Annotated in this window: 51 protein-coding genes (2 of these 51 running past the window's edge); 30 read left to right on the top strand and 21 right to left on the bottom strand. The window is 71.2% G+C overall.

Annotation, left to right across the window (positions count from 1 at the left end; all coding sequences use genetic code 11):
* On the bottom strand, positions 1 to 2,426 hold the 5' portion of the coding sequence (locus ACZ7M7_RS04940; protein WP_472112852.1) for a HAMP domain-containing protein. Its footprint begins 1,717 nt before the window's first position; 2,426 of the gene's 4,143 nt are visible here — the first part of the coding sequence; the start codon lies at positions 2,424 to 2,426; the stop codon falls past the left edge of the window.
* A 102-nt stretch (positions 2,427 to 2,528) separates the two neighbouring features.
* Between ACZ7M7_RS04940 and ACZ7M7_RS04935 the strand changes: the two genes are divergently transcribed.
* Together ACZ7M7_RS04935 and hemW are read left to right on the top strand one after the other, a co-directional pair.
* On the top strand, positions 2,529 to 4,472 hold the full coding sequence (locus ACZ7M7_RS04935) for a SpoIIE family protein phosphatase (protein WP_472112850.1): 1,944 nt from the start codon (positions 2,529 to 2,531) through the stop codon (positions 4,470 to 4,472).
* A gap of 51 nt (positions 4,473 to 4,523) precedes the next feature.
* A complete protein-coding gene (gene hemW / locus ACZ7M7_RS04930) occupies positions 4,524 to 5,756 on the top strand; it encodes a radical SAM family heme chaperone HemW (protein WP_383611057.1) in 1,233 nt (410 codons plus the stop codon).
* 62 nt (positions 5,757 to 5,818) lie between these two features.
* Here the strand turns inward: hemW and ACZ7M7_RS04925 are convergent, their stop codons facing one another.
* On the bottom strand, positions 5,819 to 6,634 hold the full coding sequence (locus tag ACZ7M7_RS04925; RefSeq protein WP_427841075.1) for a DUF3097 domain-containing protein: 816 nt from the start codon (positions 6,632 to 6,634) through the stop codon (positions 5,819 to 5,821).
* 42 nt (positions 6,635 to 6,676) lie between these two features.
* Positions 6,677 to 7,414: an MBL fold metallo-hydrolase gene (locus ACZ7M7_RS04920; RefSeq protein WP_383624645.1), complete on the bottom strand. Its 738-nt coding sequence runs from the start codon at positions 7,412 to 7,414 to the stop codon at positions 6,677 to 6,679.
* Positions 7,415 to 7,576: 162 nt separating this feature from the next.
* Here ACZ7M7_RS04920 and hrcA point away from each other — a divergent pair, with 162 nt between their 5' ends.
* The 7 genes from hrcA to ACZ7M7_RS04885 all read left to right on the top strand — a co-directional run bounded on the left by hrcA (position 7,577) and on the right by ACZ7M7_RS04885 (position 16,048).
* The gene (gene hrcA / locus ACZ7M7_RS04915; protein ID WP_383611048.1) at positions 7,577 to 8,593 is read left to right on the top strand and encodes a heat-inducible transcriptional repressor HrcA; all 1,017 of its coding nucleotides are present in this window, start codon (positions 7,577 to 7,579) and stop codon (positions 8,591 to 8,593) included.
* Complete coding sequence (gene dnaJ / locus ACZ7M7_RS04910) at positions 8,594 to 9,730, top strand: molecular chaperone DnaJ (RefSeq protein ID WP_383611045.1); 1,137 nt, start codon at positions 8,594 to 8,596, stop codon at positions 9,728 to 9,730.
* A gap of 79 nt (positions 9,731 to 9,809) precedes the next feature.
* Positions 9,810 to 10,895, top strand: a complete 1,086-nt coding sequence (locus ACZ7M7_RS04905; protein ID WP_383624642.1) for a nitronate monooxygenase — start codon at positions 9,810 to 9,812, stop codon at positions 10,893 to 10,895.
* The gene (locus tag ACZ7M7_RS04900; protein ID WP_472112845.1) at positions 10,892 to 11,647 is read left to right on the top strand and encodes a 16S rRNA (uracil(1498)-N(3))-methyltransferase; all 756 of its coding nucleotides are present in this window, start codon (positions 10,892 to 10,894) and stop codon (positions 11,645 to 11,647) included. The genes ACZ7M7_RS04905 and ACZ7M7_RS04900 overlap by 4 nt, the downstream gene beginning before the upstream one ends.
* 18 nt (positions 11,648 to 11,665) lie before the next feature.
* On the top strand, positions 11,666 to 12,058 hold the full coding sequence (locus ACZ7M7_RS04895; protein ID WP_472112843.1) for a VOC family protein: 393 nt from the start codon (positions 11,666 to 11,668) through the stop codon (positions 12,056 to 12,058).
* A 90-nt stretch (positions 12,059 to 12,148) separates the two neighbouring features.
* Positions 12,149 to 12,706 (top strand): hypothetical protein, encoded by a 558-nt coding sequence (locus tag ACZ7M7_RS04890; protein ID WP_472112841.1) that lies wholly within the window; start codon positions 12,149 to 12,151, stop codon positions 12,704 to 12,706.
* 75 nt (positions 12,707 to 12,781) lie between these two features.
* Positions 12,782 to 16,048 carry a S41 family peptidase gene (locus ACZ7M7_RS04885; protein WP_472112839.1) on the top strand — a complete coding sequence of 1,089 codons (3,267 nt, stop codon included), beginning with the start codon at positions 12,782 to 12,784 and terminating at the stop codon, positions 16,046 to 16,048.
* A 31-nt stretch (positions 16,049 to 16,079) separates the two neighbouring features.
* On the opposite strand, the gene ACZ7M7_RS04880 is transcribed toward ACZ7M7_RS04885, so the two are convergent.
* The gene (locus tag ACZ7M7_RS04880) at positions 16,080 to 17,168 is read right to left on the bottom strand and encodes a DUF5937 family protein (protein ID WP_472112836.1); all 1,089 of its coding nucleotides are present in this window, start codon (positions 17,166 to 17,168) and stop codon (positions 16,080 to 16,082) included.
* Positions 17,169 to 17,285: 117 nt separating this feature from the next.
* Between ACZ7M7_RS04880 and ACZ7M7_RS04875 the strand changes: the two genes are divergently transcribed.
* From ACZ7M7_RS04875 to ACZ7M7_RS04860, 4 genes are all read left to right on the top strand, one after another.
* The gene (locus ACZ7M7_RS04875; RefSeq protein ID WP_472112833.1) at positions 17,286 to 18,485 is read left to right on the top strand and encodes an MFS transporter; all 1,200 of its coding nucleotides are present in this window, start codon (positions 17,286 to 17,288) and stop codon (positions 18,483 to 18,485) included.
* Between the two features lie 79 nt (positions 18,486 to 18,564).
* Positions 18,565 to 18,918, top strand: a complete 354-nt coding sequence (locus tag ACZ7M7_RS04870) for a histidine triad nucleotide-binding protein (RefSeq protein WP_369270966.1) — start codon at positions 18,565 to 18,567, stop codon at positions 18,916 to 18,918.
* Positions 18,919 to 18,930: 12 nt separating this feature from the next.
* Positions 18,931 to 19,863 (top strand): ribonuclease Z, encoded by a 933-nt coding sequence (locus ACZ7M7_RS04865; RefSeq protein WP_451166804.1) that lies wholly within the window; start codon positions 18,931 to 18,933, stop codon positions 19,861 to 19,863.
* Between the two features lie 20 nt (positions 19,864 to 19,883).
* Positions 19,884 to 20,876, top strand: a complete 993-nt coding sequence (locus ACZ7M7_RS04860) for an adenosine deaminase (protein WP_472112829.1) — start codon at positions 19,884 to 19,886, stop codon at positions 20,874 to 20,876.
* A gap of 9 nt (positions 20,877 to 20,885) precedes the next feature.
* Here the strand turns inward: ACZ7M7_RS04860 and ACZ7M7_RS04855 are convergent, their stop codons facing one another.
* Both ACZ7M7_RS04855 and ACZ7M7_RS04850 read right to left on the bottom strand, forming a co-directional pair.
* Positions 20,886 to 22,112, bottom strand: coding sequence for an MFS transporter (locus ACZ7M7_RS04855; protein WP_472112826.1), 1,227 nt, complete (start codon positions 22,110 to 22,112; stop codon positions 20,886 to 20,888).
* 387 nt (positions 22,113 to 22,499) lie between these two features.
* Positions 22,500 to 23,282: an IclR family transcriptional regulator gene (locus tag ACZ7M7_RS04850; RefSeq protein WP_472112822.1), complete on the bottom strand. Its 783-nt coding sequence runs from the start codon at positions 23,280 to 23,282 to the stop codon at positions 22,500 to 22,502.
* Between the two features lie 127 nt (positions 23,283 to 23,409).
* On the opposite strand from ACZ7M7_RS04850, the gene ACZ7M7_RS04845 reads away from it, so the two are divergent.
* The 3 genes from ACZ7M7_RS04845 (at position 23,410) to ACZ7M7_RS04835 (ending at position 26,902) form a co-directional block, all read left to right on the top strand.
* Complete coding sequence (locus tag ACZ7M7_RS04845; RefSeq protein WP_472112819.1) at positions 23,410 to 24,378, top strand: 5-dehydro-4-deoxyglucarate dehydratase; 969 nt, start codon at positions 23,410 to 23,412, stop codon at positions 24,376 to 24,378.
* A 23-nt stretch (positions 24,379 to 24,401) separates the two neighbouring features.
* Positions 24,402 to 25,664, top strand: coding sequence for a glucarate dehydratase family protein (locus tag ACZ7M7_RS04840; RefSeq protein WP_472113931.1), 1,263 nt, complete (start codon positions 24,402 to 24,404; stop codon positions 25,662 to 25,664).
* A gap of 80 nt (positions 25,665 to 25,744) precedes the next feature.
* Entirely contained in the window at positions 25,745 to 26,902 is a 1,158-nt protein-coding gene (locus tag ACZ7M7_RS04835; protein WP_383611007.1) for a carbohydrate kinase family protein, read from the top strand.
* A 3-nt stretch (positions 26,903 to 26,905) separates the two neighbouring features.
* On the opposite strand, the gene ACZ7M7_RS04830 is transcribed toward ACZ7M7_RS04835, so the two are convergent.
* Entirely contained in the window at positions 26,906 to 27,706 is an 801-nt protein-coding gene (locus ACZ7M7_RS04830; RefSeq protein ID WP_383624622.1) for a VOC family protein, read from the bottom strand.
* 112 nt (positions 27,707 to 27,818) lie between these two features.
* On the opposite strand from ACZ7M7_RS04830, the gene ACZ7M7_RS04825 reads away from it, so the two are divergent.
* Positions 27,819 to 28,208, top strand: a complete 390-nt coding sequence (locus ACZ7M7_RS04825; protein WP_383624619.1) for a nuclear transport factor 2 family protein — start codon at positions 27,819 to 27,821, stop codon at positions 28,206 to 28,208.
* A gap of 58 nt (positions 28,209 to 28,266) precedes the next feature.
* Here ACZ7M7_RS04825 and ACZ7M7_RS04820 read toward each other — a convergent pair whose 3' ends face one another.
* Both ACZ7M7_RS04820 and ACZ7M7_RS04815 read right to left on the bottom strand, forming a co-directional pair.
* Complete coding sequence (locus ACZ7M7_RS04820; RefSeq protein WP_383611000.1) at positions 28,267 to 28,620, bottom strand: cytidine deaminase; 354 nt, start codon at positions 28,618 to 28,620, stop codon at positions 28,267 to 28,269.
* Between the two features lie 28 nt (positions 28,621 to 28,648).
* Positions 28,649 to 29,470 carry a helix-turn-helix transcriptional regulator gene (locus tag ACZ7M7_RS04815; protein WP_383611165.1) on the bottom strand — a complete coding sequence of 274 codons (822 nt, stop codon included), beginning with the start codon at positions 29,468 to 29,470 and terminating at the stop codon, positions 28,649 to 28,651.
* Positions 29,471 to 29,627: 157 nt separating this feature from the next.
* Here ACZ7M7_RS04815 and ACZ7M7_RS04810 point away from each other — a divergent pair, with 157 nt between their 5' ends.
* Entirely contained in the window at positions 29,628 to 31,139 is a 1,512-nt protein-coding gene (locus tag ACZ7M7_RS04810; protein ID WP_472112814.1) for an MFS transporter, read from the top strand.
* Here ACZ7M7_RS04810 and ACZ7M7_RS04805 read toward each other — a convergent pair.
* From ACZ7M7_RS04805 to era, 5 genes are all read right to left on the bottom strand, one after another.
* On the bottom strand, positions 31,101 to 31,460 hold the full coding sequence (locus ACZ7M7_RS04805) for an MmcQ/YjbR family DNA-binding protein (protein WP_472112811.1): 360 nt from the start codon (positions 31,458 to 31,460) through the stop codon (positions 31,101 to 31,103). The genes ACZ7M7_RS04810 and ACZ7M7_RS04805 overlap by 39 nt on opposite strands.
* 12 nt (positions 31,461 to 31,472) lie before the next feature.
* Positions 31,473 to 32,780, bottom strand: coding sequence for a hemolysin family protein (locus ACZ7M7_RS04800; protein ID WP_383610993.1), 1,308 nt, complete (start codon positions 32,778 to 32,780; stop codon positions 31,473 to 31,475).
* Entirely contained in the window at positions 32,777 to 33,274 is a 498-nt protein-coding gene (gene ybeY / locus ACZ7M7_RS04795) for an rRNA maturation RNase YbeY (RefSeq protein WP_369270954.1), read from the bottom strand. The genes ACZ7M7_RS04800 and ybeY overlap by 4 nt, the downstream gene beginning before the upstream one ends.
* Before the next feature lie 15 nt (positions 33,275 to 33,289).
* Positions 33,290 to 34,357: a PhoH family protein gene (locus tag ACZ7M7_RS04790; protein ID WP_383610990.1), complete on the bottom strand. Its 1,068-nt coding sequence runs from the start codon at positions 34,355 to 34,357 to the stop codon at positions 33,290 to 33,292.
* 190 nt (positions 34,358 to 34,547) lie between these two features.
* Positions 34,548 to 35,498 carry a GTPase Era gene (gene era, locus ACZ7M7_RS04785; RefSeq protein ID WP_383610987.1) on the bottom strand — a complete coding sequence of 317 codons (951 nt, stop codon included), beginning with the start codon at positions 35,496 to 35,498 and terminating at the stop codon, positions 34,548 to 34,550.
* A 174-nt stretch (positions 35,499 to 35,672) separates the two neighbouring features.
* On the opposite strand from era, the gene ACZ7M7_RS04780 reads away from it, so the two are divergent.
* Entirely contained in the window at positions 35,673 to 37,004 is a 1,332-nt protein-coding gene (locus ACZ7M7_RS04780) for an ammonium transporter (RefSeq protein ID WP_472112806.1), read from the top strand.
* Complete coding sequence (locus ACZ7M7_RS04775) at positions 37,001 to 37,339, top strand: P-II family nitrogen regulator (RefSeq protein WP_369270951.1); 339 nt, start codon at positions 37,001 to 37,003, stop codon at positions 37,337 to 37,339. Before ACZ7M7_RS04780 ends, ACZ7M7_RS04775 begins: the two co-directional genes overlap by 4 nt.
* A 55-nt stretch (positions 37,340 to 37,394) precedes the next feature.
* On the opposite strand, the gene ACZ7M7_RS04770 is transcribed toward ACZ7M7_RS04775, so the two are convergent.
* Positions 37,395 to 37,871, bottom strand: coding sequence for a hypothetical protein (locus tag ACZ7M7_RS04770; RefSeq protein WP_369270950.1), 477 nt, complete (start codon positions 37,869 to 37,871; stop codon positions 37,395 to 37,397).
* 198 nt (positions 37,872 to 38,069) lie between these two features.
* Positions 38,070 to 38,918 (bottom strand): helix-turn-helix transcriptional regulator, encoded by an 849-nt coding sequence (locus ACZ7M7_RS04765; RefSeq protein WP_383610980.1) that lies wholly within the window; start codon positions 38,916 to 38,918, stop codon positions 38,070 to 38,072.
* Between the two features lie 119 nt (positions 38,919 to 39,037).
* On the opposite strand from ACZ7M7_RS04765, the gene ACZ7M7_RS04760 reads away from it, so the two are divergent.
* Together ACZ7M7_RS04760 and ACZ7M7_RS04755 are read left to right on the top strand one after the other, a co-directional pair.
* A complete protein-coding gene (locus tag ACZ7M7_RS04760) occupies positions 39,038 to 39,892 on the top strand; it encodes an NAD-dependent epimerase/dehydratase family protein (RefSeq protein ID WP_383624613.1) in 855 nt (284 codons plus the stop codon).
* A 123-nt stretch (positions 39,893 to 40,015) separates the two neighbouring features.
* Positions 40,016 to 40,411, top strand: coding sequence for a peptidase inhibitor family I36 protein (locus tag ACZ7M7_RS04755; RefSeq protein WP_472112802.1), 396 nt, complete (start codon positions 40,016 to 40,018; stop codon positions 40,409 to 40,411).
* A gap of 87 nt (positions 40,412 to 40,498) precedes the next feature.
* On the opposite strand, the gene ACZ7M7_RS04750 is transcribed toward ACZ7M7_RS04755, so the two are convergent.
* The 4 genes from ACZ7M7_RS04750 to ACZ7M7_RS04735 all read right to left on the bottom strand — a co-directional run bounded on the left by ACZ7M7_RS04750 (position 40,499) and on the right by ACZ7M7_RS04735 (position 44,511).
* Positions 40,499 to 41,752, bottom strand: a complete 1,254-nt coding sequence (locus tag ACZ7M7_RS04750; RefSeq protein WP_472112799.1) for an MFS transporter — start codon at positions 41,750 to 41,752, stop codon at positions 40,499 to 40,501.
* Positions 41,749 to 43,083, bottom strand: coding sequence for a GH1 family beta-glucosidase (locus tag ACZ7M7_RS04745; protein ID WP_472112796.1), 1,335 nt, complete (start codon positions 43,081 to 43,083; stop codon positions 41,749 to 41,751). Before ACZ7M7_RS04745 ends, ACZ7M7_RS04750 begins: the two co-directional genes overlap by 4 nt.
* Positions 43,084 to 43,152: 69 nt before the next feature.
* Positions 43,153 to 43,419 (bottom strand): protealysin inhibitor emfourin, encoded by a 267-nt coding sequence (locus ACZ7M7_RS04740; RefSeq protein ID WP_328427737.1) that lies wholly within the window; start codon positions 43,417 to 43,419, stop codon positions 43,153 to 43,155.
* A 21-nt stretch (positions 43,420 to 43,440) separates the two neighbouring features.
* Positions 43,441 to 44,511, bottom strand: a complete 1,071-nt coding sequence (locus tag ACZ7M7_RS04735) for a M4 family metallopeptidase (RefSeq protein WP_472112793.1) — start codon at positions 44,509 to 44,511, stop codon at positions 43,441 to 43,443.
* A gap of 320 nt (positions 44,512 to 44,831) precedes the next feature.
* Here ACZ7M7_RS04735 and leuA point away from each other — a divergent pair, with 320 nt between their 5' ends.
* The 3 genes from leuA (at position 44,832) to ACZ7M7_RS04720 (ending at position 49,378) form a co-directional block, all read left to right on the top strand.
* Positions 44,832 to 46,571: a 2-isopropylmalate synthase gene (gene leuA / locus ACZ7M7_RS04730; RefSeq protein WP_451166836.1), complete on the top strand. Its 1,740-nt coding sequence runs from the start codon at positions 44,832 to 44,834 to the stop codon at positions 46,569 to 46,571.
* Between the two features lie 262 nt (positions 46,572 to 46,833).
* Positions 46,834 to 47,532: a TerB family tellurite resistance protein gene (locus tag ACZ7M7_RS04725; RefSeq protein ID WP_383610958.1), complete on the top strand. Its 699-nt coding sequence runs from the start codon at positions 46,834 to 46,836 to the stop codon at positions 47,530 to 47,532.
* Between the two features lie 574 nt (positions 47,533 to 48,106).
* Positions 48,107 to 49,378 carry an acyltransferase family protein gene (locus ACZ7M7_RS04720; protein WP_472112790.1) on the top strand — a complete coding sequence of 424 codons (1,272 nt, stop codon included), beginning with the start codon at positions 48,107 to 48,109 and terminating at the stop codon, positions 49,376 to 49,378.
* A 150-nt stretch (positions 49,379 to 49,528) separates the two neighbouring features.
* Here ACZ7M7_RS04720 and ACZ7M7_RS04715 read toward each other — a convergent pair whose 3' ends face one another.
* Positions 49,529 to 51,133 (bottom strand): MFS transporter, encoded by a 1,605-nt coding sequence (locus tag ACZ7M7_RS04715; RefSeq protein WP_472113927.1) that lies wholly within the window; start codon positions 51,131 to 51,133, stop codon positions 49,529 to 49,531.
* A gap of 192 nt (positions 51,134 to 51,325) precedes the next feature.
* On the opposite strand from ACZ7M7_RS04715, the gene ACZ7M7_RS04710 reads away from it, so the two are divergent.
* The 5 genes from ACZ7M7_RS04710 to ACZ7M7_RS04690 all read left to right on the top strand — a co-directional run.
* The gene (locus ACZ7M7_RS04710) at positions 51,326 to 52,369 is read left to right on the top strand and encodes a hypothetical protein (RefSeq protein WP_472112788.1); all 1,044 of its coding nucleotides are present in this window, start codon (positions 51,326 to 51,328) and stop codon (positions 52,367 to 52,369) included.
* 357 nt (positions 52,370 to 52,726) lie between these two features.
* Entirely contained in the window at positions 52,727 to 53,866 is a 1,140-nt protein-coding gene (locus tag ACZ7M7_RS04705; protein WP_472112785.1) for a glycosyltransferase, read from the top strand.
* Complete coding sequence (locus tag ACZ7M7_RS04700; RefSeq protein ID WP_472112781.1) at positions 53,863 to 54,618, top strand: class I SAM-dependent DNA methyltransferase; 756 nt, start codon at positions 53,863 to 53,865, stop codon at positions 54,616 to 54,618. Before ACZ7M7_RS04705 ends, ACZ7M7_RS04700 begins: the two co-directional genes overlap by 4 nt.
* Positions 54,615 to 55,058: a sugar 3,4-ketoisomerase gene (locus tag ACZ7M7_RS04695; RefSeq protein WP_472112778.1), complete on the top strand. Its 444-nt coding sequence runs from the start codon at positions 54,615 to 54,617 to the stop codon at positions 55,056 to 55,058. The genes ACZ7M7_RS04700 and ACZ7M7_RS04695 overlap by 4 nt, the downstream gene beginning before the upstream one ends.
* Positions 55,055 to 56,081: the 5' portion of a DegT/DnrJ/EryC1/StrS family aminotransferase gene (locus ACZ7M7_RS04690; RefSeq protein ID WP_472112775.1), read on the top strand. Its footprint extends 77 nt past the window's final position; the window shows 1,027 of its 1,104 coding nt (coding positions 1-1,027); it begins with the start codon at positions 55,055 to 55,057; the stop codon falls past the right edge of the window. The genes ACZ7M7_RS04695 and ACZ7M7_RS04690 overlap by 4 nt, the downstream gene beginning before the upstream one ends.

The raw sequence follows: 56,081 nt of genomic DNA, 5'->3' as shown, positions 1-56,081 counted from the left end.
CGGACCAGGCCGTGCACCGGGAGGCCGCCGGTCTCGATGGTCGTGCCCTGGGCCGAGCCGTATCCGGCGATGAAGGCCAGTCCCTTCGTGGGAACCGTGGTGCGCAGCGCGGCGCTCTCTTCGTCCGGGTCGGCCAGGAAGAACGCGCCGTACTGGGCGTTGACCAGCGGCGTCAGCTCGCGCAGCAGCAGGTCGGCGACCTCCATCAGGTCGCGGTGGCCCTGCATCAGGGCGGCCAGGCGGGCCAGGTTGGACTCCAGCCAGTCCTTGGCGCGAGTCGTCTCGCGCAGGTTGGCCACCATCAGGTTGATGTTGTCCTTCAGCTCGGCGACCTCGCCGCGCGTCTCGACCGTGATCGAGCGGGACATGTCGCCCTGGGCCACCGCGGAGGCGACCTCGGCGATCGCGCGGACCTGGGTGGTCAGGTTCGACGCCAGCTCGTTCACGTTCGTCGTCAGGCGCTTCCAGGTGCCGTACACGCCCTCCACCCGGGCCTGGCCGCCGAGCTGGCCCTCGGAGCCCACCTCGCGGGCCACGCGGGTGACCTCGGAGGAGAAGGAGGAGAGCGTGTCGACCATCGTGTTGATGGCGGTCTTCAGCTCCAGGATCTCGCCGCGGGCGTCCACGTCGATCTTCTTGGAGAGGTCGCCATTGGCGACGGCGGTGGTGACCTGGGCGATGTTGCGCACCTGTGAGGTGAGGTTGTCGGCCATGTAGTTGACGTTGTCGGTCAGGTCCCGCCAGACCCCGGAGACGCCCAGCACCTGCGCACGGCCGCCGAGCCGGCCGTCGGTGCCGACCTCGCGGGCCACGCGGGTGACCTCGTCGGCGAAGGCGCGCAGCTGCTGCACCATCGTGTTGACGGTGTCCTTGAGTTCGAGGATCTCGCCGCGGGCGTCGACGGTGATCTTCTTCGAGAGGTCGCCGTTGGCCACGGCGGTCGTCACCTGCGCGATGTTGCGGACCTGCGAGGTCAGGTTCAGCGCCATGAAGTTGACGTTGTCGGTGAGGTCTTTCCAGACGCCGCTGACGCCGCGTACCTGGGCCTGACCACCGAGGTTTCCTTCGGTGCCGACCTCGCGGGCGACGCGGGTGACCTCGTCGGCGAAGGCGGAGAGCTGGTCCACCATCGTGTTGATGGTCGACTTCAGCTCCAGGATCTCGCCCTTCGCCTCCACCGTGATCTTCTTGCCCAGGTCGCCCTGGGCGACGGCGGTGGAGACCAGGGCGATGTTGCGGACCTGGGAAGTCAGGTTGTCCGCCATGAAGTTGACGTTGTCGGTGAGGTCTTTCCAGACGCCGGAGACGCCGCGTACCTGGGCCCGGCCGCCGAGGTTTCCTTCGGTGCCGACCTCGCGGGCGACGCGGGTGACCTCGTCGGCGAAGGCGGAGAGCTGGTCCACCATCGTGTTGATGGTCGACTTCAGCTCCAGGATCTCGCCCTGGGCGTCGACGGTGATCTTCTGGCTCAGGTCGCCGTTGGCGACGGCGGTGGTGACCTGGGCGATGTTGCGGACCTGGGAAGTCAGGTTCGACGCCATGAAGTTGACGTTGTCGGTGAGGTCTTTCCAGACGCCGCTGACGCCGCGTACCTGGGCCCGCCCGCCCAGCTGACCTTCCGTGCCCACCTCGCGGGCGACCCTCGTCACCTCGTCGGCGAAGGCGGAGAGCTGGTCGACCATCGTGTTGACGGTCAGCTTGAGTTCGAGCAGCTCGCCGGTCGCCTCGACGGTGACCGTGCGGGTCAGGTCGCCGCGGGCCACCGCCGTGGTCACCAGGGCGATGTCGCGCACCTGCGCCGTCAGCCGGGACGCCATCGTGTTGACGGCCTCGGTCACGTCCCGCCAACTGCCGGACAACCCCGTCACCTTGGCCCGTCCGCCGAGCCGGCCCTCGGTCCCGACCTCGCGGGCCACGCGGGTCACCTCGCCGGTGAACAGGGAGAGCTGGTCGACCATCTTGTTCACGGCACGGCCGAGGCGTCGCAGGTCGCCGCGTAACTGGCGGCTGCCGTCGTGCAGATCGACGCGCTGGGTCAGGTCACCGCCGGCCACCGCGTCCAGCACGCGCGTCGCGTTCGCTGCCGGGGCGACGAGGGCGTCGAGCACCTGGTTGACGTCGTTGACGCGGGTCGTCCAGTCGCCGGGGCCCGGGCTCGCCGAGAGCCGCTCGTCGAGCCTGCCGTGCCGGACCAACTCCCGCTTGACCCGTTGCACTTCGCGGTTGAAGTGCGTGCTCCGGTCCATGATCTGGTTGAAGACGGCCGTCAGCTCGGCCACCACTCCCTCACCGGTCTCCGGCAGCCTCCGGAAGTCGCCGTCCCTCGCCGCGGTCATCGCGGCGAGCAGCGGGCGCAGTTCCGATGCTCGAATTTGACCGTCTTTCTGTCCGTCTTCGAGCACACGCGTAGCACGGTTCTCACTCATGGCGGCCCACTTCGGTAACTCGGTGCTTATGGGCGTGGCCAGTCTGTCACTCTGTCGGCGTCGACTGAGGCGTATTCGTCCGAACCGTTCGGGGAGCTGTCCATGGGGGCCATTCCGGCGCAACGGGAGACCGTTTCCCGTGCCTCTGGTGCGCCTGCGCCCGGGGGCGTGGGCGCGGAGACCCGCGCCACCCTCCCCGGCAGTCCCATCTCCCCGGGCTCCGCCCGCACCCTCGTGCGCAACGCCCTCACCGACTGGGCCGCCTCCGGACTCCCCGGCACCGAGCACCTCAGCGCCCGTCTCGTCGACGACGCCGTCGTGGCCGTCAGCGAGCTGGTCACCAACGCCGTCGTGCACGCCGGTACCGATCTGGAGCTCACCTGCCGACTGGAGGACACCGGCGCCCTCCTCGTCGAGGTCCTGGACCACCACCCCTCGCGCGCCCCGCGCGACGGTGAGGCGGACGCGCCGTACGAGACACCGGAGTACGGGCGCGGCCTGCGCCTGGTGTCCCGGCTCGCCGAGTCCTGGGGCGTCACCTATCGCACCGGCGCCAAGACCGTGTGGGCGCGGCTGCCCGCCGAGGACCCCGTGGCGGCCAAGGACGACATCGAGGCGTACGCCGAGGAGCGCGCGCTGGAGCGAGGGCTGCGCGTCGCCGAGATCCTCGCCCCCGAGCCCCAGCGTGCCGAGCGGGAGCGGGACTGGCTCAACCGCGGTGCCCTGTCCTTCCTCGCCGAGGCCTCCGACCTGCTCGCCGGGCAGCTCGACGAGAACCTGGTCGCCGCGCTCGCCGGCCAGCTGATCGTGCCGCGGCTGGCGGACTGGTGCGCGGTGTGGCTGGAGGACGAGATCGCCGGGCGCTGGGGATACCCACGATCGGGTGAGACCGGGGGCGGGGCGGGCTGGCCGGCGGAGGGCGCCGCCGGGACCGGGCCGCGGCTGGCCCGCGTCTGGCACGGCTCCGAGAACCTCATCGAGGAGCTGCGCCAGGCCCTGGAGAAGGAGCCGCCGCTCCCGGCCGACAACCACCGCACCGGCCCGGTCGAATACCCCTGGCCCGGTGCGGCGCTCGGCGCGCGCGGGGTGCGCGGCACGGCGCTCGCGTACCGCCTGATCGCCGGGGGCCGCCCGCTGGGCACGCTGGTCATCGGGCGGGCCGACCTCATGCGCTTCCCCGACGAGGTCACCGGGCTCGTCGAGGACCTCAGCCGCCGGGTGGCCCTCGCCATCGGCGCGGCCCGCCAGTACGCCCGGCAGGCCACCATCAGCCGGGTCCTGCAGCGCGGACTGCTGCCCGGCGCCGTCGCGGAGATCCCCGGCGTGGTCAGCGCGCTGGTGTACGAGCCGTGCGACAAGGGCGGTCCGAGCGGTGACTTCTACGACCTGTTCCCGGCCGGTGACGGCCGCTGGTGCTTCGCCATCGGGGACGTCCAGGGCAAGGGCCCCGAGGCGGCCGTGGTGATCGGCATCGCGCGCCCTTGGCTGCGGCTCCTCGCCCGGGAGGGCTACCGGGTCGCCGACGTCCTCGACCGCCTCAACCAGCTCCTCCTCGACGACGCCACGGAGGCCGCCGACGCAGCCGCGCGCGCCCTCGTCGGGCCGGTCCCGATGGCGCCCGGCGACGGCCCGCAGACCCGCTTCCTGTCCCTCCTCTACGGCGAACTCACCCCCTTCGACGGCGGCATCCGCTGCACCCTCGCCTCCGCCGGACACCCGCTGCCGCTGCTGCTGGGCGCCGGCGGCGAGGTCCACACCGCCGCTCATCCGCAGACCATCCTCGGCGTCGTCGAGGACGCCACGTACACCAGCGAGACCTTCGAGCTGCGCTCCGGGGACACCCTGCTGTGCGTCACCGACGGGGTGACGGAGCGGCGCAGCGGCACCCGCCAGTTCGACGACGGCGACGGCCTCGCGACCGCGCTCGCCGGGTGCGCGGGGCTGAACGCCGAACTGATCGCGGAACGGATCCGTAGGCTCGTGCACGAGTTCAGCGGCCGTCCGCCGGAGGACGACCTGGCGCTGCTGGTGCTTCAGGCCGAGTAGCGATTCGCCCGGGTTCCGCCGGGCACGCGCGCGTGCTGGACAATGGAACCCATGCCTTCCGCACTCCCCGACGGCGAGCCCGTCCCCGACGACGGCACGCTCCCCGCGTCCGCCCTCGCCGGGTCCGCCGACCGCCCCCTCGGCTTCTACCTGCACGTCCCGTACTGCGCGACCCGCTGCGGCTACTGCGACTTCAACACCTACACGGCGACCGAGCTGCGCGGCACGGGCGGAGTGCTGGCGTCCCGCGACAACTACGCCGAGACCCTCGTCGACGAGATCCGCCTCGCCCGAAAGGTCCTCGGCGACGATCCGCGCGAGGTCCGCACGGTCTTCGTCGGCGGCGGTACGCCCACTCTGCTGGCCGCCGACGATCTCGTACGGATGCTGGGGGCGATCCGCGACGAGTTCGGGCTGGCACCGGACGCGGAGATCACGACGGAGGCGAACCCGGAGTCGGTGGACCCGGCATATCTGGCCACCCTGCGCGAGGGTGGCTTCAACCGGCTCTCCTTCGGCATGCAGAGCGCGAAGCAGCACGTGCTGAAGGTCCTGGACCGCACCCACACCCCGGGCCGCCCCGAGGCGTGCGTGGCAGAGGCCCGCGCGGCGGGCTTCGAGCACGTCAACCTGGACCTGATCTACGGCACACCGGGCGAGTCGGACGACGACTGGCGGGCTTCGCTGGAGGCGGCGATCGGCGCCGGCCCGGACCATGTGTCCGCCTATGCCCTGATCGTCGAGGAGGGCACCCAGCTGGCCCGCCGCATCCGCCGGGGCGAGGTCCCGATGACGGACGACGACGTCCACGCCGACCGGTACCTGATCGCGGAGTCGGTGCTGTCGCAGGCGGGCTTCGACTGGTACGAGGTCTCCAACTGGGCGACCTCGGAGGCGGGCCGCTGCCTGCACAACGAGCTGTACTGGCGGGGCGCCGACTGGTGGGGCGCGGGGCCTGGGGCCCACTCGCACGTGGGCGGCGTCCGCTGGTGGAACGTGAAGCATCCGGGCGCGTACGCGGCGGCACTGGCGGCGGGCCGCTCGCCGGGGGCCGGACGCGAGCTGCTGTCCGAGGAGGACAGGAGGGTCGAGCGGATCCTGCTGGAGCTGCGGCTGCTGGAGGGGGCGCCGCTGGCGCTGCTGAGGGAGGAGGGGCTCACCGCCTCGCGCCGAGCACTCTCAGAGGGGCTCTTGCAGACCGGTCCGTACGAGGAGGGGCGTGCGGTGCTGACGCTTCGGGGGCGGTTGCTGGCGGACGCGGTGGTCAGGGATTTGGTGGACTGATCACTCCGGTGGGTGAATCGGTACCACGGGCCACACCACCGGATTCGGCACCTTCGGCAACGTCAGGCCTCACCGCTACCCGTGACGAAGTCGATCAGCTCCTCCACCCGCCCCAGCAACTCCGGCTCCAGGTCCTTGTAGGACCCCACCCGCTTCAGGATCGCCTGCCACACCGCCCCGGTGTTCTCCGAGGGCCACCCCAGCGCCCGGCACACCCCCGTCTTCCAGTCCTGCCCGTGCGGGACGCGCGGCCAGGACTCGATGCCCAGGGCCGACGGCTTCACCGCCTCCCAGATGTCGATGTACGGGTGGCCCACGACCAGGGCGTGTTCGCTGGTCACCGACTCCGCGATGCGCCATTCCTTCGTGCCGGGGACGAGGTGGTCCACCAGGACGCCCAGGCGTGCGTCCGGACCCGGCGCGAAGTCGGCCACGATCGAGGGAAGGTCGTCGACACCCTCCAGGTACTCCACGACCACGCCCTCGATGCGCAGGTCGTCGCCCCAGACCTTCTCGACCAGCTCGGCGTCGTGGCGGCCCTCCACGTAGATACGGCCGGCGCGGGCCACGCGCGCGCGTGCGCCGGGCACGGCGACCGAACCGGACGCCGTCCGGCTGGGACGTGCGGGAGCCGAGGACGACGGGCGTACGAGCGTCACCACCTTGCCCTCCAGCAGGAACCCCCGCGGCTCCAGCGGGAACACCCGGTGCTTGCCGAAGCGGTCCTCCAGCGTCACCGTGCCCGCCTCGCAGCGGATCACCGCGCCGCAGAAACCCGTGCCCGGCTCCTCCACCACCAGGCCCGGGTCCGCCGGTACCTCGGGGGCGGGCTTGGGCTTCTTCCAGGGCGGGGTCAGGTCCGGGGAGTACTGGCGCATTCGGATGACGATAGGAGAAGCCCCGCGGGTACGTCTCGCGGATCAGGGCGACACGCCGAAGCGGGCCGCCAAGGCGTTCCGCTGGCGTCGTACGAACTCCGCGTCCACCACCGCTCCGTGACCGGGCACGTACAGCGCATCCTCGCCGCCCAGGTCCAGCAGGCGGTCCAGGGCGGCCGGCCAGTGCGACGGTACGGCGTCGGGGCCCGCCTGGGGTTCGCCGGACTCCTCCACCAGATCGCCGCAGAAGACGACCTCCCGATCGCCGGGGGCCACGCCCGGCACCAGCACGACCAGATCGTGGGCCGTGTGGGCCGGGCCCACGTTCGCCAGCAGGACCTGGCGGCCGCCCTCCAGGTCGAGGGTCCACTCGCCGCTCACCTGGTGCCGGGGGTGGACCAGGGCGTCGAGGGCCTCGTCCGCCGCGTCCGGGTCCAGGCCGTTGCCCACGGCGTCCGAGCGCAGTTCCGCACGCTCGTGCGCGAACACCGTGTCCATGCCCACCGCGCCGTACACCTCCGCCCCGGCGAACGCCGCAGCCCCGAAGACGTGATCGAAGTGGGGATGGGTCAGCGCGAGATGGGTCACACGGTGACCCGCGAGCCACTGGGCCTGCGTACGCAACCGCGCGCCCTCTCCGAGGCTTGACCCGGCGTCGATCACGAGCGCCGTGTCCCGGCCCACGACCAGCCCCGCGGTGCAGTCCCAGCCCGGAAGCCGGCATCTGCCCACCCCGGCCGCCAGCCGTTCCCACCCGAGCTCTTCCCAAGTCACCGTCATACGGCGACGCTAACCAAGACACCACCGTCGGGCACGGTGGTGCCGGACCGGCCTTGCCCGGGGCGTACCCCACCGCCGTACACTGGCCGGGGACGGTTGGCACTCACCAGCGCAGAGTGCCAGGCGAAATGTCAAGGGGACGACTTCTGGAGGTGTGCGCGGTTGCTGAGTGAACGCAGGCTTCAGGTGTTGCGCGCCATCGTCCAGGACTATGTCGGGACCGAGGAGCCGGTCGGGTCGAAGGCGCTGACCGAGCGCCACAACCTCGGGGTGTCCCCGGCGACCGTCCGCAATGACATGGCTGCCCTGGAGGACGAGGGTTTCATCGCCCAGCCGCACACCAGCGCGGGGCGCATCCCGACCGACAAGGGTTACCGGCTGTTCGTCGACAAGCTCGCCGGCGTCAAGCCGATGACCCCGCCGGAGCGGCGCGCCATCCAGAACTTCCTCGACGGCGCCGTCGACCTCGACGACGTCGTGGCGCGCACCGTGCGGCTGCTCGCGCAGCTCACGCGGCAGGTCGCCGTCGTGCAGTACCCGTCGCTGACCCGGTCCACCGTCCGGCATGTGGAGCTGCTCTCGCTCGCGCCCGCGCGTGTGATGCTCGTGCTGATCACGGACACCGGGCGGGTCGAGCAGCGGATGATCGACTGTCCCGCGCCCTTCGGCGAAGCCTCGCTCGCGGACCTGCGCGCGCGGCTCAACAGCCGGGTCGCGGGGCGGCGCTTCACCGACGTGCCCAGGCTCGTCGAGGACCTCGCCGAGGCCTTCGACATGGAGGACCGCGGCACAGTCTCGGCGGTGCTCTCCACTCTGCTGGAGACACTCGTCGAGGAGAACGAAGAGCGGCTGATGATCGGCGGCACCGCCAATCTCACCCGCTTCGGACATGACTTCCCCCTCACCATCCGGCCCGTCCTGGAGGCACTCGAGGAGCATGTCGTGCTCCTCAAGCTCCTTGGCGAGGCAGGGGATTCGGGCATGACCGTACGCATCGGTCACGAGAACGCCTACGAGGGACTCAACTCAACGTCTGTCGTGTCGGTCGGCTACGGTTCGGGCGGCGAGGCAGTAGCCAAGCTCGGCGTGGTCGGACCGACCCGCATGGATTACCCGGGAACGATGGGAGCGGTACGCGCAGTGGCACGGTACGTCGGACAGATCCTGGCGGAGTCGTAAGTGGCCACGGACTACTACGCCGTTCTCGGCGTGCGTCGCGACGCGTCGCAGGAAGAGATCAAGAAGGCCTTCCGGCGGCTCGCGCGCGAGCTGCACCCGGACGTCAACCCGGATCCGAAGACCCAGGAGCGGTTCAAGGAGATCAACGCCGCTTACGAGGTGTTGTCGGACCCGCAGAAGAAGCAGGTCTACGACCTCGGCGGCGACCCGCTGTCCCAGGCGGGCGGCGCGGGAGCCGGCGGCTTCGGCGCGGGCGGCTTCGGGAACTTCTCGGACATCATGGACGCGTTCTTCGGTACGGCGTCCCAGCGCGGCCCGCGCTCGCGCACCCGCCGCGGCCAGGACGCGATGATCCGGCTGGAGATCGAGCTCGACGAGGCGGCCTTCGGCACGACGAAGGACATCCAGGTCGACACGGCCGTCGTCTGCAACACCTGCAACGGTGAGGGGGCTGCCCCCGGCACCTCCGCTCAGACGTGTGACATGTGCCGCGGTCGTGGTGAGGTGTCGCAGGTGACGCGGTCCTTCCTGGGCCAGGTCATGACGTCGCGGCCCTGCCCGCAGTGCCAGGGATTCGGGACGGTGGTTCCCACGCCGTGCCCCGAGTGCGCGGGGGACGGACGCGTGCGGTCCCGTCGGACGCTCACGGTCAAGATCCCGGCCGGTGTCGACAACGGCACCCGGATCCAGCTCGCCGGCGAGGGCGAGGTCGGGCCCGGTGGCGGTCCCGCCGGTGACCTGTACGTCGAGATCCACGAGCTGCCGCACTCGACCTTCCAGCGGCGCGGCGACGACCTGCACTGCACGGTGACGATCCCGATGACCGCGGCGTCCCTCGGTACGAAGGTGCCGCTGGAGACGCTGGACGGCCTCGAGGAGGTCGACATCCGGCCCGGCACCCAGTCCGGTCAGTCGATTCCGCTGCACGGACGCGGTGTGACGCATCTGCGGGGTGGCGGGCGCGGCGATCTCATCGTCCACGTCGAGGTCACCACGCCGACCAAGCTGGACCCCGAGCAGGAGCGGTTGCTGCGCGAGCTGGCCAAGCTGCGGGGCGAGGAGCGGCCGCAGGGGCAGTTCCAGCCGGGGCAGCAGGGGTTGTTCTCGCGGTTGAAGGATGCGTTCAACGGGCGCTGAGTCCGGTGGCGCAGTGCCCCTGCATGGCACGGCACAGGGCCGATTCGGACTTGTTCGGAGGACGTGACAACATGCCGTCATGTCCTCCGCACTGACCGATCTTTTCCCCCATCCGATCGTGCAGGCCCCCATGGCGGGCGGCGTCTCCGTGCCGCAGCTCGCCGCTGCCGTGTCCGAGGCAGGTGGGCTGGGGTTTCTCGCCGCCGGGTACAAGACCGCCGACGGGATGTACCAGGAGATCAAGCAGCTGCGGGGGCTGACGGGCCGGCCCTTCGGGGTCAACCTGTTCATGCCGCAGCCCGAGTACGCCGACGCCGCGGCCGTGGACGTCTACGCGCATCAGCTCGCGGGTGAGGCCGCCTGGTACGAGACCGAGCTGGGGGACCGGGACAGCGGACGGGACGACGGGTACGACGCCAAGCTGGCCGTGCTGCTCGACAACCCGGTGCCGGTCGTCTCGTTCCACTTCGGGGTGCCGAAGCCCGATGTGCTGGAGTCCCTGCGCCGCGCCGGAACCGTCACCCTCGTTACCGTCACCACCACGGACGAGGCCCTCGCCGTGCAGCAGGCCGGTGCCGATGCCGTGATCGTGCAGGGAGTGGAGGCCGGCGGCCACCAGGGGACGCATCGCGACAACCCGGAGACGGACCGGTCGGGCATCGGGCTGCTCTCCCTCCTCGCGCAGGTCCGGGAGACCGTGAGCCTGCCCATCGTCGCCGCCGGCGGCATCATGCGGGGCAGCCAGATCGCCGCCGTCCTCGCGGCCGGGGCCAGTGCCGCCCAGCTCGGCACCGCCTTCCTCGCCACCCAGGAGTCCGGCGCCAACGCCCTGCACAAGCAGGCGCTGACCAACCCCCTGTTCGTACGGACCGAGTTGACGCGCGCGTTCTCCGGCCGGCCCGCCCGCGGCCTGGTCAACCGCTTCATGCGCGAGCACGGGCCGTACGCCCCCGCCGCCTACCCCGAGGTCCACCACCTGACCTCCCCCCTGCGCAAGAAGGCCGCCGCGTCCGGTGACGCGCAGGGCATGGCCCTGTGGGCGGGGCAGGGGCACCGTATGGCACGCGAACTGCCCGCCGGGCAGCTGGTGGAGGTGCTGGCCGCCGAGCTGGACGCCGCGGCGACAGCGTTGTCGGCGGCCTCCAAGGGGGGTGCGGTCGGATGACGGCGCCGGTGTTCGTCGTCGAGTCGCTGGAGCGGGGCGACCTCTCCGGCGGCGAGTACGTTCTCGACGGTCCCGAGGGGCGGCACGCCGTCTCGGTGAAGCGGCTGCGGGCCGGTGAGCAGGTCGTCCTCACCGACGGGCTCGGGCGCTGGGCCGAGGGTGTCGTCAAGGCGGCCGAGGGCAAGGACCGGCTGGTCATGAGCGTGGGTGCGGTGACCGAGGAGCCGGTGGTACAGCCTCGTATCACCGTCGTCCAGGCCCTCCCCAAGGGCGACCGCGGTGAACTGGCCGTCGAGACCATGACCGAGACCGGCGTCGACGCGATCGTGCCGTGGGCGGCCGCCCGGTGCATCACGCAGTGGAAGGGCGAGCGGGGCGCGAAGGCCCTCGGCAAGTGGCGGGCCACCGCCCGCGAGGCCGGCAAGCAGTCGCGCCGGGTGCGCTTCCCGGAGGTCGCGGAGGCGGCCACGACCAAGCAGGTCGCGGCGCTGCTCGCCGACGCCGACTTCGCCGCCGTACTGCACGAGGAGCGCGACTACGGCAGTGAGCCGCTCGCGACCGCCGAACTGCCCGCCGAGGGCGAGATCGTGCTCGTCGTCGGCCCCGAGGGCGGCGTGGCCCCCGAGGAACTCGCCCTCTTCGAGGAGGCGGGCGCGAAGGCGTACCGTCTGGGCCGTACCGTCCTGCGCACCTCCACCGCCGGAACCGCGGCGACGGCACTGCTCCTCGGCCGCACCGGCCGCTGGGCCTGACCAGGAGGGACGTCCGCCGTGGAACTCGCCCAAGTACGGCTCCTGGTCGGCGACTTCGCCGCCTGCTACCGCTTCTACGCCGACGTCCTCGGCCTCAAGCCGCAATCGGGCGCGGCGCACGGGCCCTACGAGAAGTTCAGCCCCGCCACCGGTTCGGCGGGCATCGCCCTCCAGGACCGGGCGATGATGGCCGAGGTCCTGGGCGAACTCGGCGACGAGGCCAGGGGCCATCGCTCACTGGTGGTCCTGCGCGTCGACGATCTGGACACCTACTGCGCACAGATCGCCGAACGCGGCGCCACCCTCCTCCACGACCCCACCCCGCTGACCGACCGCATGCGCGTCGCCCACCTCAAGGACCCGGAGGGGAACCTGGTGGAACTTCAGGAATGGCTGCTGCTGCGCACCTGAGGCCGGGCGCCTCCCGCCGTGACTGCGCGAGCAGGGAGTGGCCGTATGCGCTCTACCGCGGCGGCCGGGACAGTGGCAGGCTGCGGTCCCATGGGGGCATTCAGGAGGGTTCGGTCTCGCCTCGACCGGCTTGCCGGGCGTCATGCGCGGGTGGCTGCCGTGGCAGGGCTCGCGGTCGTCGCCGTCGGCTCGGTGGTCGGCTGTGATCCGGGTGGGCTGAGCTCGGCGACCGTGGCATTCACGACCGATCAGACCGTGACCGAGGAGCTGGAGCGGCAGAAGGCCGACGTGCAATGGCTCAACTGCACGGGCTCGTACGACGACAAGGGCAACGGCAGCTCGCCGACCGCCAGTGAGAACACCGTCGTCAAGGTCGACTGCGAGGGCGAGACCAAGGACGGCAAGGACATCGTCGTCACCGGCCGGATCACCCGGGCCGTCAGCGGTTCCTGTGTGCGCGGGGACCTCGTCGCCAAGATCGACGGCAAGGAGTGGTTCCACGTGAACGGGCTGGGCGACTGCGACGCCACGCCCTCGCCCGTCAACCCGTCCGGGGGCGGACAGCAGCCCGGCCCCACGGTCACGGTGACGGTCACCAAGACGGTCTACTGCAAGCAGCACCCGAACTGCTGGCCGGAGGGCAAGTGAGCGCCTCCCGGCGGGAGTTGGGGCAAGTGATCCAAAGCCCTGTTCGCGGGCGCCGCGCTTGCCTAGGGTGATCGGGTGACACAGTCCGCGACGCCTGCTCCGACTTCGGCCACCGCCCCCTCGCCGTCGTATCTGCGGTATCCGCATCTGCGCGGCGACCTCGTCGCCTTCACCGCCGAGGACGACGTATGGCTCGCCCCCCTCGACGGCGGCCGGGCCTGGCGGGTCAGCGCCGACAACGTGCCGGTCTCCCTGCCGCGCATCTCGCCCGACGGTACGACCGTCGCCTGGACCTCCACCCGCGACGGCGCCCCCGAGGTGCACATCGCGCCGGTCGACGGCGGCCCCTCCAGGCGCCTCACGCACTGGGGCAGCGGGCAGACCAGGGTGCGCGGCTGGACGCCCGACGGTCAGGTCCTCGCGATCAGCACCCAGGGCCAGGCGGGCAGCCGCCGCACCTGGGCCCACACGGTCCCGCTCGACGGCGGACCGGCCACCACCCTGCCGTACGGGCCCGTCGCCGATGTCGTCCACGGGCCTCGGCTGCTGCTCGCGTCCGCGCCCATGGGGCTGGAGGCGGCCCGGTGGAAGCGCTACCGGGGCGGTACGGCGGGGAAGTTGTGGATCGAGCACGAGGGTGACGGGGACTTCGTACGGCTGCATGAGGCGCTGGACGGGAACATCGAGTACCCGATGTGGGTGGGCGAGAGGGTCGCCTTTCTCTCCGACCACGAGGGCGTGGGGGCCGTGTACTCGTCCCTCGCCGACGGGTCCGACCTGCGACGGCACACCCCCGATGGGGGCACCTCCCGCTCGAGCGAAGCCGAGAGTGGGGGAGGCTTCTACGCCCGGCACGCCGCGAGCGACGGCACCCGTGTCGTCCACGCCTCGGCCGGTCAACTGTGGCTCCTGGACGACCTCGACGGCGCCGAGCCGCGCCGGCTCGACATCCGGCTCGGCGGGCAGCGCACCGACCGGCAGACGTATCCGTTGAACGCCGCCCGCGCGTTCGGGGAGGCGGCGCCCGACCACACCGCGCGCGGCAGCGCGGTCTCCGTGCGGGGGGCCGTGCACTGGGTCACCCACCGCTCCGGCCCCGCCCGTGCGCTCGCCGCCGAGCCGGGGGTACGCGCCCGGCTGCCGCGCACCTTCCGCGCGGAGGGCGAGGAGTGGGTGGTGTGGGTGACGGACGCGGAGGGCGACGACGCGCTGGAGTTCGCGCCCGCGACCGGGCTAGCGCCGGGAGCCACCCCGCGCAGGCTCGGCGCCGGGCAGCTGGGCCGCGTCCTGGAACTCGCCATGGCGCCCGACGGGAGCCGCGCCGCGGTCGCCGCGCACGACGGCCGCGTGCTGTTCGTCGAGCGGGAGACCGGCGAGGTGCGCGAGGTGGACCGCAGCGCGGACGGGGACGTCTCCGGGCTCGTCTTCTCGCCCGACTCGGCCTGGCTCGCCTGGTCGCACCCCGGCCCGCGCCCGCTGTCCCAGCTCAAGCTCGCCAACACCACCGACCTGTCGGTGTCCGAGGCGACCCCGCTGCGCTTCCAGGACTACGCGCCGGCGTTCACGCAGGACGGCAAGCACCTGGCGTTCCTGTCGACGCGGGCCTTCGACCCGGTCTACGACGAGCACGTCTTCGACCTCGCGTTCGTGGTCGGCTCCCGCCCGCACCTGATCACCCTCGCCGCGACCACTCCGTCCCCCTTCGGCCCGCAGCGGCACGGCCGCCCCTTCGACGCGCCCGACAAGGACGAGACCCCCGACAGCGAGGGCACCCCGACCACGCGCATCGACCTCGAAGGCCTGGCCGACCGGATCGTGCCGTTCCCGGTCGAGGCCGCCCGCTACAGCACGCTGCGGACCGCCAAGGACGGCGTGCTGTGGCTGCGGCACCCCGTGCGCGGCGCCCTCGGTGCGTCCCGGGCCACGCCCGACGACCCGGAGCCCAAGACCGAGCTGGAGCGCTACGACCTCGTCCAGCGGCGCGTCGAGCATCTTGCCGACGACGCCGACGACTTCGAGGTCAGCGGCGACGGCAAACGGGTGCTGCTGTGGACCGACGGACGGCTGAAGGTCGTACCGAGCGACCGGCGGGCCTCCGGCGACGACGACAGCGACACGAACATCACCGTCGACCTGAGCCGCGTACGGCAGAAGGTCGACCCGCCGGCCGAGTGGCGGCAGATGTTCGAGGAGACCGGCCGCATCATGCGGGACCACTTCTGGCGGCCGGACATGAGCGGGGTGGACTGGTCCGGGGTGCTGGACCGCTACCGCCCGCTGCTCGACCGGGTGGCCACCCACGACGACCTCATGGACCTGCTGTGGGAGGTGCAGGGCGAGCTCGGCACCTCGCACGCCTACGTCGCCCCGCGCGGCGGGTACGGCAGCGGGGCCCGGCAGGGCCTGCTGGGTGCCGACATCTCCCGCCACGCCGACGGGAGTTGGCGGATCGACCGGATCCTGCCCTCGGAGACCTCCGACCCCGACGCGCGGGCCCCGCTGGCCGCGCCCGGGGTCGCCGTGCGTGCCGGGGACGCGATCGTGGCGGTGGCCGGCGCGCCGGTGGACCCGGTGACCGGGCCCGGCCCGCTGCTCGTCGGCACGGCGGGCAAGGCGGTGGAGCTGACGATCTCGCCGGCCGGGGGCGGAGACGTACGGCATGCGGTCGTGGTCCCGATCGCGGACGAGCAGCCCCTGCGGTACCACGCGTGGGTGGCGGACCGGCGGGCGTACGTCCACGAGAAGTCCGGCGGCAGGCTGGGCTACCTCCATGTGCCGGACATGCAGGCGCCCGGGTGGGCCCAGATCCACCGTGACCTGCGCGTCGAGGTGGCACGCGAAGGGCTCGTCGTGGACGTGCGGGAGAACGGCGGCGGGCACACCTCGCAGCTCGTCGTCGAGAAGCTGGCCCGGCGGATCGTGGGCTGGGAACTGCCGCGCGGGATGCGGCCGTACAGCTATCCGGCGGACGCCCCGCGCGGCCCTGTCGTGGCGGTGGCGAACGAGTTCTCCGGCTCCGACGGCGACATCGTGAACGCGGCCATCAAGGCACTGGGGCTCGGCCCGGTGGTGGGCACGCGGACGTGGGGCGGCGTCATCGGGATCGACAGCCGCTACCGCCTGGTCGACGGCACGCTGATCACCCAGCCGAAGTACGCCATCTGGCTGGAGGGCTACGGCTGGGACGTGGAGAACCACGGCGTCGACCCGGACGTGGAGGTTCTCCAGCGCCCGCAGGACTGGGCCGCGGGGCGGGACGCCCAGCTGGACGAGGCGATCCGGATCGCGCTGGCGGGGCTGGAGGAACGGCCCGCGAAGACACCGCCGGCGCTGCCGACCTGAGGCAGGCGGTGTGCCGGTGGGCCGTCGGCGCTCAGCGCAGCACGGCCGCCAGCAGGTCGGTGCCGAGGGCCGTCAGGTCGGGCAGGTTGAGGGTGTAGCGGATGTAACGACCGTGCCGCCGGGCCGTGAGCAGGCCCGCGCGGCGCAGGACGGCGAGGTGGCGGGAGACCTCCGGGGGCGACAGCTCCCAGGTGTGGGCCAGCTCGCCGGTGGTGTGGGGGCCGCGGGCCAGGGTGCGCAGCAGCCGCAGCCGTACCGGATGCGCGAGTGCCTCCAGCCGCAGGGTGACCGTCTGCAGCGACACCGGCTGCTCCGACGGACTCGGCTCGGCCACGGGGTACTGCACCACCGGCTGCCAGCCCGGCGCGTGGACCGCCACCAGGTGCGGTCGGCCGAAGACACTGGGGATGAAGGTGACCCCGGTGCCGTGGGCCGAGGTCGCCTTGTCCTGCAGCTTGTCCACGACTATGCAGTCGCCCTCCGGTGACAGGGTGACCGCCCCGGAGACCGATGCGAGGGCCGCCCCGACGCCCTGGCGCCTCAGCAGGTCGTTCTTCAGGCGCAGGTCGGTGGCGAGCTGCACGGCGACGCCCGCCCAGGCGGCGTCGAAGAAGGCCTCGGCGCACTGCTCCAGGGTGTCGCGCACCCGCCCCCGCACACCGGCCGGGTCCGCCAGCAGCCGCTGCGCGAACGCCTCCTGCCGCGGGCCACGGGCCTGGGCCAGCTCCAGGGCCCGCTCGCGCGCCGTCGCGTCGGTCAGGGGCGACGGCGCCGCCAAGCGCACCCGGTTGCCGCCGCACGTGGTCACGAGCGCGGCCGTCACATACGTCTCGTCGTCGATCCGGTCCACGTCGTCCAACTCCTCGGCGAGGGTCGGACGGGGCCGGGCGGGAATCAGGAAGTCGGCCTGCGAGGAACGCCAGAGGAACTCCGCCTCCCGGAGCCGCTCGGCCAGCTCGGGCCGCAGCCCGGCCCGGACGTCCGAGGCCCAGTCGGCGAGCTGCGGATGATGCCCGGGTTCGGCCAGCACGTGCAGCATCGCGGTCAGCTCGGCCAGCGGGGAGGCGGCGAACCGCAGCCGCTCGGACGGCAGTCCGCCGATGTCGATCCTCAACGTCACCGCATCATCATCACGGACCGGTCAGCATCGCCGACAAGGCGGCCTGCGCCGACGTCGGTTGACGGTGTTCGTCAACCGGCGCAGCCGGCCCGACGTGCCGTCCGCACCGTTGGCGCCATGGCAACCACCATCAAGATCCGGCCCCGCGCCCTCGTCGGTGCCTCCGGAGGCCCCCGCTACGCCGTCGCCCTGGTCGTGGACGCGCTCGGCACCGGCCTGCTGCGGCCCTTCCTGCTGCTCTACGGAGTCACGGTGCTGAGGCTGTCCGCGCCGGCCACCGGCATCGCCATGACGGCCGGCGTCGTCGTGGGCCTGGTGTGCATGCCCGCGGTGGGCCGATGGCTGGACCGGGGCGCGCGCAGCACGGTCGTCGCGGCGTCGATGCTGGTGCGGGTGCTGGGCGTGGTGCTGCTGCTCGCCACCCCGGCGGGGCACGTCTGGCTGTTCGCGACGGCGGCGCTCTTCCTCGGCATCGGCAACCAGGCATGGCCGGCCGCCCACGCGGCTCTCGTCGCCACCGTCGCCCACGGCCGGGAGCGCGATGCCGCTCTCGCGGCAGGCCGAGCCCTGCGCAACGCCGGCCTGGGCGTCGGCGCGCTGCTCGCCACCGTGGCCCTGACGGGCGGCGCCACCGCGTTGCAGGCGCTGGCAGCCGTCACCGGGCTCGCCTATCTCACCGCGGCGGCCCTTGCCTGGTCGGTCCACCTCCACGCGCATCCGGCCGCCACCCCGGCCAAGGGCAGGGACGACGAGCCCGCGCCCCGGATGCGCGCGCTGCTGGCCGCCAACGTCATCTACGTCTTCTGCCTCAACGTCCCCGAAATCGCCCTGCCCTTGATCCTGGTGACGCAGTTGCACGCATCCCCGGTGTGGTCGGCGGCCATCTTCGTGGCCAACACCGTGCTGGTGGTCACCCTGCAGGTGCCGGTCACCGTCCTGCTGTCCCGCTTCTCCCGGCCGACCGTGCTGGCCCTGGCCGGCGTGGTGCTCACCGCGTCCTACCTCGGCTTCCTCGCGGCCACGTCACTGGGGGACGGCTGGGGTGCCCCGGCTGTCGCCGCGGTGTCCGTCGTCTGCACGATCGGCGAGATCATCTACGCCGGCAGCGCCACCGCGCTGGTCACCGCCCTCGCTCCGGCCCATGTCCTGGGGCGTTCCCTCGCCCGTTTCGAGCTCTCCACGGGCTTCGGCCTCGCCGTCTCCCCGGCCGTCATCACCGCGCTCGCCCCGCACGGCCCGACCGCCCTCTGGGGCAGCCTCGCCGCCGCGACGCTCCTGTCCTCCTGCGCGGTCGTCACCGAGAAGCAACTCCGGTGACCGGAAACCGATCACCCGAGGCCGACGACGATACGATGCCCCCCGTAAAGGACGCGCCCAACTCCCGGAGGGAACCCTCATGGCAGGCGAGCCGCAGGACGACTGTCTGTTCTGCAAGATTGTCGAGGGGCACGTCCCGGCGACGATCGTCCGGGAGACGGAGACGACCGTCGCGTTCCGGGACATCAACCCCCAGGCGCCCACGCACGTCCTGGTCATCCCCAAGGCGCACTACAAGGACGCCGCCGCCCTCGCCACCGCCGAACCGGCCCTCGCCGCGGACGTCCTGCGGGAGGCCCAGGCCGTCGCCGACGAGGACAAGCTGGAGAGCTACCGGGTCGTCTTCAACACCGGCGCCGGCGCCGGTCAGACCGTCTGGCACGCCCACGCCCACGTCCTGGGCGGCCGCGGCATGCAGTGGCCCCCCGGATAGGCCGCAGCTGCCGTGTCCGTACGTGAATTGGTGGTCCTCGGCACCGCGAGCCAGGTCCCCACCCGGCACCGGAACCACAACGGGTATCTGCTGCGGTGGGACGGACAGGGAATCCTGTTCGATCCCGGCGAGGGCACGCAGCGGCAGATGCTGCGTGCCGGAGTGGCCGCGCACGACCTGAACCGGATCTGCATCACCCACTTCCACGGGGACCACTCGCTGGGACTGGCCGGGGTCATCCAGCGGATCAACCTCGACAAGGTTCCGCATCCCGTCACCGCCCACTACCCGCGTTCCGGGCAGCGCTTCTTCGACCGGCTGCGGTACGCCACCGCCTACCGCGAGACCGTCGACATCGCCGAGGCCCCGATCAGCGAGGACGGCGTCATCGCCGCCACCGGCGGCCACAATCTGGAGGCCGCGCGGCTCTCGCACCCCGTCGAGTCGTACGGCTACCGCCTCGTCGAGCCCGACGGCCGCCGCATGCTGCCCGAACGGCTCGCCGCGCATGGCATCAAGGGGCCGGACGTCGGACGGATCCAGCGGGAAGGGGTGCTGGACGGGGTCTCGCTCGACGACGTCAGTGAGGTCCGGCGCGGGCAGCGGTTCGCCTTCGTCATGGACACACGGCTGTGTGACGGCGTGTACTCCCTCGCCGACGGCTGCGACATGCTCGTCATCGAGTCCACCTTCCTGGACGAGGACGTGCAACTCGCCGTCGAGCACGGTCATCTGACCGCCGGCCAGGCCGCCAGGGTCGCGCTCGACTGCGGCGTACGGCATCTCGTGCTCACCCACTTCAGCCAGCGCTACTCCGAGCCTGGGGGCACCTCCCGGACGGAGTCTGGGGGAGAGTTCGAGCGGCAGGCGCGGGCCGCCGGGTTCGAGGGGGAGCTGACCGTCGCGCACGACCTGCTGCGGGTGCCACTTCCGAAACGGCGGTAGCACCGCCGTACGATGCTTCGATGCCCCTCCCCAAAGCAGAACTGCACCTCCACATCGAAGGCACCCTCGAACCCGAGCTCGCCTTCGAGCTGGCCGCACGCAATGGCGTCGAGCTGCCGTACCTGGACACCGACGAGATCCGCAAGGCCTATCAGTTCGAGGACCTCCAGTCCTTTCTGAACCTTTACTACGAGCTCATGGCCGTCCTGCGCACCGAGCGGGACTTCGAGGACCTGGCGAACGCCTACCTCGCCCGTGCCGCCGCGCAGGGCGTGCGGCATGCGGAGATCTTCTTCGACCCGCAGGCGCACACCAAGCGGGGCCTGGAGCTGGGCACGGTCGTCGAGGGGCTGTCGCGGGCGCTGGGGAGCAGCGAGGCGAACCACGGGGTCTCCACCCGGCTGATCATGTGCTTCCTGCGCGACGACTCCGCCGAGTCGGCCATGGCCACGCTCCGGGCCGCCGAGCCGTATCTCGACCGGATCACCGGCGTCGGCCTCGACTCGGCCGAGGTCGGCCACCCGCCGGTGAAGTTCCGCGAGGTCTACGAGGCAGCCGCCGCGCTCGGTCTGCGGCGCGTCGCGCACGCCGGCGAGGAAGGCCCGCCCGCCTACATCACCGAGGCCCTCGACGTCCTCGGTGTCGAGCGCGTCGACCACGGGCTGCGGTGCATGGAGGACCCGGCGCTGGTCGAGCGGCTGGTGCGGGAGCGGGTGCCGCTGACGCTGTGTCCGCTGTCGAACGTACGGCTGCGCACCGTCGACGTCCTCGCCGACCACCCGCTGCCCGCCATGCTCGACGCCGGGCTCCACTGCACGGTCAACTCCGACGACCCGGCCTACTTCGGCGGGTACGCCGGCGACAACTTCGACGCCGTACGCCAGACCCTCGGCCTCACCGACGAACGGCTGCGGGAGCTCGCCCGCAACTCGTTCCTCGCCTCCTTCCTGGAGGACGACGAGGAGCTGCGGGCGCGGTACCTGGCCGAGGTCGAGGCCTATGAGTTCGGGTAGCCGCCGAGGCTAGGTGGCCGCGGTGAGGCGGTCGGGGGCTGCGGGGTTGGCCTCGGCGGTGTCCAGGGGGATCTCGACGACTTCGACGTTCTCCACGACCTCGACCGTCCGCCGGCTCCGGCGGCTCAGAGCCACCGCCGTCATCGGTACGGCGACGATCAGCAGCCCGACCGCGAGGACCGCGCCCATGACCGAGAACCCGGCCTGTGCCGACAGAACGCTCCCGGTCAGCGGGCCGGCCGCCGTGCCCAGCGACGACGCCGAGCCGACGAGGACGGCCCAGCGGCCGCGGGTGTCGAGGGAGGCGGCGAGGCCGATGAGGTACGACAGGACGATCGGGTAGAAGGTGTTCCAGGCGATCTCGCCGGTCCCGAACGTCGTCAGGTCGGTGGCGGACGCGCTGAGCGCGATGCACGCCGCGATGAGTGCGGTACCGGCGCCGATGGGCAGTGCCCGGCCGAGGCGCGGGCCGAGCGCGCCCGCCCCGGTCACGCCCAGCAGGCCCGCGCCGAGCCCCACGGCGAACACCGCGCCGACCGTGGTCTCGGTCAACTGCGCCTGCGTCAGGCCTATTCGGCCGCTGACGCCCCAGAGGGAGTTCTGGGCGAGCGACCAGCACAGCATGCAGGCGGCGAGGGTCAGGCCGTGGCGCAGGTGGGGGAGGCCGGAGCCGTCCCAGCCGGGCTGGTGCGGCGTGGCCGTGGCGGCCGGGAGCCGGCCCGTCAGTGGCCATACGGTGAGCGCGGTGAGCGCGATCGCGGCCAGCGGCTGGCCATGGCCCGGGCCGAGGTGCGGCACCGTCAGATAGACGCCGCCCGCGAGGGCGGAGACGCCGAGCAGGCCGAGCGTGGTGGCCCGGTGCGGGTCCGGCTGGGCGGCGATGCGGGTGGCGGCGACCGCGGTGGCCGTACCGGATCCGAAGCCGCCGATCAGGACGCCAAGGACGACGGACGGTACGGCGTGCGCGAGCGCTGCCACGCCGTAGCCGAGGACGGCGAGCGTGAGGCCGACACGGGCCAGCCTGCGCGCCCCGATCCGCTCGACGCGTGAGGCCAGCAGGAAGCCCGCCGACGCCGAACTCAGCAGCAGTGCGCTGCCGACGGCGCCGGCCTGGGTGGGGGACAGCGGAAGACCGGAGTCGAGCCTGCCGACGACCGTCGGCAGCAGATATGGAGCGAGGTACCCGGCCGTGAAAAGGGCGACGAGGGGCCAGGGAGTGGTGCGAGGGGCGAACACGGGCGTTCCCAGGGCATGCGAAAGGAGCGGCTCAAGAGGGGGAGGGGCGCAGGCCGTCGACGGACAGGAACGCGCGGAGAATTTGTATCAAGCACACGGTTCGGAGAAGAAGCGCGGGGGGTGTGATCTGGCGCACGTTGCGTTTGGGGTGGGGAAGGCCGGGTAAACGAGGGCTTTCCTGAAGGCGCCGGGCCAGTCGTTCTCAGCTCGTCCGGGGTCCGGGGGCGAGGCCGCCCCATCCCGAACCCCGGCGGCCACTCTCGGTGCCGGTCCCGGCAATTCAGCCCGTCCGGCGTTTGCGGACGAGGCCCGTTGAGGGCCGAAGCGGGGGTCTGGGCAGCCCTGGCGAGGCGGTGCCGCTCACGCCGGGTGCCGTGCGAGCCGGCGCTAGCGCCAGTGCACCGACCCGCCCGCCGCAGGCGCCGTCGCCTCGATCTTCGCCCTGATCTCGCGCATCACCGCGACGATCCGCTCCTCGTGCCCCGCCGACAGCCGCGCCACCGGCACCGAGCAGCTGATCGCGTCCTGGGCAGGGGAGTCGTAGCGCAGGGCGAAGCCGAAGCCGACGATGCCGGGGACGCCCTCCTCGCGGTCGATCGAGTAGCCGCGCGCCCGCACCTCGGCGAGGTCGGCGGCGAGGGAGTCCCGGGTGGTGTGGGTGTGGGCGGTGAGGGGCTCGTACGGGCCCTCGGGGAGGTCGTCGTCCGGGCGCTCGGCGAGCAGTGCCTTACCCAGCGCTCCCACGTGCGCGGGAAGCCGTCGCCCGACCCGGCTGATCGTCCGCAGGTACTCGTGCGACTCGCGCGTCGCCAGATACGCCACGTCCCGGCCGTCCAGCCGCGCCATGTGGATCGTCTCGCCCAGCGCCTCCGAGGCCTCGTCGAGATACGGGCGTACGGCGCGCACGCGCGGGTCGGAGTCGAGGTAGCTGGTGCCGGTGAGCAGGGCGTGGATGCCGATGCCGTAGAGAGAGCCGGTGACGTCCGTGCGGACCCAGCCGCGGGAGATCAGGGTCTGCAGCAGCGCGTACATGGAGCTGCGCGGCACGTCCAGTGCGTCGGCCAGCTCCTGGAGGCGTGCGGGACGGTCGCCGCGCGCGGCGAGGAGCTCCAGCAACTCCACCGTGCGCGCCGCCGACTTCACCTCGCGGACGCCGCCTGTCTCTGACATGGGGCGATGGTAATCGGAGCGCCTCGGAAAGTGCCTCGGAAGCGCCTCGGATCGGCCGTGGCATTGACGGCCGCGGTTCGCGTATCTAATCTCGATTCTCATACGTGGATAACATCTACATGGGGAGATGACGAAGGTGAGCCTCGATACGGACCGGGTGAGCCTCGATACCGACACGACCCGGCGCTTGCGGGACGGCATGGCGCACGGCGTGCTGTCGTTCCCCCTCACGAGTTTCCGCGAGGACGGCTCGCTGGACCCGGACGGCTTCCGCGCCCATGTCGCCGCCCAGGCCGCCACCGAACCCGGCGCCGTCTTCCCCGCCTGCGGCACCGGCGAGTTCTTCTCGCTCGACGAGGACGAGTACCGGCAGGTCGTGTCGATCGCCGTCGAGGAGACGGGCGGACGGGTGCCGGTCGTCGCCGGGATCGGGTACGGCTGGGCGCAGGCCGCGCGGTTCGCGCGCATCGCCGAGGAGGCCGGCGCGGACGCCCTCCTCGTCCTGCCGCATTACCTCGTCGCCGCCCCGCAGGACGGACTGGTCGCCCAGCTGGAGCGGATCGCCGCCCGCACCCGCCTCCCGCTCATCGCCTACCAGCGCGGTCAAGTCGCCTTCACGGCCGACTCGTTGCGGCGGATCGCCCGCATCCCGAACGTCATCGGCCTCAAGGACGGCCACAGCGACCTCGACCGGCTCCAGCGCCTCACCCTCGCCGCCCCCGAGGGCTTCCTCTTCTTCAACGGGGCCGCCACCGCCGAGATCCAGGCCCGCGCGTACGCCGCCGTCGGCGTCCCGGCCTACTCCTCCGCCGTCCACGCCTTCGCCCCCGAGATCGCGAACGCCTTCTTCGCCGCACTCCAGGGCGGCGAGCACGGCACCGTCGACAAGCTGCTGCGCGACTTCTACGTCCCGCTCGTCGAGCTCCGCGACCGGGTGCCCGGGTACGCCGTGTCCCTGGTGAAGGCGGCGGCCCGGCTGCGCGGCCGCCCCGTCGGCCCCGTTCGCGCGCCGCTCACCGACCCGTCGGCCGGTGACCTGGCCGACCTCCGCGCGCTCCTCGCCACCGGACTCGACCTCGTAGGAGCCGCCCTGTGAACCTCACGATCACCGATGTCCGTATGACGCCCATCCTGGTCGCCGACCCGCCGCTGCTGAACACCCAGGGCGTCCACCAGCCGTACACACCCCGCCTGATCGTGGAGGTTGTGACGGCCGGCGGGATCACGGGGGTCGGCGAGACGTACGGCGACACCAAGTACCTGGAGCTCGCCCGGCCGTTCGCGCAGAAGCTGATCGGCCGTCAAGTCGGCGACCTCAACGGGCTGTTCACCGTCGCGGACGAGGTGGCCGTCGACCGGTCCCGGGTGTCCGGACAGGTCGACGTGGGCGGGCTGCGCGGTGTCCAGACCGCCGACAAGCTGCGGCTGTCCGTCGTCTCCGGCTTCGAGGTCGCCTGCCTCGACGCCCTCGGCAAGGCACTCGGGCTGCCCGTGCACGCGCTGCTCGGCGGCAGGGTGCGCGACGCGGTCGAGTACAGCGCGTATCTCTTCTACAGGTGGGCCGACCATCCGGCGGGCGTCGCGGCCGAGAAGGACGACTGGGGCGCCGCCGTCGACCCGGCCGGGGTCGTCGAGCAGGCGCGGAGGTTCACCAAGCGGTACGGGTTCACCTCCTTCAAGCTCAAGGGCGGTGTCTTCCCGCCGGACGAGGAGATCGCCGCCGTACGGGCACTCGCGGAGGCCTTTCCCGGGCATCCCCTGCGCCTCGACCCCAACGGGGCCTGGTCCGTCGAGACCTCGCTGAAGGTGGCGCGGGAGCTCGGGGACGTCCTGGAGTACCTGGAGGATCCGACGCTGGGTACGGCCGGTATGGCCGAGGTGGCCGCGCGGAGCGGGGTGCCGCTGGCGACCAACATGTGCGTGACGACGTTCGCGGAGATCAAGGAGGCCTTCGCCAAGGACGCCGTGCAGGTCGTGCTGTCCGACCACCACTACTGGGGCGGACTGCGCAACACCCGGCAACTGGCCGCGATCTGCCGCACCTTCGGCGTCGGGGTGTCCATGCACTCCAACACCCATCTGGGCATCTCCCTGGCCGCGATGACACACGTGGCGTCGACCGTCCCGAACCTCCACCACGCCTGCGACTCCCACTACCCCTGGCAGTCCGAGGACGTCCTCACCGAGCGCCTCACCTTCGAGGGCGGCAAGGTCGCCGTGTCGGACGCACCCGGCCTGGGTGTCGAGCTGGACCGCGACCGGCTCGCAGAGCTGCACCGGCGGTGGCTGGATGACGACGGCTCGCTGCGGGACCGGGACGACGCGGCCGCGATGCGGGTGGCCGAGCCCGGCTGGGTCACGCCGTCGGTGCCTCGCTGGTAGCGCCTCGGGCAGGATCGCGGTGGCGTTGTCGGTGGGGTGGTGCAGACTGGCCAGATCAGCACCACGTCAGGGAGCGCACCGTGACCACGCCCACCGCGCCGACCGGAAAGGGAGCCTCGCCCCAGAGGCCGTCGTCCAGAGCAGGGGGGCCGTATCGCCGGGCCCAGGTCGACCCCCTCGTCGGCCTGCGCACGGCCGCCGACCCGCCGTGGGACGTGTATCTCACGGGCACGGTCTTCCTCGACATCATCTTCACCGGCCTCGACTCCGCCCCGGTGCGCGGGACGGAGTCCTGGGCGCGCGGCATGGGGTCGAGCCCCGGCGGCGTGGCGAACATGGCCACCGCCCTGGCCCGCCTCGGCCTGAAGACGTCGCTCGCGGCGGCCTTCGGCGACGACCACTACGGCGAGTACTGCTGGGACGCGCTGGAGCACGGCGAGGGCATCGACCTCTCGCCGTCGCGCACGGTGCCGGGCTGGCACTCGCCGGTGACGGTCTCGATGGCGTACGAGGGGGAGCGCACGATGGTCTCCCACGGCCACGAGCCGCCACCGGAGGAGCCGGCGCCGGACTGCCCGCCCCGTGCGCGGGCCGCCGTGGCCTCCCTGGTGCCCGGGACGCGTGCACCCTGGATCGCCCAGGCCGCGCGCAAGGGCGCCCGGATCTTCGCCGACGTCGGCTGGGACGACACGGGGGCGTGGGACCTGGCGGGGCTGGCCGACCTGGAGCACTGCGAGGCGTTCCTGCCGAACGCGCAGGAGGCCATGCGGTACACCGGCGCCGACTGCCCGCGCGAGGCGGCCCACGCCCTCACCGAGCACGTCCCGGTCGCGGTCGTCACCCTGGGCGCGGAGGGCGCGTACGCGGTGGACAGCAGGACCGGGGAGACGGCTGTCGTCCCCGCGATCGCCGTGGAGGCCCTGGACCCGACCGGCGCCGGTGACGTCTTCGTGGCCGGCTTCGTCGCCGGCACCCTGGCCGACTGGCCGCTGGCCGACCGGCTGGCCTTCGCGGGCCTCACGGCCGCCCTGTCCGTCCAGGAGTTCGGCGGCTCCCTGTCGGCCCCCGGCTGGGCCGAGATCGGCGCCTGGTGGCGCCAGGTCCAGTCCCTCGACCGGCAGGACCCCGAGGCCCTGCACCGGTACGCGTTCCTGGCGGATCTGGTGCCGCAGGAGCAGGGCAGACCCTGGCCGCTGCGGCGGGCGGTGCCGACGATCGGGTTCCGCCGGTCGGCGTGACGGTCAGCTGGGCGTGGCCGGCGTGAGCACCACGAAGTCCGCGTTCGACGGGTCCACGCACACCGCGAGCCGGCCCACGCCCTCCGCGTCCTCCGGCCCCATCTGCACACTGCCGCCGTTCTCGGTGACCTTGGCGACCGCGGCGTCGCAGTCGGTCACGTTGAACACCGGGTGCCAGTACGGCCGCCCGCCCGCCAGCACCAGGTTCTCCACGGGGAGCTCCATCAGGCCGCCCTGCATGCGCTCCTCGGGCTGTCCGGCCGGGGTGATGAGGGTGTACGCGCCCCCGCCGCCCGGCATCGGCATGTCGCTGAACTGCCAGCCGAAGACACCGCTGTAGAACTCCTTCGCGCCCGCGGCGTCGGTCGTGTACAGCTCCGTCCACGACAGCGAACCCGTCTCGTCCGCCAGCTCGAAGCCCGAGTTCTTCCCCGGCTGCCAGACGGCGAACTGGCCGCCCAGCGGGTCGTCGTACTGCGCCATCCGTCCCCAGTCGTCGAGGTCCCGCGGAGGCACCCGCACCGTGCCGCCCGCGCCCTGCACGGCCTGCGTCGTGGCGTCCGCGTCGGTGACGGTGTAGTAGATCATCCACGCCGAGCGGGCGCCCTCCTCGGTGAGCTTGCCGAGCCCGGCGACGGTCTTGCCGTCCTTCTTGAACATCCCGCCTTCCATGTCGCCGCCCTCGCCCATGGACTCGTACTCCCAGCCGAGCACCGCGCCGTAGAAGGCCGCCGCGGCCCGGACGTCAGGGGCGCCGAGGTCGAGCCAACAAGGGGAGCCGGGAGCGAGGTCAGTGGTGATCATGACGAGTCCCTTCGCAGATCCGCTATGACCTCAGCGTGACACCCGGCACCGACAACCGCCCGTCGTGGCCCGACGGGATGCCGTGCCGGCCGGCTCTCGTTACGATCCGGTCATGAGCGACGACGCGCCTCAGGACCGGCAGGTGCTCGCCGCCGTCGTGCACGACTGGGCGGCGGCGATCGTCTCCAACGACCCCGCGCGGATCGCGGATTTCATGGCCGACGACTGGGCCATCGTCTCCGAGTCGGGCATCTCGACGAGGGAGCAGTTTCTGTCGTTCGTCGAGTCCGGCGAGCTGACCCACTCGTCGTTCCAGCTCGTCGGCGAGCCCAGGATCGTTCTGCTCGGCGACTCGGCGGTCGTGACGGTACGCATCACGAACACCGCCCACTACAAGGGCGAGCGCTTCGACGCCGACGAGTGGACGACCGACGTCTTCGTACGGCGGGACGGCCGCTGGCGCTGCGTGCTCAGCCACATCACCCCGGCGGCCCGGACCTGAACTGCCGGGAGACCGAGGGCCTCCTGAAACTCCCGGGAGGGCGAGGGGTTCCTGAACCTCAGCCCGCCGTCACCGTCGTACGCACCGCCCCGTCCGGCCCCGCCACCAGCACCGGCGTCTGCGGTCCGCCGAGGTCCCGTACCGCCGCGCGGTCCGCGTCCGAGGCGCCCTCGGCCTCCGTCACGACCGCCGCCGCCTCCAGCGACTTCGCGCCCGACGCCACCGCCATCGCCACCGCCGTGCGCAGCGCGCTCAGCTTCAGGGAGTCCAGGGCGACCGTCCCGGCGACATAGGTGCGGCCGGTCTCGTCCCGTACGGCCGCACCCTCGGGCACTGCATTGCGGGCCCGCGCGGAACGGGCCAGGGTGACGATCTTGCGGTCCTCGGGGTCGAGCGCGCTGTTGTCGGTCATGACCTGAGCATACGTAGCGGCGCCCGCGCTAACCGGCCACGGGGTACATGGCCCCGCGCCGCCCCTCCGGGGAGGCCAGCCACTCGAGCTTCGCCGCCGTGTTCGCCTCGTCCAGCGGCGTGTGCAGGACGATCGACAGGTCGGGCCGCACCGGCATCTGCATCACGCTCGACTCCATGCACAGCAGCCCGACCAGCGGATGGTCCAGCTCCTTGCGGATCTGCCCGGCGTCCTCGATGTCCCGCCGCTCCCACAGCGCGGTGAACTCCGGGCTGGACGCCTTCGCCTCGGCCAGCACGGACTGGAAGCCCTCGTCGTCGGGAGAAGCGGAGCACACCGCACGGAACTGCGCCACGACCGTCCGGGCGTTCTGCTCCCAACTCCTCGAACGCGACCGGTACATCGGGTCCGTGAAGAAGTCGATCAGACAGTTCCACCGCTTGCCGGGCCGCATGCCGAGCACGGTCGCAGCCGCGTCGTTGTGGAGCACGCCGTTGTAGTACCGGTCCATGATGTGCGCCGGATACGGCATCCACGCGTCGATCAGCCGCCGCAGCCCGTCGCACATGTCCCGCTTCTCGGGCGCCACTTCGGGGGCCGGCGGATTCAGCCCGGCCAGCAGATACAGATGCCGGCGCTCGGCGTTGCTCAGCCGCAGCACCCGGCCCACCGAGTCCAGCACCTGCGGCGACACGGAGATGTCCCGCCCCTGCTCCAGCCACTGGTACCAGGAGGCGCCCACTCCGGCGAGCACGGCGACCTCCTCGCGCCGCAGCCCCGGCGTACGGCGCCGCGCCCCGCCGTCCGGCAGCCCCGCCTCACCCGGTGTCACCCGGGCTCGCCTGCTCATCAGGAACTCGCGCAGCTCGCGCCGCCGATGACTCTTCAGCGTGCTCCCGGACACGTCGGACACGTACGGATCCCCCTCATCCCGGCGGCTGGTGGTGCCACCACCAGGACAACTTGCGGCTCCCCACGGCTATTCCGGCGCCCACAGGCTCTTGCCCATGGCGATCGACACCACCACTGAGACTGCGACACCCACCCCACCGCTCGGCACCTCCCGGTCCCCCCGGATGTCGACGCGCGACAAACTCGTCCTGTTCGTCCTGTGCGCCGCCCAGTTCATGGTCGCGCTCGACTTCTCCGTCCTGAACGTCGCCCTCCCCGTCCTCGGCGCCGACCTCGGCATGAGCCCCTCGGCGCTGCAGTGGGCGGTGACGGCGTTCGCGTTGCCGTCCGGCGGCTTCCTGCTCCTCTTCGGCCGCATCGGCGATCTGTACGGCCGCCGCAAGCTGTTCCTCACCGGACTCGCCCTGTTCGCCGCGGCCTCGGTGCTCGCGACGTTCGCCTGGGACCCCGCGTCGTTCCTCGCCGGACGCGCCCTGCAGGGCCTCGGCGCCGCGGTCATCGTCCCGACGGGCATGTCCCTGCTGACCACCACCTTCGCCGAGGGCCCCGCCCGGGACCGCGCCCTGGGTATCTCCGGGACGCTGATGTCCCTCGGCTTCACCATCGGCGTGGTCGCGGGCGGTGTCCTGACCGACGCACTCGGCTGGCGCTCCACGATGGGTCTGCTCGCCGTCTTCGCCCTGGTCGTGCTGCCGCTCGCCCCCGGCCTGCTGACCGAGTCCCTCCCCCATAGCCTTAAGGGCATGGGAGGTGCCCTCATCCCGGACCGCCCGCACCTGGACGTGCCCGGCGCGATCACCGTCACCGGCGGTCTGCTGTCCCTGATCTACGCCCTGACGACGGCCGCCGACGACGGCTTCGCCCGCGCCGACGTCATCGCGACCCTCATCGCGGGCCTCGCGCTCCTGGCTGCTTTCGCGGTCGTCGAGTCCCGCACCGAGTCACCGCTCGTCTCCCTGCCGATGCTGCGCCGCCGCACGGTGGCGTGGGGCAACCTGGGCGGTCTGGTCACCTTCTCGATGATGTCGACGGTGGTCTTCGTCCTCACCCTGTACCTGCAGGAAGTGCTCGGTCTGTCGGCCTGGGAGACGGGCCTGGTCTTCGGCGTGCAGGGTGTCATGTCGGTGCTCGCCGGCTCGCTCACACCGAGGTTCATCAGCCGTCTCGGCGCGCGCCGCATCCTGGTCGTCTCGCTCGCCGGCCAGGGCGCCTTCGGTGTCGCCCTGCTGTTCCTGAACGCGCACGTCTGGTCCGTCTGGCTCGTCACGGCCGCCGTCTCGCTGGCGAGCATGTTCCACCTGGGCGCGATCATCTCCTACGGCCTGACCGTGACCTCCGGCGTCCCCGACGAGGAGCAGGGTCTGGCCACCGGCCTGGTCACCTCGACCCAGCAGGTCGGCATCACGATCGGCATCCCGCTGCTGGGCGTCCTCGCGACGACCTCCGGTGACCTGCTCTCCGGCACCCGCACGGTCCTGGCGCTCGACGCGGCGATCGTCCTGGCCGCCGCGGCCCTGATCGCCGTCGGCCTGCGCACCGGGCGCACGGCCGGATCGGGCGAGAGCGGTTCAGGGGCGGTCGAGGCGGAGCCGGTCGGCTCTCGGTAGGCCGGCCACGACCAGGTCGTACGAGTCCTCCACGAGCTCCCGGACGAAGCGGTCCGGGAGCTCGCCGTCGACGGTCACCGTGTTCCAGTGCCGCTTGTTCATGTGATAGCCGGGGACGATCAGCCCCGGATACTCGCCCCGCAGGCGGACCGCGTCCTCCGGGTCGCACTTGAGGTTGACCGTCAGGGGCCGCGCGTCCAGGTTCGTCAGGGCGAACAGCTTGCCCAGCACCTTGAAGACCGAGGTCTCCGGATTGAACGGGAAGTCCTCCACGGTCGCGTTGAAGGACAGGCAGAACGAGCGCAGCTCCTGAGGGTTCACTCCGTCACTCCGTCACTCGGCCTTCGTCTCCTTGCCCGGGCGGCCGACCGGACCCACCGGCTCCACCAGCACGGTCACGATCTTGTTCCGGCGGCCGGCCGCCGCCTCAGCGGTCAGCCGGAGTTCCCGGGCGTCCGGGAGCTCCACCAGGGACGACGCCCCGGCGATCGGGACGCGGCCGAGCGCCTTCGCCAGCAGCCCGCCGACCGTCTCGACGTCCTCGTCGTCGTACTCGTCGAGGCCGTACAGCTCACCGAGGTCGGTGATGTCGAGGCGGGCGGTGACGCGGTAGCGGTCCTCGCCGAGCTCCTCCACGGGCGGCAGCTCACGGTCGTACTCGTCGGTGATCTCGCCGACGATCTCCTCGAGGATGTCCTCGATGGTGACGATGCCGGCGGTGCCGCCGTACTCGTCGATGACGACGGCGACGTGGTTGCGGTCCTTCTGCATCTCGCGCAGCAGGTCACCGGCGTTCTTGGTGTCCGGTACGAAGACGGCGGGGCGCATCGCCGTGGAAACCAGCTCGCTCTCCGCGTCCCGGGAGATGTGTGTCTTGCGGGCCAGGTCCTTCAGATACACCATCCCGACCACGTCGTCCTCGCTCTCCCCGACGACCGGGATACGCGAGAAACCGGAGCGCAGGGCGAGGGTGAGGGCCTGGCGGATGGTCTTGTACCGCTCGATGACGACCAGGTCGGTGCGCGGGACCATCACCTCACGCACCAGCGTGTCGCCCAGCTCGAAGACGGAGTGCACCATCCGGCGCTCCTCGTCCTCGATCAGCGACTCCTTCTCGGCGAGGTCGACCAGCGCCCGCAGCTCCGCCTCGGAGGCGAACGGGCCGCGGCGGAAGCCCTTGCCGGGCGTGAGCGCGTTGCCGATGAGGATCAGCAGAGGGGGGATCGGCCCCATGATCCGCGCGAGCGGCAGCAGCACGTACGCCGCCGCCGTCGCCGTGTTCAGCGGGTGCTGGCGGCCGATGGTGCGCGGGGAGACACCGACGGCGACGTACGACACCAGCACCATGACCGCTATCGCGACCAGGAGGGCCTCGGTGGTGCTGTCGAACTCCTGCAGGCAGGCGTAGGTGACGAGCGCGGCGGCGGCCATCTCGCAGGCCACGCGCACCAGCAGCGCCACGTTCAGATAGCGGGTCGGGTCGGCCGCGACGAGCGCGAGCTTCTCGCTGCCGCGACGGCCGCTGCGTACGGCCTCCTCGGCGCGGAAGCTGGAGACGCGCGCCAGGCCCGCCTCCGCGCAGGCGGCGAGCCAGGCGACGACCACCAGGGCGATCGCGCCGGAGACGAGGGGGAGGCTCATGACACGGTCGGGGCCGGGGAGGGGCCGGTCAGGCCCTTCTCCGTACGCCAGCCGTCCACGATGGCGGCCTGCAGACCGAACATCTCGGCCTTCTCGTCGGGCTCCTCGTGGTCGTACCCGAGGAGATGCAGCACGCCATGGACGGTGAGCAGCTGGAGCTCCTCGTCCATGGAGTGCTGCGTGGGCGCCTCGGTCCCCTGCTTCGCGGCGACTTCGGGGCACAGCACGATGTCACCGAGGAGCCCCTGCGGGGGCTCGTCGTCGTCCTTCGACGGCGGCCGCAGCTCGTCCATGGGAAAGGACATGACATCCGTCGGACCAGGCAGGTCCATCCACTGGATGTGCAGCTGCTCCATGGCGTCGGCGTCCACGACGATCACCGAGAGCTCGGAGAGCGGGTGGATGCGCATCCGCGCGAGTGCGTAGCGGGCGATGTCGAGGATCGCCTGCTCGTCGACCTCGGTTCCGGACTCGTTGTTGACGTCGATCGACATGGTCGCGCGTGTTCTCTACTTCCCCTTGTGCCCGGCCTTGCCGCCGCGGCCCTTGTGCGTGCCGTTCTGGGTGCCGTGCGTGTTGTCGAACTTCTCGTACGCGTCGACGATACGGCCGACCAGCTTGTGCCGGACGACATCGTGGGACGACAGCCGCGAGAAGTGCACGTCGTCGACGCCGTCCAGGATGTCCTGCACCTGCCGCAGACCGGACTTGGTGCCGTCCGGGAGGTCGACCTGGGTGACGTCACCGGTGATGACTATCTTCGAGTCGAAGCCGAGGCGGGTGAGGAACATCTTCATCTGCTCGGGCGAGGTGTTCTGGGCCTCGTCGAGGATGATGAAGGCGTCGTTGAGCGTACGGCCGCGCATGTACGCGAGCGGGGCGACCTCGATGGTCCCGGCGGCCATGAGCCGGGGGATCGAGTCGGGGTCGAGCATGTCGTGCAGCGCGTCGTACAGCGGCCGCAGGTACGGGTCGATCTTCTCGTAGAGCGTGCCCGGCAGGAAGCCGAGCCGCTCGCCCGCCTCGACCGCGGGCCGGGTCAGGATGATGCGGTTGACCTGCTTGGACTGCAGGGCCTGCACCGCCTTCGCCATGGCGAGGTAGGTCTTGCCGGTACCGGCGGGGCCGATGCCGAAGACGATCGTGTGCTTGTCGATCGCGTCGACGTACCGCTTCTGGTTGAGGGTCTTGGGGCGGATCGTGCGGCCGCGCGAGGAGAGGATGTTCTGGGTGAGGACCTCGGCCGGAGTCTCCTCCGGGCCCTCGCCGTTCTCACTCGCTCTGAGCATGGCGATCGAGCGTTCCACTGCGTCCTCCGTCATCGGCTGTCCGGTGCGGAGCACCAGCATCATCTCGTCGAACAGGCGCTGGATGAGGGCGACTTCAGCGGCGTCGCCGACCGCGCTGATCTCATTGCCCCGGACGTGGATGTCGGCCGCCGGGAAGGCCTTCTCGATCACACGCAGCAGGGAGTCGCCGGACCCCAGCACGGTCACCATGGGGTGCTGGGCGGGGACGGTGAAGTGTGCTCTCGCCTGCCCCTGCGCGGGTGTGTGAGCTGTGGGTGTCTGAGTCATGGGCCGGCTCGTAGGCCTTGCTCGTCCTCCTCGAAACGACTCGCCCGCCACGTGGGCGGTCTGGCGTTTTCCAGAGTACGCCGGGGGACTGACAAGCCCGTAGGCCTTTTCCCCACGGCCCCGATCCGCGCACGTCCGCGTACCTGGGGGCTCCCGGCCCCCGGGCCCCCGCTTCAGTGAGCCCGCAGGCTCAGAAGCCCAGCTTCCGCAGCTGGCGCGGGTCCCGCTGCCAGTCCTTCGCGACCTTGACGTGCAGGTCCAGGAAGACCGGCGTACCCAGCAGCGCCTCGATGTGCTTGCGGGACTTGATGCCGACCTCCTTCAGGCGCTTGCCCTTGGGGCCGATGATGATGCCCTTCTGGCTGGGGCGCTCGATGTAGACGAAGGCGTGGATGTCGAGGAGGGGCTTGTCGGCGGGGCGGTCCTCGCGGGGGAGCATCTCCTCCACCACGACCGCGATGGAGTGGGGCAGCTCGTCCCGGACGCCCTCCAGCGCGGCCTCGCGGATCAGTTCCGCGATCATGACCTGCTCGGGCTCGTCGGTGAGGTCGCCCTCGGGGTAGAGCGCCGGCCCCTCCGGAAGGAGCGGGACGAGCAGGTCGGCGAGCAGGCCCACCTGCTGGTCACCGACTGCGGAGACGGGGACGATCTCGGCCCACTCGAAGCCCAGCTCCTTGCCGAGCTGGTCGATCGCGATGAGCTGCTCGGCCAGCCGCTTGCTGTCCACGAGGTCGGTCTTGGTGACGATCGCGATCTTCGGCGTCTTCTTGATCGACGCCAGCTCCTTCGCGATGAAACGGTCACCGGGGCCGAGCTTCTCGTTCGCCGGCAGACAGAAGCCGATCACGTCGACCTCGGCCCAGGTCGTACGGACGACGTCGTTGAGGCGCTCGCCGAGCAGGGTGCGCGGCTTGTGCAGCCCAGGGGTGTCGACCAGGATCAGCTGGGCGTCTTCCCGGTGCACGATCCCGCGGACCGTGTGCCGCGTCGTCTGCGGCTGGTTGGCGGTGATCGCCACCTTCTGGCCGACCAGAGCGTTCGTAAGGGTGGACTTGCCCGCGTTGGGGCGGCCCACGAAGCAGGCGAAGCCGGCGCGGTGGGGGGCCTCGGACGGCTCGGATGACTGGCTGCGAACGCTCATGGCGCCCATTCTCCCTGATCCACAGACCCTCGCCGCACAACAGACCGACCGCCAACCGTCCGGTGAGCTTCCGGAAACCCCCGCGCAACGAAACGTCACGGAAACACAGCCGTGCGCGACCGGAAACGCGCAGCCGTGAACCTCTGACGAGCCCCCACACCGTTGGAGACGACCGTGACCCTCGCCGCCGCAAGCGTCGACACCGGCGACACCGCCTGGCTGCTCGCCGCCACCGCCCTCGTCCTGCTGATGACCCCGGGCCTGGCCCTCTTCTACGGCGGCATGGTCCGCACGAAGAGCGTCCTCAACATGCTGATGATGAGCTTCGTGTCCATCGCCCTGGTCACCGTCGTGTGGCTGGCCTGCGGCTACTCGCTCGCGTTCGGGGAGGACACCCTCGGCGGACTCATCGGCGGGCTCGACCACGCCGGTATGGCCGGGCTCGGACCGGACAGCGTCCAAGGGAGCGTCCCCACCCTCCTCTTCGCCACCTTCCAGCTGACCTTCGCGATCATCACGGCCGCGCTGATCAGCGGTGCGATCGCGGACCGGGCGAAGTTCGGGGCGTGGGTCGTGTTCGTGCCGGTGTGGGCGCTGCTCGTATACGTTCCCGTCGCCCACTGGACCTGGGGCCCCGGCGGCTGGATCCTCGACCGGCTCGGCGCCCTCGACTTCGCCGGCGGCCTCCCCGTCGAGATCACCTCCGGCGCCTCCGGGCTCGCCCTGGCCCTGGTCCTCGGCCCGCGGCTCGGGTTCAAGAAGGACGCCATGCGGCCGCACAACCTGCCGATGGTCGTGATCGGCGCGGGTCTCCTCTGGTTCGGCTGGTTCGGGTTCAACGCCGGCTCGGCACTCGGCGCCAACGGCCTCGCGGCCGCCGCCTTCCTCAACACCCTCGCCGCCGGCTGCACCGGCCTGCTCGGCTGGCTCTTCGTCGAGCAGAAGCGCGACGGTCACCCGACGACACTGGGCGCGGCCTCGGGCGCGGTCGCCGGGCTGGTGGCCATCACACCGTCCTGCGGCTCGGTCTCGCTGCTCGGCGCCCTCGTCATCGGCCTCGCCGCCGGTGTCGTTTGCTCGTACGCGGTCGGCTGGAAGTTCAAGTTCGACTACGACGACTCCCTGGACGTCGTCGGCGTCCACCTCGTCGGCGGTGTCATCGGCACCCTGTTGATCGGCGTCTTCGCGACGGCCACGATGACCGGCGGGGCCGAGGGTCTCCTCTACGGCGGCGGGCTCGCGCAGCTGGGCAAGCAGGCGGTGGCCATCGTGGCCGTGGGCGCGTACGCCTTCCTCGTCACCTACGGCATCGCCAAGCTGATCGACAAGGTGATGGGCTTCCGGGCGAGCGAGGAGCAGGAGCACACCGGCCTGGACCTTACGGTGCACGCCGAGACCGCCTACGATCACGGGGTCCTGGGGCACGGTGCCCCGGTCTCGGCGTCCCTCGCCTCGTCCGTCTCCTCCTCCCTCCCCGCCGCGCAGAAGGTCAAGAAGCAGGCATGAAGCTGATCACCGCGATCGTCAAGCCGTACCGGCTCGACGAGGTCAAGACCGCCCTCCAGGAACTCGGCGTGCACGGTCTGACCGTGACCGAGGCGAGCGGGTACGGCCGGCAGCGCGGCCACACCGAGGTGTACCGGGGCGCGGAGTACCAGGTCGACCTGGTGCCGAAGGTCCGCATCGAGGTCGTCGTCGAGGACGCGCTGTCCGAGGACGTCATCGAAGCCATCGTGAAGGCCGCGCAGACCGGCAAGATCGGCGACGGCAAGGTCTGGGCGCTGCCGGTCGAGACGGTCGTACGGGTACGGACGGGCGAGCGCGGCCCCGACGCGCTGTGAAGCCGTAACAGCGCCGGGACCGCGCCCCCTTCGAAGGGTCAGTGACTCACGGGACTCAGTCGAAGACGAACGGGCCCGGCGACTGCGGCCCGGTCGCCGTGCAGGTGATGGTGATGCCGAAGACGGTCATGGTCAGTGAGCCGCCGAAGGCCTCCAGGCTGTCCCCGGAGGCGACGGTGCCGCTGAGCGGGCCGACCTGGACGGGGTCGCCGGCGGCCATCGCCGGGTTCTCCGTGCCGCTGAAGCTCGTGGTGCCGCCGCTCGCCTTCACCAGGGTGAGCGTCGAGGAGATGGAGTCCTCCCCGAGCGCGATCGGCGCGGTGATCGCGGAGGAGTTGACGGTGATGGTGGCGGCGGTGCCGTCCTGCGTCGCCGTGAGGGTGGCCTCGCCACCGCCGAAGCTGCCGCAGTCGGCGGTGATCGTCGCGGAGCCGGGTGCGACCGCGAGGGCGGCGGGTGCGAAGGCCAGCCCGGTGACCGCGAGGGTCCCGGCCACCAGCGCGGCACCTGCTCCGATGCGCATGCGTCTCATGGGGATTCAGTCCCTTTCAAGGGTGGGGGAGTTCCTTGTGTGGGGGGTGGGGGAACTGCTCGGCAGGTGGATGCGGACACACTGCGTGGAGAGCTGAATCTGACGGTCCGTCGGAACCGCCGTTTCCATTGATGCGCGTGGGGCGAGGGTCGGCAAGGGTGATTTCCGGCCTCCATTACCGGAAGGTCAGCTACCGGATCAGGCCTTGCTGGGCGACATGTCCTGCAGGCCGACCACACGCAGGAGTTGCAGCCGCTCGTAGGCATCGGTCCCGGGCCGGGCCGAGTGAACGACCAGCAGGTGGTGGTGTTCGTGGCTGACCATGACCTCGCAGTCCAGTTCCAGGAGGCCGACCAGGGGGTGCAGGAAACGCTTGGTCGCGCGGTTGCGCTGCGACACCTCGTGTTCCTCCCACAGCCGGGCGAACTCCGCGCTGGACGCCCGGAGTTCGGCGACCAGCGCGGCCGGTTCCGGGTCGTCGGGGCGGGCCGCGGCCACCGCGCGCAGGGTGGCCACATGGGCGCGCGCGTGGCCCGCGTGGTCCTCCTCCGGGAAGAGCGAGCGCGCGGTCGGGTCCAGGAAGAAGCGGCGGGTGAGGTTGCGCTCGCGCCGCGGCCGGGACATCACGTCACCGACCAGCGCCCTGGCCATCGCGTTCTGCGCGAGCACCTCGCCGTAGTCGTTCACCACCTGGGCCGGGGTGTCGTGCAGCCGGTCCAGGATCAGCAGCAGCCCGGGCCGGACATGCGCCGACGCCGTCTCGCGGCGCGGGGGCTCCTCGCCGGCCAGGTGGAACAGGTGGTCGCTCTCGACGGCGGTCAGGCGCAGCGCGCGGGCCAGCGCCGTCAGCATCTGGCGGGACGGGCGCGGGCCACGGGACTGCTCCAGCCGGGTGTAGTAGTCCACCGACATCCCCGCCAGCTGCGCCACCTCCTCGCGGCGCAGGCCCGGTGTGCGACGCCGGGTGCCGGGTGTCAGACCCACGTCGGACGGGGTCAGCCGGGCGCGGCCACGGCGCAGGAAGTCGGCGAGTTCGGCTCGGTTCACTCCTCCAGCCTGCGGTAGTCCGGCCGCCTTATCCAGGGACTGCCGATCCCCTGATCAACGGGTCTCTCCCGCCCGCACCGGCCCCGTCCGAGGGTGGTCGGTGACGAGAGGAGCAGAACATGCTGACATTGGTGACGGGTACGACAGGACAGGTCGGCCGGCGCTTCGTGCCGAGGCTGCTCGCGCAGTCCCGGGCGGGGGAGCGGGTGCGCGTGCTGGTGCGGGACGCGGCGCGGGGCGAACCGTTCGCGGAGCTGGGCGCCGAGGTCGTGGTCGGCGATCTGCGGGACACCGAGTCGCTAGGCAAGGCGGTCGCCGGGGTCGACGCGGTCGTGAACGTCGCGGCGTCCTTCCGCGGGGTCCCCGACGAGGAGGCGCGGGCCGTCAACCGGGACGCGGCCGTGGAGCTGGGGCGTGCCGCGCTGGCTGCCGGGGTGCGGCGCTTCGTGCAGGTCAGCACGGGGCTGGTGTACGGCACCGGACGTGGCCGCCCGCTGACCGAGGACGACGAGAGCCGGCCCGGTGGGGCGATGTGGGGCGCCTACCCGGAGTCCAAGGCGGCGGCCGAGCGGGAGTTGCTCGCGCTGGAGGGCATGGACGTACGTGTCGGCCGGCTCCCCTTCGTCTACGGCGAGGGCGATCCGCATCTCGCCCAGTCCCTGATGTGGGCCAAGAACTGGGCGGCGACCCAGCGGCTGCACATGGGGCATCACGCGGACGTGGCCCAGGGGCTGCTGCGGATCCTGCACGCGCCGGGGATCGCGGGCCGTGTGTACAACATCGCCGACGACGTGCCTGTGACGGCGGTCGAGTTGCATCAGCTGAACGGGGTCGAGATCCCCGAGGAGATGGATGCCCGCACGGACCCCGACCCGTGGCTGGCGGTCGTGTCCACCGAGCGGATCCGGCGGGAGCTGGGGTATCGGCCGCTGTTTCCGTCGGTTTACGCGGCCCGGGAGGCCGGAGCGCTGTGACCGGCCTCCGGTTCCCTGACAGATGTCAGGGACCGACGCCCTGAACCACGCGCGATGCTGGGTCACTCGGGGGCGGCCCAACTGACCACGGCTGCCCCGAGTGACCGCAAACGGAGGGGCGACATGGTGAAGACAAGGTTGCGCGAGAAGGCCGGCATGGGTGTGGCGGCGGTGCTGATGACGGCCGCGATGGGGGTGGCTGCGGCGCCGCCGGCGGCGGCCGCCCCGGCGGACTGCCCCCGGGAGTACGTCTGCGTGTGGAACAACGACACGGCGTCGGGCAAGCCGACGTGGAAGTCGAAGGGGAATCTGTACGACCTGCACTCGGAAAACGGGGTGACCATCGTCAACAACGGTGTGCGCCGGCCGGGTGCCGACCACATCTGGTACAACCTCACCACCACGCCGGAGAACGGCGGCAACTTCAAGGGCTGCCTGCACTACCCGAACGACACCAACATGGTGACCTTCGAGGGCCCCGTCACCCTGCACAGCGCACGGTGGGGCCGCGAATGCTGAGCTGATCGCCGCCCGCCCCGCCCCTAGGCCGTGTCCGCAAAGTCCCGCCTGCCCCGCGGGCGAACGACGGGACTTTGCGGACACGACCTAGTCCACACCCCTGATCCGCCCCACCAGCACCGCCCCGGCCAGCCCCGCCGCGGCCGCCACCAGGTACAGCATCCGGTAGCCGCCCAGGTGGGTGACGATCGGCGCGGCCAGGGCGGGCGCCGCGACCTGGGGCAGGGCGTTGGCCACGTTGATGACGCCCAGGTCCTTGCCCCGGTCCCGCGCCGTGGGCAGGACGTCCGTCATCAGCGCGAAGTCGACCGACATGAACACCCCGAGGCCCAGGCCCAGCAACGCCGCCACGACGATCGCGCTCGGCCAGGTCTGCCAGCCGGCCAGCAGGCCCGTGGCCGCCGCCATCAGCACCCCGGACCACATCACGAACGGCTTGCGGCGGCCCACCCGGTCCGACCAGGCGCCGCCCACCACGACCGTGGCCACCAGGGTCACGCTGTTCACCGCGGTGAGGATCAGGACGCCCTGCTCGGGGTCGTCGTGGTGCAGGCGGTCCCGCAGGTAGTACAGGAGGTAGAGGATCACCAGCGCGTTGCTGAGGTTGATCAGGAAGCGGGTCAGCCAGGCCCAGCCGAAGTCGGGATGGCGGCGCGGGCTCAGCCAGAAGCCGCGTGCGAACGAACTCCAGGACCACGCCGGCCGGTCCGCGGCCGCCAGTTTCAGATCCCGGTACCGCAGGACGTACGGCAGCACACCCGCCACCGCGAACACCGCGCACGCCGCGTACCCCGCCGCGATTCCGCCCGCCGCCGTCGCGAGCCCCGTGCCGACGACCGCGCCGAGGATCTGCGCAGCCCCCAACCAGCCGCCCACCACCCCCCGTTGCAGCCGAGGCACCTGGTCCGGCACCGCCGCCGTCACCGCGGCGAAGGACGCGTTCAGCGTCAGCTGGACCAGACACCAGCCGACCGCCATCGCCCACAGCCCGCCCGCCCCGGCGAGCAGCAGCAGCGACAGCGCGCCGCCCGCCGCACCGGCCACGATCCACGGCGTACGGCGGCCCCAGCGGGCCGTGGTGCGGTCCGACAGCGCCCCGAAGAACGGGTTCGCCAGCAGCGACACGACCGCGCCCACGCCGGTCACCCACGCCAGCAGCGTCTCCTTCGACATCCCCGTGCCGGGCGCGAAGTCCTCCGCCTGCCGGGCCAGCAGAAGCTGCAACGGGCCGTACCAGCCCACCCAGATCGCCACGTTGGCCAGCGACAGCGCCGCCGTCCAGCCCCGGCCGACCCGGTCGACGGGCTCGGCCAGGGCACCCGACGGCCGGGTGGTCGTCACCTCTGGGCCCGGAGCACGTCCCGCAGCCAGCCGTAGGACGCCTTGGGGGTCCTGGTGAGCGTCTCGTAGTCCGTGTGCACCAGCCCGAAGCGCCGTGCGTACCCCTCGGCCCACTCGAAGTTGTCGAGCAGCGACCAGACGAAGTACCCGCGTACGTCCACGCCCGCCTCCACCGCCCGGTGCAGCGCGCGGATGTGGCCGTCCAGGTAGGCGATCCGCTCCTGGTCGTCGATGCCCTCGTAACTGCAGCCGTTCTCGGTGATGACGACGGGCGGCAGCCGGTCGCCGTACCGCTCCCGGAAGCCGGTGAGCAGTTCGGTGAGGCCCTCGGGCACCACCGGCCAGCCGAAGTCCGTCGTCGCGACGCCCTCGATCTCCCGTACGGAGAAGGGCAGTTCCGCGGGCATGCTGATCCCGCCGAACTCGATCTCGGTGCCCTGCGGGGCGCCCACGCGGGTCGGCGCGTAGTAGTTGATGCCGTAGAAGTCGAGCGGCTCGGCGATGACCGACAGATCGCCCTCGACGTCCCCGGGCATCAGCTCCCCGATGCCCTCCGGGTATGCGCCCAGCAGCAGCGGGTCGGCGAACAGCCGGTTGAGCAGTACGTCGTAGAAGCCCGCCGCCTCCAGGTCCGCCTGCTCCTGCGACGCCGGCCAGGTCGGGCCGTGCGAGTTGGCGATGCCGATGTCGCTCGCGCCGGCCGCGCGCAGTGCTCGTACGGCGAGTCCGTGGGCCAGCAGCTGGTGGTGGGCGACGGGCAGCGCGTCGAAGAGGAGCTGCCTGCCGGGGGCGTGGGTGCCGAGGGCGTGGCCCAGCAGGGTGTGCTCGGCGGGTTCGTTGAGGGTGATCCACTTCTGTACGCGGTCACCGAGGCGCGCGGCGACCACGGACACGTACTCGGCGAAACGGGCCGCCGTGTCCCGCTCCAGCCAGTCCAGGGCGACGGGCAGATCCCAGTGGAAGAGGGTCGGCACCGGCCGGACGCCCGCCGCGCACAGCTCGTCCACCAGGCGGTCGTAGAAGTCGAGGCCCTTGGGCGCGTTCACCCGCGGCCACGAGATCGAGAAGCGGTACGCGTCGACGCCCAGCTCGGCCAGCAGAGCGACGTCCTCGGGGTAGCGGTGGTAGTGGTCGCAGGCCACCGCGGCCGTGGAACCGTCCTTCACCCGGCCCGGCCCGGCCGTGAAGGTGTCCCACACGGAGGGCTCGCGCTCGTCCGCCGCGCCCTCGATCTGATGGGCCGAGGTGGACACACCCCACAGGAATCCGGCCGGGAACTGAGGTATCGGGTTCGTCGCGCCGCGCGCATCAGTCGCCATGCGCCGGATCATCCGTACCAGCGGTAACGGAAGTCAACGGGCGGGCGTGAACAAGCAGTTACGTCCTTCCGCGAGTGCCGGTCACGCCCCCTCCTTCAGTACCCGTGAGATCAGCTTGCGCTGTTCGTCGGTGAGCCGGGGATCCGAGCAGTACACCGTCTTGCCGTCCACGGTGATCTGGTAGCTGAAGCCGTCCGGAACCCCGACGGGGGGCGTGCCCCGGCCGGACGCGACCGCGCGCTCGGCCAGGGCGTGCCACTCCTGGGCGTCGGGCCGCCCCGAGGTGTCCACCTCGGCGTGCCGCTCGATGCCCGCGAAACCACCCGTGCGCCGTACCAAAATCCGCATGGGTCCCTGTCTAGTACGGACTTACTGGATCCGCACCCCGACCTGCTCCCACGCCTTCGACACGGCCTGGAGCTCCTCGCCGCCCTCGCCGAACCGCTCGCGGGCGGCCTTGACGGTCAGCTTGGCGAAGTCGGTGAACATGGCCCGCTCCGACAGCTCGCCGCCGGTCAGGACGTCGTACCAGACCTGCCCCGCCTTCTCCCAGGCGTTGCCGCCGAGTGCGGTGGCGGCCAGGTAGAAGGCGTGATTGGGGATCCCGGAGTTGATGTGGACGCCGCCGTTGTCGCGGCCGGTGCGGACGTAGTCGTCCATCGTCGCGGGCTGCGGGTCCTTGCCGAGCACGTCGTCGTCGTACGCGCTGCCCGGCTCCTTCATGGAGCGCAGGGCCTTGCCCGAGACGCTGGGCGCCAGCAGACCCGCCCCGATCAGCCAGTCGGCCTCGGTGGCGGTCTGGCCGAGCGTGTACTGCTTGATCAGCGCGCCGAAGACGTCCGACATGGACTCGTTCAGGGCGCCCGGCTGGCCGTAGTAGGTCAGGTTGGCCGTGTACTGGGTGACGCCGTGGCTGAGCTCGTGGCCGATGACGTCGATCGGGATGGTGAAGTCGAGGAAGATCTCGCCGTCCCCGTCGCCGAACACCATCTGCTCGCCGTTCCAGAAGGCGTTGTTGTAGTTCTCGTCGTAGTGGACGGTGGCGTCCAGGGGCAGGCCGTCGCCGTCGATCGAGTGGCGGGCGTAGGCCTTGAGGAAGAGCTCGAAGGTGGCGCCGAGTCCGGAGTAGGCGCGGTTGACCGTGGCGTCCTGGCCCGGGTCCGCGCCCTCACCGCGGACCTTGGTGCCGGGCAGGGAGGTCCGGTGCCGGGCGTCGTAGATGGTGCGCAGCGGCTGGTCCGACGGTGCCTTCTCCGTCGGGGCGGCCGCGAGGGCGAACTCGGTCGTGACACGGCGCCTGCCGCGCAGCTCGCTGTCGCGCATCAGGGTGCGGCGAGCCGGGCCGGAGAGTGCGGGGTCGTCGTTCCGGGCCAGTTTGTCCAGGACGTGAGGTGGTACGACGGTGCAGAAGACGGGCTCGAAGCCCCCGTTGGTCGTCATGACCGGCACCATTGCACTGCGTTAGGGCGCTGTCACTAGTCGCAACCATGATTGGTGAAATATACGGATAGGGAGCGGCACGCTCTGTGACGAAGTGGTATGGCGCACGTTTTGTCCTATTCATCCCTCGGGTCCCGCATACTGATACGACGCCCCGCACGGGGAGCGGCTCGGCTAGCATGCTTCGCATCATGCGTTTCGGGCTGCTTCTTCTTAGCTGCCGCGGCGAGGGCCTGTAGTCCAGGTCGACTCCCTCCCCGCGGAGCTTGGCGTTGCGTCGTCGGCCGTCCTTCCGGACACCCTGAGGAGCCCGAAGCATCATGGCGAATCGCCAGCAGCCCAGTTCCATGCCGATCCACAAGTACGGCCGCTACGAGCAGGTCGACATCCCGGACCGCACCTGGCCCCAGAAGCGTGTCACCACCGCCCCCCGCTGGCTCTCCACCGATCTGCGTGACGGCAACCAGGCCCTGATCGACCCGATGTCGCCCGAGCGCAAGCGCCGGATGTTCGACCAGCTGGTCAAGATGGGCTACAAGGAGATCGAGGTCGGCTTCCCGGCGTCGGGCCAGACGGACTTCGACTTCGTGCGGTCGATCATCGAGGACCCCGGGGCCATCCCCGACGACGTCACCATCTCCGTACTGACCCAGGCCCGCGAGGACCTGATCGAGCGGACCGTGGAGTCGCTGAAGGGCGCCAAGCGGGCCACCGTCCACCTGTACAACGCCACTGCCCCCGTCTTCCGCCGGGTGGTGTTCCGCGGCTCCAGGGACGACATCAAGCAGATCGCCGTCGACGGCACGCGGCTGGTCGTCGAGTACGCGGAGAAGCTGCTGGGCCCGGAGACGGAGTTCGGCTACCAGTACAGCCCCGAGATCTTCACCGACACCGAGCTGGACTTCGCGCTGGAGGTCTGCGAGGCGGTGATGGACGTCTACCAGCCCGGTCCGGGCCGCGAGATCATCCTCAACCTGCCCGCCACGGTGGAGCGTTCGACGCCGTCCACGCACGCGGACCGCTTCGAGTGGATGGGCCGCAACCTGTCCCGCCGCGAGTACGTCTGTCTGTCGGTCCACCCGCACAACGACCGCGGTACGGCCGTCGCCGCCGCCGAGCTGGCGCTGATGGCCGGCGCCGACCGCATCGAGGGCTGCCTGTTCGGGCAGGGCGAGCGCACCGGCAACGTCGACCTGGTCACCCTGGGCATGAACCTGTTCTCGCAGGGCGTCGACCCGCAGATCGACTTCTCCGACATCGACGAGATCCGTCGTACGTGGGAGTACTGCAACCAGATGGAGGTCCACCCGCGCCACCCGTACGTGGGCGACCTGGTCTACACGTCCTTCTCCGGCTCCCACCAGGACGCCATCAAGAAGGGCTTCGACGCCATGGAGGCCGACGCGGCCGCGAAGGGCGTCACCGTCGACGACATCGAGTGGGCCGTGCCCTACCTGCCGATCGACCCGAAGGACGTCGGCCGCTCCTACGAGGCCGTCATCCGCGTCAACTCGCAGTCCGGCAAGGGCGGTATCGCGTACGTCCTGAAGAACGACCACAAGCTGGACCTGCCGCGCCGGATGCAGATCGAGTTCTCCAAGCTCATCCAGGCGAAGACGGACGCCGAGGGCGGCGAGGTCACCGGCGGTGACATCTGGGCGGTCTTCCAGGACGAGTACCTGCCGAACCCGCAGAACGCGTGGGGTCGGATCCAGGTCAAGAACGGTCAGTCGACGACGGACACGGACGGCGTGGACACGCTGAAGGTGGAGGCGACGGTCGACGGCGTCGACACCGTGCTGTCCGGTACCGGCAACGGTCCGATCTCGGCCTTCTTCGACGCCCTGCAGTCCATCGGCATCGACGTACGGCTGCTGGACTACCAGGAGCACACGATGAGCGAGGGTGCGTCCGCGCAGGCCGCGTCGTACATCGAGTGCGCGATCGACGGCAAGGTCCTGTGGGGGATCGGCATCGACGCGAACACCACGCGTGCGTCGCTGAAGGCGGTCGTGTCGGCCGTCAATCGGGCGGGGCGCTCCGCGGGGGCGCCGCAGTAGGAAGTGCCGCGAGGGGTTGTCGATCGGCTGCCGCGCCGTCGTGGCTTGTCGCGCAGTTCCCCGCGCCCCTTGAGGGCGTTGTCGCGCCCGGCGTTTCAGAGGCCCCGTTCACCCTTTTCGGGTGGGCGGGGTCCGTCCGTTTTCGGCCATTGACCTGTGCAGGTCACGGAAAGGTCTCGTCCGGGGTGCTGACTCCGCCTCCATGATGTGGCTAACATCACGCAAGCGCGGCGATGTTGCCGCGGGGTTACGGAGGTGCGACGTGCTGCCAGGACGGGGACAAGACGGCCGTGCCGCCAGGCTTGCGCGCATCCTGGGGACCCGCACCGCATGGTCGGCCGTAGGCGACGGCGAGTTCTTCTGCCCGGGCTGCGGGGGTGACCGCAACTACCAGCGGCTGACCGGGCACCGCCGCTTCACCCTGCTCGGCGTGCCGGTCCTGCCGCGCGGCGAGACCGCGCCGGTCGTGGAGTGTGCGGCCTGCCAACGTCACTTCGGCACCGACGCCCTCGACCACCCCACCACCACCCGCTTCTCCGCGATGCTCCGCGACGCCGTCCACACCGTCGCCCTCGCGGTGCTGGCCGCCGGCGGCACCTGTGCCCGTCCGTCCCTGGAGGCCGCCGCCGCCACGGTGCGGGCGGCCGGCTTCGACGACTGCACGGAGGAGCAGCTCAACGCGCTGGTGGAGGCCCTGGCCGCGGACACCGGGCGGGTCTTCTCCGAGCCCTGCGGTGCCGGCCTGGCCATAGAGCTCCACGAGGCCCTGGACCCCCTCGCCCCGCACCTCGCCCCCGCCGGCCGCGAATCGATCCTCCTCCAGGGCGCCCGCATCGCCCTGGCCGACGGCCCCTACACCCCCGCCGAGCGAGACGTCCTCGCGACGGTCGGCGCAGCGCTCACCATCTGCCCCGAGGACGTGACGAGACTGCTGGCCGCGGCGGCACGGACGCCGTCGTAGCGGCACGGACGCCATTGCTGCACCGTCGCCCTCAAGCCCGCCTAGGACGCTTCCCTCACCGCCCGGATCGTGCTGCCGGACGGCCTTGACACGTCGGCCTGCGGTGAAGAAGATTCGGTTCATCGTGGGAACGCCTGTGCATCGCCACTCCGTCCCCCCTCGCCGCCGGTCGAGCCGGCAGGTCCCTTAGAGCCTGTTTCTGAACCCCCGCCTGCGCCCCGACGCCCGGCACGCACCCTCGCCGCACGGCGCCGCAGGACAGGTGGCTCCGCCACATGACCTGCAACGCCGCACGCCGAGGGCACGCACCGAACGCCGCTGCGCCCGCGCTCCGCGCGGACGACGGGGGTTCAGAAACAGGCTCTTAGGCCCGCGCCGCGTCTGCCGCGTCGGCCACTTCCGAAGCGCCGCATCACCTCGCACTCTCTCTCGCGTCGCCGCCCGCGGCGTACCTCGGGCTGCCGTCATTTCCGGTGCGTGCCTCCTACGGCCGCGGTCGTACACCGACCGCACATGGCCCACGCGCCCCACTCGCCCCGGCCGCATCCCTCGCGGTCACGAAAGGAGCAACGGCATGGACAGCGAATTACGCACAGAGCCTCCCGGGCGGGGGACGCTCCCGTCCCTCACCGGCCTGCGCTGGATCGCCGCGCTCCTGGTCTTCGGACTCCACTTCACGGCCCTGCAGTTGGGGACGGAGGTCGGATCCCGGGAGCCCTCCGGGGTCGACCGTGGTTTCCACAGCGTCTTCGGCACCGGATTCATCGGGGTTTCCTTCTTCTTCGTCCTCAGCGGTTTCGTGCTGACCTGGTCCACCCCGACGGACCGCCCGGCCCGGCTGTTCTGGCGGCACCGGTTCGCGAAGATCTTCCCGGTGTACGTCGCCGGATCCGTCCTCGCGGTCCTGCTGACCTTCCTGTCCGCGCAGATCTGGCCGAGTTGGCGCACCGTCCTGGCGCACACCTTCCTGGTCCAGTCATGGATTCCCGACCAGTCCTACATCTTCGGCCTCAACCCGGTGATGTGGTCCCTGAGTTGTGAGGCCTTCTTCTATCTGTGCTTCCCGGCGCTGCTGGTGACGATGGTGCGGGCGACCAATCGCACCCTGCACATCACGGCCGTTGTCTGCGTCGCGCTGACCTTCCTGGGGCCGACGCTCGCCGACCGTGCCTTCGCGCTCCGTGCGCCCGAGCCGCCGCCCGTCGTGCCGTTGGAGGGGTACGACAGCCAGTTCATGCTCTGGTTCACCGAGGTGTTTCCCTTGATGCGGCTCACCGAGTTCGTCATCGGGATGATCGTCGCGCTGCTGGTGCGCAGGGGCACCTGGAGGGGGCCCAATCTCCAGGTGGCGCTGGGGATCTGCGTCGTGGGCTTCCTCCTGAACCGGGAACTGCCGCCGCCGCTCCAGCGTGCTGCCGGGATGCTCGTCCCCTTCGCCCTGCTGATCGCCGCCCTGGCCCAGGCGGACCGGGCCGGTAGGTGGACCCCGTTCCGCGGGCCGCGCATGGTGTTCCTCGGGAAGATCTCCTTCTGCTTCTACGCCGTGCACATGCTCTTCGTGCTGAACACCCTCGGTCGCCTCAAGCCATGGCTGTTCGATCTCGGGCTGATCTCGCGGCCGACCCAGGCTCTGTCCGTCTGGGGGACTCTCGGCTTCCTCGTCCTCTACGCGGTCGCGGCCGGGCTGGCGGCCTGGGCCCTGTACCGGTGGGTGGAGGTGCCGATGACCAGGATCATCCGGGGGCGGCGGCCGCAGCAGGGGCCGGCGTCAAAGGATCCGGGGGAGACCGTCGAACCGCAGCCGAGGACGGCGGTGGGTTCGCCGGCCGATCTGCCGGACCGCTGAGCGGCGAGCGGTGAGCGGACACGAAGAGGACCCGGTCGGAGGGCACGGGGGAGGGCCCCCCAACCGGGTCGGTCGGGGACACCGGCGCAACGCCGGTGCGGGGTGGTGCGGGTGGTGCGCGGTCGGACCGGGTGCGCTCGGTCCGAACCGTCAGTGCGCGCTCGGCTCCGGCTTCGAGGCCCCGTACGTCTCCTCGGCGGCACCCTCGCCGCCGGGGTTGTTCCGGGGCCTGACGAACAGCGTGGCCGCGAGCGCCAGGAGCAGCAGCCCGGCACAGACGTAACTGGACACCTCGATCGCGTCGGCCATCGCCTGGCGTGCCGCCTCGGCGACGGACGAGGTCTCCGGGTCCTTCGCGAGGGCCGGGATCACCGAGCCCGCGCTGTCGGTCACGACACCGCTGAGCTCGCGAGCCTGCCCGGCGGGGATTCCGGAGCCGGTCAGGCTGTCGCGCAGGTTGGAGGTGAGCGTGGTGAAGAACAGGGTCGTCAGTACGGCGATACCGAGCGCGGCGCCGAGTTCGCGGGACGCGCTCTGGACGCCCGAGCCCTGCCCGGCGCTTTCGACCGGCACGTCCACGAGGACGACGTTGGTGACCTGCGCGGTGGCGAAGCCGACGCCGATGCCGTAGATGAACAGGGCGATCGCGATCAGCCACCAGGCGCTGTCGGTGGTCGCGATCAGACCCAGCATGGCCAGCCCGGCCGCCTCCAGTACCAAGCCGATCCGCACCAGCGTGATCGGCGAGCCGGCCATCGAGAAGCTCGCACCGCTGGCGCAGAAGCTGCCTGCCGCGAGGGCGACGAGCGCCAGTCCTGCCTGGAAAGCGCTGTAGTCGAGCGCGAACTGCAGCCACAGCGGCATCACCGCGATGATGCCGAACTCACCGAGACCCACGAACAGCGTGACGACGTTGCCGTTGCGGAACGAGGGGATGGAGAACAGCCGCACGTCCATCAGCGGTTCCTCGTTGCGCTTGCTGAGCGCCGCCTGCCGGCGCCAGAAGACGAACAGGACGAGGAGGGACACGATGAACGCGGCAAAGACCGGGGAGGGGCCGCTGCTCCACGAGAAGCCGCCGACCTCCAGCGGTTCGATGGTCTTGAGCCAGCCATACGTACGGCCCTCGATCAGCCCGAACGCCAGGAAGCCGAGCCCGATCGCCGACAGTACGCCGCCGAAGATGTCGATGCTGCCCCTCGTACGCGGAGAGACGGGCAGGTAGATCAGGGCACCGGCGATGATCAGCGCCACGAGCGGGATGTTGATACCGAAGGCCCACCGCCAGGAGAAGTCCGCGAGCCAGCCGCCCAGCAGCGGGCCGACGGCCGCCGCGGCACCGATGGTCGAGCCCCAGACGGCGAACGCCTGCCCTCGGGCCTTGCCGGTGAACGTCGCGTTCACCAGGGCCAGCGAGGTGGGCAGGATCATCGCCCCGCCGATTCCCTGCAGGAACCTCGACAGGATCAGCAGGCCGCCGTTCGGCGCGACCGCTGCCACCAGGCTGGTGACCCCGAAGACCACGAGGCCGACGAGGAAGATCTTGCGGGCGCCCTGCAGGTCGGACAGGCGCCCGGAGATCAGGAGCAGCGCCGCGAAGATGATCGCGTAGGACTCCTGGACCCACTGGGCCTCGACCGAGGTGATCTCCAGGTCCTCGATGATCGGGGCGAGGATCACGTTGACGATGGTGATGTCGACAACGATCAGAGCCACGCCCAGAGACACGGCGATCAAGCCGAGCCACTGACGCATGGACGGGGATTCTTCTGTGGCGTTCAAGCTTCCTCCACCCTGGTGTATCTTTACAGTGAAGGTAACTCTGCGCGCTGTGGCTTGTCAAGCTGAGTAGCGGAGTGTCGCGGGGCGGGAGCAGGAGAGGGTGACCAAAGCGGTGCGGGGGCCGTTGACGGCTGCAGCAACACACCCGTGCGATCGAGAGGTCCCATGCCCCCCTCAGCAGTCCACTTCAACGGCGGGGTCAACCTGCCGGACCCCGCGACGGTGATGCGGGTCCTCGCCGAACAGGTCCCCGTCGGTGTCCGCCGGCTGCCCGACGGTGAGACCGGAGGCCGGTCCCAGTGGATCGGCTACCAGCTGCCCCGTCTCCTCGCCACGCCAGGCCTGCGGCAGATCGACGCCGGCTCGGATTCCGACGGCGCGTACACGGGCGGGCCCTCCGTAGGCCTCGACGAGGGCGCCGACCCGGACACGATCGCCTGGGGCGACCTCGGCTACGCCGCGGAGTACCGGAAGTCCTACGAGGTCTTCACCGGCCTGCGAGACGAGGGCGTCGTCCCCGCGGGCGTGCGGATGCAGGCCGAGTACCCCACCCCGGTCGCGGGCGGCATGCTCTTCCACCCCGACCACAGGGACCGGATCGGCCCGTCCTACGAGCGCGCGCTCCTCGCCGATCTGGACGAGCTGGTCCGGAGCGTGCCGCACCCTGATCTCGCCGTGCAGTGGGACGCGGCGGTGGAGACCGTCACGGCCGACCTGCAACCTGACCTACTGGAACCGCTGGCCACGCAGCTCGCGGCGCTCGTCGACCGCCTGCCCTCGGGCGTCCCCGTGGGACTGCATCTGTGTTACGGCGACTTCGAGCATCGGCACATGGTCGAGCCGAAGTCCCTGGCGAACCAGGTCGCCCTCGCCAATGCGGTGACCCGGACCGCCGAACGCGCCCCGGCCTGGATCTCCTTCACCGTGCCGCAGGACCGCGACGACGCCCACTACTTCGCGCCCCTGGCCGACCTGCGTGCCGATCCGGAGACCGAGATCTACCTGTCGGTCGTGCCCTACCACCCGAAGAGACAGGCCGAGGGGACGACCGACAGGCAGATCGCGCTCATCGACAGATACCTGCCCGAGGACGCCCACCCCTGGGGCATCTGCACCGAGTGCGGCATGGCCCGGGCGGACCGGAAGGACGTACCGCGGCTGATCGAGTCGCACCGCGAGATCCTCGCTCGGCACACGCCGGGCCGGTAGTGACGGGCGGTCCGGGCCGGCCGCCCGCCGCCACGGCAGGCGGTCGGCCCGTTCGTATGCGGCCAGGCGTGCAACGCCGCCCGGAACAAGGGCCCTTGACAATCCGACCTGCGGTGAAGAAGATGTTGTCCATATTGGAACATGTGTGTCCGGGAAATGTTTTCAGCCCGGACCCCGCTTTCACCTCAGCCTGCAGCGGATAGCCAACGCCGAGACGGTTCTCGGCGTTTTTTTATGCCCTCTCACCGCTGCCCCGGCGCTCTCCGCCTTTGCGAAACGGTCTCCGTTCAGCGAGCCAACCGTTGATTCCGCACGAGAAGGCCCTGTGTCCGGCAGACCCTGCCCACAAGGAGAAGCATGAAAGTCCTCTTCATAGCAGCGGGAACAAGCCCCGCGGGAGTATTCGCCCTTGCTCCGCTCGCGACGGCACTGCGCAACGCCGGTCATGAGATCGTCGTCGCCGCCTTCGACGAACTCACCCCGACCATCGAGGGCGTCGGACTGCCCCCGGTGGCCGTGGTGACCGAGCACACCACCGAGAGCATCAAACACCTGGACCGGCCCGGCGGCCCGATCGAATTCCCGTGGTCTCCCGAGCAGGAACTCCCCTACGTCGGCCGCTGGTTCGGACGCCAGGCCGCGGTGAGCCTGGAAGGGCTGCTGGCGCTCACCAAGGCCTGGAGCCCGGATCTGGTGGTCGGCGGAACCGACGCGTACGCCGCCGCGCTGCTGGGCGCACACCTCGGCATCCCGCACGTCCGCCAGGCCTGGGACTGGCTGCACTTCGACGGCGGGGAGCGCTACGCGAACGAGGAACTGGCTCCCGAGCTGTCGGCCATCGGGCTCGACCGGCTGCCCGACCCCGACCTGTTCATCGACCTCTGCCCGCCCAGCCTGCTGCCCCCGGGCGCCACGCCGGGCATACCCATGCGGTGGGTTCCGGGCAACCGGCAGCGCAAGCTCGAACCGTGGATGTACGAACGCGGTGAGCGCCCCCGGATCTGCGTCACCTACGGCAGCTTCCGGACCGCCATGCCCGAGATCTTCGACCACCTCTGCGGGCTGATATCCCGCCTCACCGAGCTGGACGCCGAGATCGTGGTGGCGGCGAACGACGAGGCGGCCGAAAAGCTGCGCGCCAGGTTCCCGCAGGTCCGCAGCGGCTGGGTACCGCTGGAGTTCCTCGTCCGTACCTGCGACGCGATCGTGCACAGTGGCGGGCTGACCGCCCTCAACGCGATGGCCGCCGGCACACCGCAGGTCGTGCTCAACCAGTTCGAGGCCTTCCAGCCGTCGCTGCGGCTGCTGGAGCAGCAGGGGTCGGGCCTGGTGCTCCACCGTGAGGCCGGTTCGCCCCAGGGCACCTTCGAGGCGTGCGGCACGATCCTGTCCGACGACCGCTACGCACGGCAGGCGCGGGAACTCGCCCGCGAGCTCAACTCACTCCCGACGCCCAACGAGGTCGTCGCCGACCTGGAGCGGCTGGTGCGCTCGTGAGCAGCTACGGAGCGGATCACGCCGACGTCTACGACGCCGTCTACCGGGGCCGGGGCAAGGACTACAGGGCGGAGGCGGACGACGTCCTGCGGCTGCTGCGCGAGCGGCAGCCCGACATCGTCAGCCTGCTGGACGTCGCCTGCGGCACCGGCGCCCACCTGGACGCCCTGCGCAAGTCCGTCTCCCACGTCGAGGGGGTCGAGCTGGCGCCGGCGATGCACGCGCTGGCGGTGGAACGGCTCCCTGGGGTGGCCGTCCACCGGGACGACATGCGCACCTTTGACCTGGGCCGCACCTTTGACGCGATCACCTGCATGTTCAGCTCGGTCGGGTATCTGGGGTCGACCGAGGAACTGGACCGCACGCTCGCGGTGTTCCGGCGCCATCTGACCCCGGGCGGGGTGGTGCTGGTCGAGCCGTGGTGGTTCCCGGAGGAGTTCCTGGACGGGTACGTCGGAGCCGCCGTCGTGGAGGTCGACGGCCGCACCATCGCCCGCGTCTCGCACACCGTCCGCGAGGGCGACTCCACCCGGATGACGGTGGAGTACACCGTGGCTGAACCCGCCACCGGACTGCGCCGGTTCTCCGACACCCACGTGCTGTCGCTCTTCACGCGGGAGCAGTACGAGCGCGCCTTCGCGCGGGCCGGGCTGGCCGTCGACCACGTGCCCGGCGGTCCTTCCGGGCGCGGGCTGTTCCTCGCGACCGCTCCTTCCTCCTCGTCCGGCGAAGAAGGGCGGGAGACGCGATGACGGCGCTCTCCACACGCGGCCAGGTGGGCAAAGTGCGCCCCTGCGAGCTGATGGACCTCCAGACCATCGCCGACAGCCGCGGGAAATTGTCCGTGGTCGAGGGCATCAAGGACATCGGCTTCGACATCAAGCGGATGTTCTACCTTTACGCATTGCCGCGGGACTCGATACGCGGCGACCACGCCCACCGTAATCTGGAGCAATTGGTCATCGCCGTCTCGGGCAGTTTCGACGTCACGGTCGACGACACCGCCGACACCGCGGTGTATCGCCTGGACAGCCCGCATCAGGGTCTCTACATCGGACCGATGGTGTGGAACGGCCTCACCAACTTCTCCGAGGGCGCGGTCGCTCTGGTGCTGGCCTCGGAGCATTACGACGAGGCCGACTACTACCGCGAGTACCAGGAATTCGCGACCGACGCCGGACGACTGCTGTGAGAATTCCCTTCCTCGATCTGAAAGCGCCCCATGCGGAGATCCGGGAGGAGCTCGATGCGGCGTACCACCGGGTGGTCGACTCGGGCTGGTTCCTCCTGGGCTCCGAACTGGAGGCGTTCGAGGCCGAATTCGCCGCGTACTGCGGAGCCGAGCACTGCGTGGCGGTGGGCAGCGGCTGTGACGCCCTGGAACTCGGCCTGCGGGGGCTGGGCATCGGCGCGGGCGACGAGGTGATCGTCCCCAGCGCGACGTACATCGCCACGTGGCTCTCCGTCTCGGCCGCCGGCGCCACCCCGGTGCCGGTCGAGGTGGATCCGGCGACCCATCTGCTCGACCCCGCCCGGGTGGAGGCGGCCATCACACCGGCCACCCGGGCCGTCATGCCGGTACACCTCTACGGCCAGGCCGCGGATCTCGACGCGCTGCGGCGGACGGCCGTGGCGCATGGGCTCGCGGTGGTGGACGACGCCGCTCAGGCCCACGGCGCCCGGTACCGGGGCCGGCGGGTGGGTACGGGCACCACGGCGACTGCGTTCAGCTTCTATCCCGGCAAGAACCTCGGGGCGCTCGGCGACGGCGGGGCGGTGCTGACCTCCGACGCCGAACTGGCCGACCGGCTGCGGCTGTTGCGGAACTACGGCTCGCGGCGCAAGTACCACCACGAGATCCAGGCGACCAACTCCCGCCTCGACGAACTGCAGGCGGCCATCCTGCGGGTCAAGCTCCGTCATCTCGACCGATGGAACCGTCGCCGGGCGCAGATCGCCGTGCAGTACCAAGAGGGGCTCGGGGGACTGCCCGGCCTGCGCCTCCCGAAGACGCCGACGGGCACCGAGCCCGCGTGGCACCTGTTCGTCGTCGGCTGCGACGACCGGGAGCGGTTGCGAAAGAGCCTGGCCGAAGCCGGCATCGGCACGCTGGTCCACTATCCGGTCCCCGTCCACCTGTCCCAGGCCTACGCCGACGACACCCGGTGGCCGGCCGGTACCCATCCCATCGCGGAGTCCATCGCCGCGCAGGTGC

The organism is Streptomyces sp. NPDC111606 (genome assembly GCF_055656945.1).
The sequence above is the reverse complement of the archived record's forward strand: the minus strand, read 5'-3'. Positions and strand labels throughout refer to the sequence as shown.

Excerpts from the sequence above, each read along its gene's own strand:
- ACZ7M7_RS04800 (WP_383610993.1), bottom strand. The coding sequence starts at position 32,780 with ATGAGCCTCCCCCTCGTCTCCGGCGCGATCGCCCTGGTGGTCGTCGCC.
- ACZ7M7_RS04905 (WP_383624642.1), top strand. The coding sequence starts at position 9,810 with ATGTCCTCCGCACTGACCGATCTTTTCCCCCATCCGATCGTGCAGGCC.
- ybeY (WP_369270954.1), bottom strand. The coding sequence starts at position 33,274 with ATGTCGATCGACGTCAACAACGAGTCCGGAACCGAGGTCGACGAGCAG.
- ACZ7M7_RS04755 (WP_472112802.1), top strand. The coding sequence starts at position 40,016 with ATGGTGAAGACAAGGTTGCGCGAGAAGGCCGGCATGGGTGTGGCGGCG.
- ACZ7M7_RS04825 (WP_383624619.1), top strand. The coding sequence starts at position 27,819 with ATGAGCGACGACGCGCCTCAGGACCGGCAGGTGCTCGCCGCCGTCGTG.
- ACZ7M7_RS04720 (WP_472112790.1), top strand. The coding sequence starts at position 48,107 with ATGGACAGCGAATTACGCACAGAGCCTCCCGGGCGGGGGACGCTCCCG.
- ACZ7M7_RS04705 (WP_472112785.1), top strand. The coding sequence starts at position 52,727 with ATGAAAGTCCTCTTCATAGCAGCGGGAACAAGCCCCGCGGGAGTATTC.
- ACZ7M7_RS04745 (WP_472112796.1), bottom strand. The coding sequence starts at position 43,083 with ATGATCCGGCGCATGGCGACTGATGCGCGCGGCGCGACGAACCCGATA.
- ACZ7M7_RS04830 (WP_383624622.1), bottom strand. The coding sequence starts at position 27,706 with ATGATCACCACTGACCTCGCTCCCGGCTCCCCTTGTTGGCTCGACCTC.
- ACZ7M7_RS04760 (WP_383624613.1), top strand. The coding sequence starts at position 39,038 with ATGCTGACATTGGTGACGGGTACGACAGGACAGGTCGGCCGGCGCTTC.
- ACZ7M7_RS04935 (WP_472112850.1), top strand. The coding sequence starts at position 2,529 with ATGGGGGCCATTCCGGCGCAACGGGAGACCGTTTCCCGTGCCTCTGGT.
- ACZ7M7_RS04845 (WP_472112819.1), top strand. The coding sequence starts at position 23,410 with ATGACGAAGGTGAGCCTCGATACGGACCGGGTGAGCCTCGATACCGAC.
- ACZ7M7_RS04925 (WP_427841075.1), bottom strand. The coding sequence starts at position 6,634 with ATGCGCCAGTACTCCCCGGACCTGACCCCGCCCTGGAAGAAGCCCAAG.
- ACZ7M7_RS04900 (WP_472112845.1), top strand. The coding sequence starts at position 10,892 with ATGACGGCGCCGGTGTTCGTCGTCGAGTCGCTGGAGCGGGGCGACCTC.
- ACZ7M7_RS04890 (WP_472112841.1), top strand. The coding sequence starts at position 12,149 with ATGGGGGCATTCAGGAGGGTTCGGTCTCGCCTCGACCGGCTTGCCGGG.
- ACZ7M7_RS04815 (WP_383611165.1), bottom strand. The coding sequence starts at position 29,470 with ATGAGCAGGCGAGCCCGGGTGACACCGGGTGAGGCGGGGCTGCCGGAC.
- ACZ7M7_RS04920 (WP_383624645.1), bottom strand. The coding sequence starts at position 7,414 with ATGACGGTGACTTGGGAAGAGCTCGGGTGGGAACGGCTGGCGGCCGGG.
- era (WP_383610987.1), bottom strand. The coding sequence starts at position 35,498 with ATGAGCGTTCGCAGCCAGTCATCCGAGCCGTCCGAGGCCCCCCACCGC.
- ACZ7M7_RS04740 (WP_328427737.1), bottom strand. The coding sequence starts at position 43,419 with ATGCGGATTTTGGTACGGCGCACGGGTGGTTTCGCGGGCATCGAGCGG.
- ACZ7M7_RS04695 (WP_472112778.1), top strand. The coding sequence starts at position 54,615 with ATGACGGCGCTCTCCACACGCGGCCAGGTGGGCAAAGTGCGCCCCTGC.
- hemW (WP_383611057.1), top strand. The coding sequence starts at position 4,524 with ATGCCTTCCGCACTCCCCGACGGCGAGCCCGTCCCCGACGACGGCACG.
- ACZ7M7_RS04820 (WP_383611000.1), bottom strand. The coding sequence starts at position 28,620 with ATGACCGACAACAGCGCGCTCGACCCCGAGGACCGCAAGATCGTCACC.
- ACZ7M7_RS04810 (WP_472112814.1), top strand. The coding sequence starts at position 29,628 with ATGGCGATCGACACCACCACTGAGACTGCGACACCCACCCCACCGCTC.
- ACZ7M7_RS04870 (WP_369270966.1), top strand. The coding sequence starts at position 18,565 with ATGGCAGGCGAGCCGCAGGACGACTGTCTGTTCTGCAAGATTGTCGAG.
- ACZ7M7_RS04875 (WP_472112833.1), top strand. The coding sequence starts at position 17,286 with ATGGCAACCACCATCAAGATCCGGCCCCGCGCCCTCGTCGGTGCCTCC.
- ACZ7M7_RS04840 (WP_472113931.1), top strand. The coding sequence starts at position 24,402 with ATGACGCCCATCCTGGTCGCCGACCCGCCGCTGCTGAACACCCAGGGC.
- ACZ7M7_RS04790 (WP_383610990.1), bottom strand. The coding sequence starts at position 34,357 with ATGACTCAGACACCCACAGCTCACACACCCGCGCAGGGGCAGGCGAGA.
- ACZ7M7_RS04775 (WP_369270951.1), top strand. The coding sequence starts at position 37,001 with ATGAAGCTGATCACCGCGATCGTCAAGCCGTACCGGCTCGACGAGGTC.
- ACZ7M7_RS04850 (WP_472112822.1), bottom strand. The coding sequence starts at position 23,282 with ATGTCAGAGACAGGCGGCGTCCGCGAGGTGAAGTCGGCGGCGCGCACG.
- ACZ7M7_RS04770 (WP_369270950.1), bottom strand. The coding sequence starts at position 37,871 with ATGAGACGCATGCGCATCGGAGCAGGTGCCGCGCTGGTGGCCGGGACC.
- ACZ7M7_RS04710 (WP_472112788.1), top strand. The coding sequence starts at position 51,326 with ATGCCCCCCTCAGCAGTCCACTTCAACGGCGGGGTCAACCTGCCGGAC.
- leuA (WP_451166836.1), top strand. The coding sequence starts at position 44,832 with ATGGCGAATCGCCAGCAGCCCAGTTCCATGCCGATCCACAAGTACGGC.
- ACZ7M7_RS04735 (WP_472112793.1), bottom strand. The coding sequence starts at position 44,511 with ATGACGACCAACGGGGGCTTCGAGCCCGTCTTCTGCACCGTCGTACCA.
- ACZ7M7_RS04860 (WP_472112829.1), top strand. The coding sequence starts at position 19,884 with ATGCCCCTCCCCAAAGCAGAACTGCACCTCCACATCGAAGGCACCCTC.
- ACZ7M7_RS04715 (WP_472113927.1), bottom strand. The coding sequence starts at position 51,133 with ATGCGTCAGTGGCTCGGCTTGATCGCCGTGTCTCTGGGCGTGGCTCTG.